The 55,873-nt window shown below is 71.6% G+C and carries 57 protein-coding genes (2 of these 57 running past the window's edge); 21 read left to right on the forward strand and 36 right to left on the reverse strand.

The genetic code is table 11. The annotated features are described in order from the left end of the window. The 12 genes in view from nuoL to ABD350_RS11575 are tightly spaced (at most 15 nt apart) and all read right to left on the reverse strand, a layout consistent with a single transcriptional unit that may run on beyond the window. A protein-coding gene (gene nuoL / locus ABD350_RS11520) for an NADH-quinone oxidoreductase subunit L (protein WP_344347826.1) crosses the window boundary here: on the reverse strand, positions 1–709 show its beginning. 1,256 nt of this gene lie to the left of the window's left edge; 709 of the gene's 1,965 nt are visible here — the first part of the coding sequence; it begins with the start codon at positions 707–709; its stop codon lies off the left edge, out of view. 15 nt (positions 710–724) lie between these two features. Continuing rightward, positions 725–1,024 carry an NADH-quinone oxidoreductase subunit NuoK gene (nuoK, locus tag ABD350_RS11525; protein WP_030778338.1) on the reverse strand — a complete coding sequence of 100 codons (300 nt, stop codon included), beginning with the start codon at positions 1,022–1,024 and terminating at the stop codon, positions 725–727. Next, positions 1,021–1,866, reverse strand: a complete 846-nt coding sequence (locus tag ABD350_RS11530) for an NADH-quinone oxidoreductase subunit J (RefSeq protein WP_344347827.1) — start codon at positions 1,864–1,866, stop codon at positions 1,021–1,023. The genes nuoK and ABD350_RS11530 overlap by 4 nt, the downstream gene beginning before the upstream one ends. After that, the gene (gene nuoI / locus ABD350_RS11535; protein ID WP_344347828.1) at positions 1,863–2,585 is read right to left on the reverse strand and encodes an NADH-quinone oxidoreductase subunit NuoI; all 723 of its coding nucleotides are present in this window, start codon (positions 2,583–2,585) and stop codon (positions 1,863–1,865) included. Before nuoI ends, ABD350_RS11530 begins: the two co-directional genes overlap by 4 nt. After that, entirely contained in the window at positions 2,578–3,942 is a 1,365-nt protein-coding gene (nuoH, locus tag ABD350_RS11540) for an NADH-quinone oxidoreductase subunit NuoH (RefSeq protein ID WP_344347829.1), read from the reverse strand. The genes nuoI and nuoH overlap by 8 nt, the downstream gene beginning before the upstream one ends. Further along, a complete protein-coding gene (locus ABD350_RS11545; protein WP_344347830.1) occupies positions 3,939–6,443 on the reverse strand; it encodes an NADH-quinone oxidoreductase subunit G in 2,505 nt (834 codons plus the stop codon). Before ABD350_RS11545 ends, nuoH begins: the two co-directional genes overlap by 4 nt. Next, on the reverse strand, positions 6,440–7,786 hold the full coding sequence (gene nuoF / locus ABD350_RS11550; protein WP_382466749.1) for an NADH-quinone oxidoreductase subunit NuoF: 1,347 nt from the start codon (positions 7,784–7,786) through the stop codon (positions 6,440–6,442). Before nuoF ends, ABD350_RS11545 begins: the two co-directional genes overlap by 4 nt. Then, complete coding sequence (nuoE, locus tag ABD350_RS11555) at positions 7,786–8,568, reverse strand: NADH-quinone oxidoreductase subunit NuoE (protein WP_344347832.1); 783 nt, start codon at positions 8,566–8,568, stop codon at positions 7,786–7,788. The genes nuoF and nuoE overlap by 1 nt, the downstream gene beginning before the upstream one ends. Continuing rightward, the gene (locus tag ABD350_RS11560; protein WP_344347833.1) at positions 8,565–9,890 is read right to left on the reverse strand and encodes an NADH-quinone oxidoreductase subunit D; all 1,326 of its coding nucleotides are present in this window, start codon (positions 9,888–9,890) and stop codon (positions 8,565–8,567) included. The genes nuoE and ABD350_RS11560 overlap by 4 nt, the downstream gene beginning before the upstream one ends. Continuing rightward, entirely contained in the window at positions 9,887–10,678 is a 792-nt protein-coding gene (locus ABD350_RS11565) for an NADH-quinone oxidoreductase subunit C (protein ID WP_344347834.1), read from the reverse strand. The genes ABD350_RS11560 and ABD350_RS11565 overlap by 4 nt, the downstream gene beginning before the upstream one ends. Then, a complete protein-coding gene (locus ABD350_RS11570; RefSeq protein ID WP_143628055.1) occupies positions 10,675–11,229 on the reverse strand; it encodes a NuoB/complex I 20 kDa subunit family protein in 555 nt (184 codons plus the stop codon). The genes ABD350_RS11565 and ABD350_RS11570 overlap by 4 nt, the downstream gene beginning before the upstream one ends. A gap of 13 nt (positions 11,230–11,242) precedes the next feature. Then, positions 11,243–11,602 carry an NADH-quinone oxidoreductase subunit A gene (locus tag ABD350_RS11575; RefSeq protein ID WP_003992243.1) on the reverse strand — a complete coding sequence of 120 codons (360 nt, stop codon included), beginning with the start codon at positions 11,600–11,602 and terminating at the stop codon, positions 11,243–11,245. A gap of 743 nt (positions 11,603–12,345) precedes the next feature. Between ABD350_RS11575 and ABD350_RS11580 the strand changes: the two genes are divergently transcribed. Both ABD350_RS11580 and def read left to right on the forward strand, forming a co-directional pair. Then, positions 12,346–13,209, forward strand: coding sequence for a C40 family peptidase (locus ABD350_RS11580; protein WP_344347835.1), 864 nt, complete (start codon positions 12,346–12,348; stop codon positions 13,207–13,209). A 128-nt stretch (positions 13,210–13,337) separates the two neighbouring features. After that, positions 13,338–13,961, forward strand: coding sequence for a peptide deformylase (gene def / locus ABD350_RS11585; RefSeq protein WP_344347836.1), 624 nt, complete (start codon positions 13,338–13,340; stop codon positions 13,959–13,961). A 51-nt stretch (positions 13,962–14,012) separates the two neighbouring features. On the opposite strand, the gene ABD350_RS11590 is transcribed toward def, so the two are convergent. Then, on the reverse strand, positions 14,013–15,305 hold the full coding sequence (locus ABD350_RS11590; RefSeq protein ID WP_344347837.1) for a geranylgeranyl reductase family protein: 1,293 nt from the start codon (positions 15,303–15,305) through the stop codon (positions 14,013–14,015). A gap of 230 nt (positions 15,306–15,535) precedes the next feature. Between ABD350_RS11590 and ABD350_RS11595 the strand changes: the two genes are divergently transcribed. Beyond that, entirely contained in the window at positions 15,536–15,853 is a 318-nt protein-coding gene (locus ABD350_RS11595; protein WP_344347838.1) for a PASTA domain-containing protein, read from the forward strand. On the opposite strand, the gene ABD350_RS11600 is transcribed toward ABD350_RS11595, so the two are convergent. From ABD350_RS11600 to ABD350_RS11620, 5 genes are all read right to left on the reverse strand, one after another. Then, positions 15,840–16,553 (reverse strand): demethylmenaquinone methyltransferase, encoded by a 714-nt coding sequence (locus ABD350_RS11600; protein ID WP_344347839.1) that lies wholly within the window; start codon positions 16,551–16,553, stop codon positions 15,840–15,842. The two genes, ABD350_RS11595 and ABD350_RS11600, sit on opposite strands and share 14 nt — an antisense overlap. Before the next feature lie 59 nt (positions 16,554–16,612). Continuing rightward, positions 16,613–17,212 carry an imidazolonepropionase-like domain-containing protein gene (locus ABD350_RS11605; protein WP_344347840.1) on the reverse strand — a complete coding sequence of 200 codons (600 nt, stop codon included), beginning with the start codon at positions 17,210–17,212 and terminating at the stop codon, positions 16,613–16,615. A gap of 37 nt (positions 17,213–17,249) precedes the next feature. Next, positions 17,250–18,449, reverse strand: coding sequence for a cyclic dehypoxanthinyl futalosine synthase (gene mqnC, locus ABD350_RS11610; RefSeq protein ID WP_344347841.1), 1,200 nt, complete (start codon positions 18,447–18,449; stop codon positions 17,250–17,252). Between the two features lie 69 nt (positions 18,450–18,518). Beyond that, positions 18,519–19,268 carry a prepilin peptidase gene (locus ABD350_RS11615; RefSeq protein ID WP_344347842.1) on the reverse strand — a complete coding sequence of 250 codons (750 nt, stop codon included), beginning with the start codon at positions 19,266–19,268 and terminating at the stop codon, positions 18,519–18,521. Positions 19,269–19,303: 35 nt separating this feature from the next. Continuing rightward, positions 19,304–20,152 (reverse strand): menaquinone biosynthetic enzyme MqnA/MqnD family protein, encoded by an 849-nt coding sequence (locus ABD350_RS11620; RefSeq protein ID WP_344347843.1) that lies wholly within the window; start codon positions 20,150–20,152, stop codon positions 19,304–19,306. A gap of 285 nt (positions 20,153–20,437) precedes the next feature. Between ABD350_RS11620 and ABD350_RS11625 the strand changes: the two genes are divergently transcribed. After that, positions 20,438–20,641, forward strand: coding sequence for a cold-shock protein (locus ABD350_RS11625; RefSeq protein WP_016645643.1), 204 nt, complete (start codon positions 20,438–20,440; stop codon positions 20,639–20,641). Between the two features lie 128 nt (positions 20,642–20,769). On the opposite strand, the gene ABD350_RS11630 is transcribed toward ABD350_RS11625, so the two are convergent. Next, positions 20,770–21,336: a helix-turn-helix domain-containing protein gene (locus tag ABD350_RS11630; RefSeq protein WP_344347844.1), complete on the reverse strand. Its 567-nt coding sequence runs from the start codon at positions 21,334–21,336 to the stop codon at positions 20,770–20,772. Between the two features lie 67 nt (positions 21,337–21,403). On the opposite strand from ABD350_RS11630, the gene ABD350_RS11635 reads away from it, so the two are divergent. Together ABD350_RS11635 and ABD350_RS11640 are read left to right on the forward strand one after the other, a co-directional pair. Continuing rightward, positions 21,404–22,120, forward strand: coding sequence for an AzlC family ABC transporter permease (locus ABD350_RS11635; protein WP_344347845.1), 717 nt, complete (start codon positions 21,404–21,406; stop codon positions 22,118–22,120). Next, positions 22,117–22,431, forward strand: coding sequence for an AzlD domain-containing protein (locus ABD350_RS11640; protein WP_344347846.1), 315 nt, complete (start codon positions 22,117–22,119; stop codon positions 22,429–22,431). Before ABD350_RS11635 ends, ABD350_RS11640 begins: the two co-directional genes overlap by 4 nt. Here the strand turns inward: ABD350_RS11640 and ABD350_RS11645 are convergent. Further along, entirely contained in the window at positions 22,428–24,080 is a 1,653-nt protein-coding gene (locus tag ABD350_RS11645) for a serine/threonine-protein kinase (protein ID WP_344347847.1), read from the reverse strand. The genes ABD350_RS11640 and ABD350_RS11645 overlap by 4 nt on opposite strands. Positions 24,081–24,177: 97 nt before the next feature. On the opposite strand from ABD350_RS11645, the gene ABD350_RS11650 reads away from it, so the two are divergent. Next, a complete protein-coding gene (locus ABD350_RS11650; RefSeq protein ID WP_344347849.1) occupies positions 24,178–24,807 on the forward strand; it encodes a class I SAM-dependent DNA methyltransferase in 630 nt (209 codons plus the stop codon). A 64-nt stretch (positions 24,808–24,871) separates the two neighbouring features. On the opposite strand, the gene ABD350_RS11655 is transcribed toward ABD350_RS11650, so the two are convergent. From ABD350_RS11655 to ABD350_RS11670, 4 genes are all read right to left on the reverse strand, one after another. After that, on the reverse strand, positions 24,872–25,753 hold the full coding sequence (locus ABD350_RS11655) for a LysR family transcriptional regulator (RefSeq protein ID WP_344347850.1): 882 nt from the start codon (positions 25,751–25,753) through the stop codon (positions 24,872–24,874). Positions 25,754–25,924: 171 nt separating this feature from the next. Continuing rightward, the gene (locus tag ABD350_RS11660; RefSeq protein ID WP_344347851.1) at positions 25,925–26,269 is read right to left on the reverse strand and encodes a hypothetical protein; all 345 of its coding nucleotides are present in this window, start codon (positions 26,267–26,269) and stop codon (positions 25,925–25,927) included. After that, positions 26,266–26,874, reverse strand: coding sequence for a DUF6232 family protein (locus ABD350_RS11665; protein ID WP_344347852.1), 609 nt, complete (start codon positions 26,872–26,874; stop codon positions 26,266–26,268). The genes ABD350_RS11660 and ABD350_RS11665 overlap by 4 nt, the downstream gene beginning before the upstream one ends. A gap of 38 nt (positions 26,875–26,912) precedes the next feature. Next, positions 26,913–28,859 carry an AMP-dependent synthetase/ligase gene (locus ABD350_RS11670; RefSeq protein ID WP_344347854.1) on the reverse strand — a complete coding sequence of 649 codons (1,947 nt, stop codon included), beginning with the start codon at positions 28,857–28,859 and terminating at the stop codon, positions 26,913–26,915. Between the two features lie 228 nt (positions 28,860–29,087). Here ABD350_RS11670 and ABD350_RS11675 point away from each other — a divergent pair, with 228 nt between their 5' ends. Next, complete coding sequence (locus tag ABD350_RS11675) at positions 29,088–29,942, forward strand: MaoC family dehydratase (RefSeq protein WP_344347855.1); 855 nt, start codon at positions 29,088–29,090, stop codon at positions 29,940–29,942. Between the two features lie 37 nt (positions 29,943–29,979). Here the strand turns inward: ABD350_RS11675 and ABD350_RS11680 are convergent, their stop codons facing one another. Together ABD350_RS11680 and ABD350_RS11685 are read right to left on the reverse strand one after the other, a co-directional pair. Then, a complete protein-coding gene (locus ABD350_RS11680) occupies positions 29,980–30,630 on the reverse strand; it encodes a TetR/AcrR family transcriptional regulator (RefSeq protein WP_344347857.1) in 651 nt (216 codons plus the stop codon). Positions 30,631–30,740: 110 nt separating this feature from the next. Beyond that, on the reverse strand, positions 30,741–31,049 hold the full coding sequence (locus ABD350_RS11685) for a DUF4229 domain-containing protein (RefSeq protein WP_344347858.1): 309 nt from the start codon (positions 31,047–31,049) through the stop codon (positions 30,741–30,743). 134 nt (positions 31,050–31,183) lie between these two features. On the opposite strand from ABD350_RS11685, the gene ABD350_RS11690 reads away from it, so the two are divergent. Continuing rightward, the gene (locus ABD350_RS11690; protein WP_344347859.1) at positions 31,184–31,708 is read left to right on the forward strand and encodes a GNAT family N-acetyltransferase; all 525 of its coding nucleotides are present in this window, start codon (positions 31,184–31,186) and stop codon (positions 31,706–31,708) included. 164 nt (positions 31,709–31,872) lie between these two features. Here the strand turns inward: ABD350_RS11690 and mqnE are convergent, their stop codons facing one another. From mqnE to ABD350_RS11730, 8 genes are all read right to left on the reverse strand, one after another. Continuing rightward, positions 31,873–33,036: an aminofutalosine synthase MqnE gene (gene mqnE, locus ABD350_RS11695; RefSeq protein WP_344347860.1), complete on the reverse strand. Its 1,164-nt coding sequence runs from the start codon at positions 33,034–33,036 to the stop codon at positions 31,873–31,875. A gap of 38 nt (positions 33,037–33,074) precedes the next feature. Further along, positions 33,075–33,530 (reverse strand): Lrp/AsnC family transcriptional regulator, encoded by a 456-nt coding sequence (locus tag ABD350_RS11700; RefSeq protein ID WP_030601569.1) that lies wholly within the window; start codon positions 33,528–33,530, stop codon positions 33,075–33,077. A gap of 52 nt (positions 33,531–33,582) precedes the next feature. After that, positions 33,583–34,248 carry a UbiX family flavin prenyltransferase gene (locus ABD350_RS11705; RefSeq protein WP_344347862.1) on the reverse strand — a complete coding sequence of 222 codons (666 nt, stop codon included), beginning with the start codon at positions 34,246–34,248 and terminating at the stop codon, positions 33,583–33,585. Positions 34,249–34,385: 137 nt separating this feature from the next. After that, on the reverse strand, positions 34,386–35,285 hold the full coding sequence (mqnP, locus tag ABD350_RS11710; protein ID WP_344347863.1) for a menaquinone biosynthesis prenyltransferase MqnP: 900 nt from the start codon (positions 35,283–35,285) through the stop codon (positions 34,386–34,388). Next, on the reverse strand, positions 35,282–36,733 hold the full coding sequence (locus ABD350_RS11715; RefSeq protein WP_344347864.1) for a menaquinone biosynthesis decarboxylase: 1,452 nt from the start codon (positions 36,731–36,733) through the stop codon (positions 35,282–35,284). Before ABD350_RS11715 ends, mqnP begins: the two co-directional genes overlap by 4 nt. Positions 36,734–36,802: 69 nt before the next feature. Then, positions 36,803–37,570 (reverse strand): hypothetical protein, encoded by a 768-nt coding sequence (locus ABD350_RS11720; protein ID WP_344347865.1) that lies wholly within the window; start codon positions 37,568–37,570, stop codon positions 36,803–36,805. Further along, positions 37,557–39,161 (reverse strand): vWA domain-containing protein, encoded by a 1,605-nt coding sequence (locus ABD350_RS11725; RefSeq protein ID WP_344347866.1) that lies wholly within the window; start codon positions 39,159–39,161, stop codon positions 37,557–37,559. Before ABD350_RS11725 ends, ABD350_RS11720 begins: the two co-directional genes overlap by 14 nt. Beyond that, positions 39,158–40,459, reverse strand: coding sequence for a hypothetical protein (locus ABD350_RS11730; RefSeq protein WP_344347867.1), 1,302 nt, complete (start codon positions 40,457–40,459; stop codon positions 39,158–39,160). The genes ABD350_RS11725 and ABD350_RS11730 overlap by 4 nt, the downstream gene beginning before the upstream one ends. Before the next feature lie 169 nt (positions 40,460–40,628). Here ABD350_RS11730 and ABD350_RS11735 point away from each other — a divergent pair, with 169 nt between their 5' ends. Continuing rightward, positions 40,629–43,472, forward strand: coding sequence for an AfsR/SARP family transcriptional regulator (locus ABD350_RS11735; protein ID WP_344347868.1), 2,844 nt, complete (start codon positions 40,629–40,631; stop codon positions 43,470–43,472). Positions 43,473–43,762: 290 nt separating this feature from the next. After that, a complete protein-coding gene (locus tag ABD350_RS11740) occupies positions 43,763–45,169 on the forward strand; it encodes a condensation domain-containing protein (protein ID WP_344347869.1) in 1,407 nt (468 codons plus the stop codon). 113 nt (positions 45,170–45,282) lie between these two features. On the opposite strand, the gene ABD350_RS11745 is transcribed toward ABD350_RS11740, so the two are convergent. Then, entirely contained in the window at positions 45,283–46,545 is a 1,263-nt protein-coding gene (locus ABD350_RS11745) for a glycine cleavage T C-terminal barrel domain-containing protein (protein ID WP_344347870.1), read from the reverse strand. Between the two features lie 598 nt (positions 46,546–47,143). Here ABD350_RS11745 and ABD350_RS11750 point away from each other — a divergent pair. The 9 genes from ABD350_RS11750 (at position 47,144) to ABD350_RS11790 (ending at position 54,703) form a co-directional block, all read left to right on the forward strand. Further along, complete coding sequence (locus tag ABD350_RS11750) at positions 47,144–47,485, forward strand: chorismate mutase (RefSeq protein WP_344347871.1); 342 nt, start codon at positions 47,144–47,146, stop codon at positions 47,483–47,485. A 77-nt stretch (positions 47,486–47,562) separates the two neighbouring features. Further along, positions 47,563–48,420 carry a menaquinone biosynthesis protein gene (locus tag ABD350_RS11755; RefSeq protein ID WP_344347872.1) on the forward strand — a complete coding sequence of 286 codons (858 nt, stop codon included), beginning with the start codon at positions 47,563–47,565 and terminating at the stop codon, positions 48,418–48,420. After that, positions 48,417–48,710: a Dabb family protein gene (locus ABD350_RS11760; RefSeq protein ID WP_344347874.1), complete on the forward strand. Its 294-nt coding sequence runs from the start codon at positions 48,417–48,419 to the stop codon at positions 48,708–48,710. Before ABD350_RS11755 ends, ABD350_RS11760 begins: the two co-directional genes overlap by 4 nt. An 87-nt stretch (positions 48,711–48,797) precedes the next feature. Further along, positions 48,798–49,214: a DUF2000 domain-containing protein gene (locus tag ABD350_RS11765; protein WP_344347875.1), complete on the forward strand. Its 417-nt coding sequence runs from the start codon at positions 48,798–48,800 to the stop codon at positions 49,212–49,214. 200 nt (positions 49,215–49,414) lie between these two features. Next, positions 49,415–50,839 (forward strand): phenylacetate--CoA ligase family protein, encoded by a 1,425-nt coding sequence (locus ABD350_RS11770; RefSeq protein ID WP_344347876.1) that lies wholly within the window; start codon positions 49,415–49,417, stop codon positions 50,837–50,839. Further along, positions 50,836–51,804 carry a branched-chain amino acid transaminase gene (locus ABD350_RS11775; RefSeq protein WP_344347877.1) on the forward strand — a complete coding sequence of 323 codons (969 nt, stop codon included), beginning with the start codon at positions 50,836–50,838 and terminating at the stop codon, positions 51,802–51,804. The genes ABD350_RS11770 and ABD350_RS11775 overlap by 4 nt, the downstream gene beginning before the upstream one ends. 50 nt (positions 51,805–51,854) lie before the next feature. Then, the gene (locus ABD350_RS11780) at positions 51,855–52,451 is read left to right on the forward strand and encodes a prephenate dehydratase domain-containing protein (RefSeq protein WP_344347878.1); all 597 of its coding nucleotides are present in this window, start codon (positions 51,855–51,857) and stop codon (positions 52,449–52,451) included. A 102-nt stretch (positions 52,452–52,553) separates the two neighbouring features. After that, positions 52,554–53,540, forward strand: coding sequence for an ornithine cyclodeaminase family protein (locus ABD350_RS11785; protein ID WP_344347879.1), 987 nt, complete (start codon positions 52,554–52,556; stop codon positions 53,538–53,540). Positions 53,541–53,569: 29 nt separating this feature from the next. Next, positions 53,570–54,703 (forward strand): histidinol-phosphate transaminase, encoded by a 1,134-nt coding sequence (locus ABD350_RS11790; protein ID WP_344347881.1) that lies wholly within the window; start codon positions 53,570–53,572, stop codon positions 54,701–54,703. A gap of 28 nt (positions 54,704–54,731) precedes the next feature. Here the strand turns inward: ABD350_RS11790 and ABD350_RS11795 are convergent, their stop codons facing one another. Continuing rightward, the gene (locus tag ABD350_RS11795) at positions 54,732–55,184 is read right to left on the reverse strand and encodes an Lrp/AsnC family transcriptional regulator (protein WP_344347882.1); all 453 of its coding nucleotides are present in this window, start codon (positions 55,182–55,184) and stop codon (positions 54,732–54,734) included. 140 nt (positions 55,185–55,324) lie between these two features. Between ABD350_RS11795 and ABD350_RS11800 the strand changes: the two genes are divergently transcribed. Further along, on the forward strand, positions 55,325–55,873 hold the 5' portion of the coding sequence (locus ABD350_RS11800) for a DMT family transporter (protein WP_344347883.1). The gene runs 441 nt beyond the window's last position; 549 of the gene's 990 nt are visible here — the first part of the coding sequence; its start codon is at positions 55,325–55,327; its stop codon lies off the right edge, out of view.

Consider the following 55,873-nt stretch of genomic DNA (forward strand, 5'->3'; position numbering starts at 1 on the left):
GGGCGGACTTGCCGCAGGCGGCGAGCAGCAGCATCAGGCCGATCGCGGTGAGCATGCCCTCGGAGGCGCCGCCGACGAGACCCGGCTCCTCGTGCGTGCCGAGGACCGGGCCGAAGGCGAAGCTGCCGAAGGTGGTGAACATCAGCATGATCGCGATCGACAGGCCCATGTCGCCGACCCGGTTGACCAGGAAGGCTTTCTTCGCTGCCGTGGCGGCGCTGGGCTTGTGCTGCCAGAAGCCGATCAGCAGGTACGAGGCGAGGCCGACGCCCTCCCAGCCGACGTACAGCAGCAGGTAGTTGTCGGCGAGGACGAGCAGCAGCATCGCCGCGAGGAACAGGTTCAGATAGCCGAAGAAGCGGCGGCGGCGCTCGTCGTGCGCCATGTACCCGACCGAGTACAGGTGGATCAGCGAGCCGACGCCCGTGATGAGCAGGACGAACGTCATCGACAGCTGGTCCAGGCGGAAGGTGACGTCCGCCTGGAAGCCGGCCACCGGGATCCAGCTGAACAGGTGCTGGGTCAGGGTGCGGTGTCCGGCGCCCTCACCGAGCAGGTCGGCGAAGAGCACGAGCCCGAGGGCGAAGGAGACGAACGACAGCAGGACGCCGATCCAGTGGCCGCCGCGGTCCAGGCGCCGGCCACCGAGCAGGAGGACGGCCGCTCCGAGCAGGGGCGCCGCGACGAGCGGCGCGATCAGGTTCTCCACGATTCTTCCGACCCCTTACAGCTTCATCAGGCTGGCGTCGTCGACCGAGGCCGAGTGGCGGGTACGGAACAGCGACACGATGATCGCGAGGCCCACCACGACCTCCGCGGCGGCGACGACCATCGTGAAGAAGGCGATGATCTGGCCGTCGAGGTTGCCGTGCATCCGGGAGAAGGCGACGAACGCGAGGTTGCAGGCGTTCAGCATCAGCTCGACGCACATGAAGACCACGATGGCGTTGCGCCGGATGAGGACGCCGGTCGCGCCGATCGTGAACAGCAGGGCGGCGAGGTAGAGGTAGTTGACCGGGTTCACTTCGACGCCTCCTCGGGCCGCTTGGACGTCTCCGGCTTGTTCGCCCTGCGCTCCAGGCGTTCCTCCGCGCGCTGTTCCAGCGCCCGCAGGTCGCCCAGCGCCTCGGTGGACACGTCCCGGATCTGGCCGCGGGCGCGCAGCGTCTTGTTGACGGTCAGCTCGGAGGGGGTGCCGTCGGGCAGCAGGCCCGCGATGTCGACCGCGTTGTGCCGGGCGTAGACGCCGGGGGCGGGCAGCGGCGGGATGTGCGTGCCCTCGCGGATCCGCTGTTCGGACAGTTCCCGCTGGGTCTTGGCGCGCTCCGTGCGCTCCCGGTGGGTGAGCACCATGGCACCGACGGCGGCCGTGATGAGCAGCGCGCCGGTGATCTCGAAGGCGAAGACGTACTTGGTGAAGATGAGGAACGCCAGGCCCTCGACGTTGCCGTTGGCGTTGGCCCGGCCGGTGCCGTTGAACTCCTTCAGGGAGGCGTTGCCGATGCCGGCGAACAGCAGGACACCGAAGCCGGTGCCGCACAGCAGGGCCAGCCAGCGCTGGCCCTTGATGGTCTCCTTCAGGGAGTCCGCGGCCGTGACGCCGACCAGCATCACCACGAACAGGAACAGCATCATGATCGCGCCGGTGTAGACGACGATCTGCACGATGCCGAGGAAGTAGGCGCCGTTGGCGAGGTAGAACACCGCCAGGACGATCATCGTGCCGGCCAGGCAGAGCGCGCTGTGCACGGCCCTCTTCATGAAGACGGTGCACAGGGCGCCGATCACCGCGATGGTGCCGAGGACCCAGAACTGGAAGGCCTCACCGGTGGAGGTGGTGTAGGCGGCGAGGTGCTGCGCGCTCATCGGCCGATCACCTCCCCCGCGGCCGGCTCGCCCTCGCCGAAGGTGGCGGCGGCCTCCTGCGGGGCCTCACCCTGGGACTCCCGCGGGGCCTCCCCCTCGGACTCCCGCGGGGCCTCCCCCTCGGACTCCCGCGGGTTCTCCCCCTTGGAGACGGCGGTCTGCCGGACGGTGCCGGGCGCGGCGTGGGTGACCAGGCCGCGGTAGTAGTCCTGTTCGTCGGTGCCCGGGTAGATGGCGTGCGGGGTGTCGACCATGCCCTCTTCGAGGCCGGCGAGCAGCTGCTCCTTGGTGTAGATGAGGTTGGCGCGGCTGGAGTCGGCCAGTTCGAACTCGTTGGTCATCGTCAGCGCGCGCGTGGGGCACGCCTCGATGCACAGGCCGCACAGGATGCAGCGGGCGTAGTTGATCTGGTAGACGCGTCCGTAGCGTTCCCCCGGCGAGTAGCGCTCCTCGTCGGTGTTGTCGGCGCCCTCCACATAGATGGCGTCGGCGGGGCAGGCCCAGGCGCACAGCTCGCAGCCGACGCACTTCTCCAGGCCGTCCGGATGGCGGTTGAGCTGGTGCCGTCCGTGGAACCGCGGAGCCGTGGTCTTCTTCTGCTCCGGGTACTGCTCGGTCAGCCGCTTCTTGAACATGGCCTTGAAGGTCACGCCGAAGCCGGCCACGGGGTTCTGGAAGCCGGGCTTGATCTGCCCGGACTCCTGAGGCTCCTCAGCCATCGGACGCCTCCTTTCCATCCGAAGTTCCGTCACTGACAGTGTCCGCCCCGCCACTGACAATCAGCTCCCGCTCCCGGCGCGGGCGGCGCCTGGGAACCGGCGGCAGCTGCTGTCCGGGCAGCGGCGGTACGGGGAATCCGCCCGCCAGCGGATCGAAGACCGGCTCCGGGGCGGCGGGCTGCCCGGCGGTCCTGTTCCTCTCGCGGAACATGTCGGCGACGAAGGAGACCAGCAGCAGGGCGAGGACACCGCCGCCGACGTAGAGGGCGATGTCGGCGAAGTCGTAGTTCTCGTTGCGCAGCGCGCGGACGGTCGCGACGAGCATCAGCCAGGTCACCGAGACCGGGATGAGGACCTTCCAGCCGAGCTTCATCAGCTGGTCGTAGCGCACGCGCGGGAGGGTGCCGCGCAGCCAGATGAAGAAGAACAGCAGCAGCTGGACCTTGACCACGAACCAGAGCAGCGGCCACCAGCCGTGGTTGGCGCCCTCCCAGAAGGTGCTGATCGGCCAGGGGGCGCGCCAGCCGCCGAGGAAGAGGGTTGCGGAGACGGCCGAGACCGTCACCATGTTGACGTACTCGGCGAGCATGAACATCGCGAACTTGATCGACGAGTACTCGGTGTTGAAGCCGCCGACCAGGTCACCCTCGGACTCCGGCATGTCGAAGGGGGCGCGGTTGGTCTCGCCGACCATCGTCACGATGTACAGGATGAAGGAGACCGGCAGCAGCAGGATGTACCAGCGGTCGCCCTGCGCCTCCACGATCCTGGACGTCGACATCGACCCCGAGTAGAGGAACACCGAGGCGAACGCGGCGCCCATGGCGATCTCGTAGGAGATCATCTGCGCGCAGGAGCGCAGGCCGCCCAGCAGCGGATAGGTGGATCCGGAGCTCCAGCCCGCCAGCACGATGCCGTAGATGCCGACGGAGGCGACCGCGAGGATGTAGAGCATCGCGATCGGCAGGTCCGTGAGCTGCATCGTGGTGCGGTGGCCGAAGATCGAGATCTCGTTGCCGGCCGGGCCGAACGGGATCACCGCGATCGCCATGAAGGCGGGGATGGCCGCGACGATCGGCGCGAGGACGTAGACCACCTTGTCCGCGCGTTTGACGACGAGGTCCTCCTTGAGCATCAGCTTGATGCCGTCGGCGAGCGACTGGAGCATGCCCCAGGGGCCGTGCCGGTTCGGGCCGACGCGCAGCTGCATCCAGGCGACGACCTTGCGCTCCCAGACGATGGAGAACAGCACGGTCACCATCAGGAAGGCGAAGCAGAAGACGGCCTTGACGACGACCAGCCACCAGGGGTCGCGGCCGAACATCGAGAGGTCTTCAGCGGCGAGGTACGCGGTCATGCCTCCACCTCCTTGGGGGCCGTCTCGGCGCGGGCCGCCGGGCCGATGCGGACGAGGGAGCCGGGCCGCGCCCCGGTGTCGGAGGCGACGCCGCCACCGGTGGAGTTCAGCGGGAGCCAGACCACCCGGTCGGGCATCTCGGTGATCCGCAGGGGCAGTTCGACCGTGCCGGCGGGCCCGGTGACGGCCAGGATGCCGCCGTCCTCGACGCCCGCCTCGGCGGCCGTGGCCACGGACAGGCGCGCGAGCGCGGCGTGCCGGGTTCCGGCGAGTGCCTCGTCGCCCTCCTGGAGGACGCCCCGGTCGAGCAGGAGCCGGTGCCCGGCCAGTACGGCCTCGCCGGCCGCCGGGCGGGGCAGGGCGCCCGCGGACTCCATCGGCGCCAGGGCGCGGGGGCCGTCCCAGAGGCCGAGCCGGTCGATCTCCGCACGGGTGGTGCGCAGGTCCGGCAGGCCCAGGTGGGTGTCCATGGCGTCGGCGAGCATGTGCAGCACGCGGGTGTCGGCCGGGGCGAGCCGGCGGGTCATCTGGTCGGGTTTGAGCGCGGCCTCGAAGAAGCGCACCCGGCCTTCCCAGTTGAGGAAGGAGCCGGCCTTCTCGGCGACCGCGGCGACCGGCAGGACCACGTCGGCGTGCGCGGTGACCTCGCTGGGCCGCAGCTCCAGCGACACCAGGAAGCCGACGTTCTCCAGTGCCTCACGCGCGCGTGCCGGGTCGGGCAGGTCGGCGACCTCCACCCCGGCGACCAGCAGCGCGGACAGCTCACCGGCCGCTGCGGCCTCGACGATCTGGTGGGTGTCGCGGCCGTAGCGCGCGGGGAGTTCGGCGAGCCCCCAGACGGCGGCGACCTCCTCCCGCGCGCGCGGGTCGGTCGCGGGACGGCCGCCCGGCAGCAGGGAGGGCAGCGCGCCCGCCTCCAGGGCGCCGCGCTCACCGGCCCGGCGGGGGATCCACACCAGCTCGGCGCCGGTCGCGGTGGCGGCCCGCAGGGCGGCGGTGAGGCCGCCCGCGACCGCGGCCAGCCGCTCCCCTACGACGATGACGGCGCCGTCGGCGCGCAGGGCCTCGGCGGCGCGCGTGCCGGGCTCCTCCAGGCCGACGCCGCTCGCGAGGGCGTCCAGCCACTCGGTCTCGGTGCCGGGGGCGGCCGGCAGCAGTGTGCCGCCGGCCTTCTCCAGGCCCCGGGTGGCGTGCGTGGCCAGCGCGAACACCTGCTGCCTGTGCTTGCGCCAGGCCTTGCGCAGCCGCAGGAAGACGCCGGGGGCCTCCTCCTCCGACTCGAAGCCGACCAGCAGCACGGCGGGCGCCTTCTCCAGGGAGGCGTACGTGACGCCCGTACCGTCCAGGTCACGGCCGTGGCCGGCGACCCGGGCGGCGAGGAAGTCGGCCTCCTCGCCGCTGTGCACGCGGGCGCGGAAGTCGATGTCGTTGGTGTCGAGCGCCACGCGGGCGAACTTGCTGTAGGCGTAGGCGTCCTCGACGGTCAGCCGGCCGCCGACGAGGACACCGGCCCGGGAGCGCGCGGCGGACAGGCCCTCGGCCGCCGCCTGGAGCGCCTCGGGCCAGGAGGCGGGCTCCAGCACGCCGTCGGCGCCGCGGACCAGCGGGGTGTCGAGGCGGTCGCGCTGCTGCGCGTAGCGGAACGCGAAGCGTCCCTTGTCGCAGATCCACTCCTCGTTGACCTCGGGGTCGTTGGCGGCGAGCCGCCGCATGACCTTGCCGCGCCGGTGGTCGGTGCGGGTGGCGCAGCCCCCGGAGCAGTGCTCGCACACCGACGGCGAGGAGACGAGGTCGAAGGGGCGGGAGCGGAAGCGGTAGGCGGCCGAGGTGAGCGCGCCGACCGGGCAGATCTGGATGGTGTTGCCGGAGAAGTACGACTCGAAGGGGTCGCCCTCGCCGGTGCCGACCTGCTGGAGCGCGCCCCGCTCGATCAGCTCGATCATGGGGTCGCCCGCGATCTGGTTCGAGAAGCGGGTGCAGCGGGCGCACAGCACGCACCGCTCGCGGTCGAGCAGTACCTGTGTGGAGATCGCCACGGGCTTCTCGTAGGTCCGCTTGCGGCCCTCGAAGCGGGACTCGGCGTTGCCGTGCGAGACCGCCTGGTTCTGCAGCGGGCACTCGCCGCCCTTGTCGCAGACCGGGCAGTCCAGCGGGTGGTTGATGAGCAGCAGCTCCATCACACCGTGCTGGGCCTTCTCGGCGACCGGGGAGGTGAGGTGGGTCTTGACGACCATGCCGTCCGTGCAGGTGATCGTGCAGGAGGCCATCGGCTTGCGCTGGCCCTCGACCTCGACGATGCACTGGCGGCAGGCGCCGGCCGGGTCCAGGAGGGGGTGGTCGCAGAACCGGGGGATCTCGATGCCGAGCTGTTCGGCGGCGCGGATGACCAGGGTGCCCTTGGGCACGCTGATCTCGATGCCGTCGATGGTCAGCGTGACGAGGTCTTCCGGCGGGCGGGCCGCCTCGCCCCCGCCGGCGGGGGCGCTCGTGGTCACGGTCATGCGTTCACCTCCGGGCGGTCCGCCCAGGCCGTGGACTTGGCCGGGTCGAAGGGGCAGCCCCGGCCCGTGATGTGCTGTTCGTACTCCTCGCGGAAGTACTTCAGCGAGGAGAAGATCGGGGACGCGGCGCCGTCGCCGAGGGCGCAGAAGGACTTGCCGTTGATGTTGTCGGCGATGTCGGCGAGCTTGTCGAGGTCGGACATGGCGCCCTTGCCGGCCTCGATGTCCCGCAGCAGCTGCACCAGCCAGTACGTTCCTTCCCGGCAGGGGGTGCACTTGCCGCAGGACTCGTGGGCGTAGAACTCGGTCCAGCGGGTGACGGCCCGCACCACGCAGGTCGTCTCGTCGAAGCACTGCAGGGCCTTGGTGCCGAGCATGGAGCCGGCCGCGCCGACGCCCTCGTAGTCGAGGGGGACGTCGAGGTGTTCGTCGGTGAACATCGGCGTGGAGGAGCCGCCCGGCGTCCAGAACTTCAGCCGGTGGCCGGGCCGCATGCCGCCGCTCATGTCGAGGAGCTGGCGCAGGGTGATGCCGAGCGGGGCCTCGTACTGTCCGGGGCTGGCGACATGGCCGCTGAGCGAGTAGAGCGTGAAGCCCGGGGACTTCTCGCTGCCCATCGACCTGAACCATTCCTTGCCGTTTTTCAGGATCGCGGGAACCGACGCGATCGATTCGACGTTGTTCACCACAGTCGGACAGGCGTAGAGGCCTTCCACGGCGGGGAAGGGGGGACGGAGCCGCGGTTGACCACGGCGGCCTTCGAGCGAGTCGAGCAGTGCGGTCTCCTCACCGCAGATGTACGCGCCGGCGCCGGCGTGCACGGTGAGGTTCACGTCGAGCCCGCTGCCCAGGATGTCCTCGCCGAGGTAGCCGGCCGCGTAGGCCTCGCGCACGGCCTCGTGCAACCGCCGCAGTACGGGGACGACCTCCCCCCGCAGATAGATGAAGGCGTGCGACGACCTGATGGCGTAGCACGCGATCACGATGCCCTCGATGAGGCTGTGCGGGTTCGCGAAGAGGAGCGGGATGTCCTTGCACGTCCCGGGCTCCGACTCGTCGGCGTTGACAACCAGATAATGCGGTTTTCCATCACCCTGGGGAATGAACTGCCACTTCATCCCGGTCGGGAAGCCCGCGCCTCCGCGGCCGCGCAGCCCGGACTCCTTGACGTACGCGATCAGGTCGTCCGGCGACATGGCGAGGGCCTTGCGGAGCCCCTCGTACCCTTCGTGCCTCCGGTAGACGTCCAGAGTCCAGGACCGGTCCTCGTCCCAGAAGGCCGACAGCACGGGTGCGAGCAGCTTCTCGGGGCTCGGGTCCTTGACCTCGGATACCACGGTCATCACTCCCCCTCCTCTTCGGCCAGGCCCGCCGACGGGGCGTCCGGGGACTGCTGGACCCGCGGATGGACCACGCGCGCGGGCGCGGCCTCCCCCTTGGCCAGGCGGAGACCCACCAGCGAGGCGGGTCCCCCGCTGCCGCCCTCCTCGACGGCCCCGGGCCGCTCGTCGGGGAAGCCGGCCAGGATCCGCGCGGTCTCCTTGAACGTGCACAGGCGCGCCCCGCGCGTGGGCTGTACGGGGCGCCCGGCGCGCAGGTCGTCGACCAGGCGCTTGGCGCTCGCCGGGGTCTGGTTGTCGAAGAACTCCCAGTTGACCATCACGACCGGCGCGTAGTCGCAGGCCGCGTTGCACTCGATGTGCTCCAGGGTGACCTTGCCGTCGCCGGTGGTCTCGCCGTTGCCGACGCCCAGGTGCTCCTGCAGCTCTTCGAAGATGGCGTCGCCGCCCATCACCGCGCACAGGGTGTTGGTGCAGACGCCGACCTGGTAGTCACCGCTCGGCTTGCGCCGGTACATGGTGTAGAAGGTGGCGACCGCGGTGACCTCGGCCGTGGTCAGGCCGAGCATGTCCGCGCAGAACCGCATCCCGGTGCGGGTGACGTGGCCCTCCTCGGACTGCACGAGGTGGAGCAGCGGCAGCAGGGCGGACCGGGAGTCGGGGTAGCGCGCGATCACTTCGCGGGCGTCCGCCTCCAGCCGGGCCCGGACGTCGTCCGGGTAGGCCGGTGCGGGCAGTTCGGGCATGCCCAGGCTGATGCCCCGCTCCGAAGAAGAGGTGGTCACCGGTCGACGCCTCCCATCACGGGGTCGATGGAGGCCACGGCGACGATGACGTCGGCCACCTGGCCGCCCTCGCACATCGCCGCCATGGCCTGAAGGTTGGTGAAGGACGGGTCGCGGAAGTGGACCCGGTAGGGGCGGGTGCCGCCGTCGGAGACGGCGTGCACCCCGAGCTCGCCCTTGGGCGACTCGACGGCCGCGTACGCCTGTCCCGGCGGAACCCGGAAGCCCTCGGTGACCAGCTTGAAGTGGTGGATCAGGGCCTCCATGGAGGTGCCCATGATCTTCTTGATGTGGTCGAGGGAGTTGCCGAGTCCGTCCGGGCCGAGGGCGAGCTGGGCGGGCCAGGCGATCTTCTTGTCCGCGACCATGACCGGGCCGGGCTGGAGCCGGTCCAGGCACTGCTCGACGATCCTCAGCGACTGGCGCATCTCCTCCAGGCGGATGAGGAAGCGGCCGTAGGCGTCGCAGGAGTCGGCGGTCGGCACGTCGAAGTCGTAGTTCTCGTAGCCGCAGTACGGCTGGGTCTTGCGCAGGTCGTGCGGGAGGCCGGTGGAGCGCAGGATCGGGCCGGTGGCGCCGAGGGCCATGCAGCCGGCCAGGTCGAGATAGCCGATGTCCTGCATGCGGGCCTTGAAGATGGGGTTCCCGGTGGCGAGCTTGTCGTACTCCGGGAGGTTCTTCTTCATCTTCTTCACGAACTCGCGGATCTGGTCCACCGCGCCGGGCGGCAGGTCCTGGGCGAGTCCGCCGGGCCGGATGTACGCGTGGTTCATGCGCAGGCCCGTGATGAGCTCGTAGAGGTCGAGAATCATTTCACGATCACGGAATCCGTAGATCATGATCGTGGTGGCGCCCAGCTCCATGCCGCCGGTGGCGATGCACACCAGGTGGGAGGACATCCGGTTCAGCTCCATCAGGAGCACCCGGATGATCTTGGCGCGCTCGGTGATCTGGTCCTCGATGCCGAGGAGTTTCTCGACGGCGAGGCAGTAGGCGGTCTCGTTGAAGAAGGACGTCAGGTAGTCCATGCGCGTGACGAAGGTGGTGCCCTGCGTCCAGGTGCGGTATTCGAGGTTCTTCTCGATGCCGGTGTGGAGGTAGCCGATGCCGCAGCGGGCCTCGGTGACCGTCTCGCCCTCGATCTCCAGGATGAGGCGGAGCACTCCGTGGGTGGACGGGTGCTGGGGACCCATGTTGACGACGATGCGTTCGTCGTCGGCGCGGGCCGCGGTCTGGACGACCTCGTCCCAGTCGCCACCGGTGACCGTGTAGACGGTGCCCTCGGTGGTTTCCCGGGCGGCTGCTGACTGGGTGCTGCTCACGAGTACGACCTCCGCTGGTCCGGAGCCGGGATCTGGGCGCCCTTGTACTCGACGGGGATGCCGCCGAGGGGGTAGTCCTTGCGCTGCGGGTGGCCCTGCCAGTCGTCCGGCATCATGATCCGCGTCAGGGCCGGGTGGCCGTCGAAGACGATCCCGAAGAAGTCGTAGGTCTCGCGCTCGTGCCAGTCGTTGGTCGGGTAGACGGAGACCAGGGACGGGATGCGCGGGTCGCCGTCGGGGGCGCTGACTTCCAGGCGGATCAGCCGGTTGTGGGTGATCGAGCGCAGGTGGTAGACGGCGTGCAGCTCGCGGCCCTTGTCGTTCGGGTAGTGGACGCCGCTGACGCCGGTGCACAGCTCGAAGCGCAGGGCCGGGTCGTCGCGCAGCACGCGGGCGACGCGGACCAGGTGCTCGCGTTCGATGTGGAAGGTCAGCTCGTCGCGGTCGACGACCGTCTTCTCGATGGCGTTGCCGGGCAGCAGTCCCTGTTCCTCCAGGGCGCCTTCGAGTTCGTCGGCGACCTCGTCGAACCAGCCGCCGTAGGGGCGGGTCGCCGGTCCCGGGAGCCGGACCGAGCGGACGAGGCCGCCGTAGCCGGAGGTGTCGCCGCCGTTGTTGGCGCCGAACATGCCGCGCTGGACGCGGATCTCCTCGCCGCCCTGGCCGCGCATCCCGGGGAGGTTGGCCGCGGCGAGGTCCTTCTCGGGGTTCACCCCGTCCGAGGAACCGTTCGCGGCACCGTTCGCCGGCCCGTTGGCGCCGTGGGTGCCGTTCTTCGCGTCGCTCACCGCAGCAGCCCCTTCATCTCGATCGTGGGCAGGGCCTTCAGCGCCGCTTCCTCCGCCTCCCGGGCCGCTTCCTCGGCGTTCACGCCGAGCTTGGCGGACTGGATCTTCTGGTGGAGCTTGAGGATCGCGTCCATGAGCATCTCGGGCCGGGGCGGACAGCCGGGGAGATAGATGTCGACCGGGACGATGTGGTCGACGCCCTGCACGATCGCGTAGTTGTTGAACATGCCGCCCGAGGAGGCGCAGACCCCCATGGAGATCACCCACTTGGGGTTGGGCATCTGGTCGTAGACCTGCCGCAGGACGGGCGCCATCTTCTGGCTGACCCGGCCGGCGACGATCATCAGGTCCGCCTGGCGCGGCGAGCCGCGGAAGACCTCCATGCCGAAGCGGGCGAGGTCGTAACGGCCGGCGCCGGTGGTCATCATCTCGATGGCACAGCAGGCCAGGCCGAAGGTGGCCGGGAAGACGGATGCCTTGCGCACCCAGCCCGCGGCCTGCTCGACGGTGGTGAGCAGGAAGCCGCTCGGCAGCTTTTCTTCGAGTCCCATGTCTAAAGGCCCCTCAGTCCCATTCCAGGCCGCCGCGCCGCCATACGTACGCGTACGCGACGAAGACGGTGAGCACGAAGAGCAGCATCTCCACGAGCCCGAAAATCCCCAGGGCGTCGAAGGTGACGGCCCAGGGGTAGAGGAAGACGATCTCGATGTCGAAGACGATGAAGAGCATCGCCGTCAGGTAGTACTTGATGGGGAAGCGCCCGCCGCCGGCCGGCGTGGGGGTCGGCTCGATGCCGCACTCGTAGGCTTCGAGCTTGGCGCGGTTGTACCGCTTCGGACCGATCAGCGTGGCCATGACCACGGAGAAGATCGCAAAGCCTGCCCCGAGGGCTCCCAGTACGAGGATGGGCGCATACGCGTTCACCGCTCCTCGCTCCTCTCAGTCGGCACTGACTGCTGGCGGATCACTGGGCTCACATCCGCCTCACCGGTCCCACGAACCCCGCTCGTCCCGGGCGAAGATCGAGAACATGTGAAGCAGGTCACAAGCCCGACTGCCTCGCATCTTATGCCTGTCACTCTGTGATCTGCGACACGGGGTATTCCACAAGCTCTGTGATCTCCACCACCTGACGAAGGATCATGAAGTCGGATGATGGGTGATCTTCACACCGGAAGCGTTCAGTTGATCACCAGAAGTGACATTCCTACTTGTCGGCGCAGGCCGGAGGGGGCGTCTCAATATCAAGAAGGTTCGCCTGCATGCAAATTGGTGCTACCGGCACGCATCTGATAGTGGAGCGCGTTCACACCCCGAGGGGGGTGCGCGGACGGATGTGAACGCGGATCCCGGCGCGTGCGCGCGTTCACGAAGTCCGCACGCCCCGGACGCCGGAGTTCCGGCTACCGTTCCGTGACCTCCGTCACGTCCATGAGAGCGCGGTGAGAACCGGGCTTGGCCAACGACCCCAACCAGTGGTAGGCGCGGGGCAATTCGGACGTAATGATCAAAGACCGTGATCAAGGGCTTGATCACGACGGTCCGCAATGTCCGTTACGGCGTCAATAAAGGGCGACACGCCCGGGTTTCCAGGTCTCGATTGAGCAACTGTGGCGCACGACACGTTTCTTGAAGATATGAAGGAGCCCCTGGTACCGGTTGTTCCCATGTCCCACACCGCTCACATACGCAGCCACCGGAAGCCCCGCCGCAGCGCGTCGACCCTCGCCGTGCGGGCCGGAGTTGCCGGTGGCGTCCTCAGCACCCTGGCAGTCGCCGGGGCGTCCGGGTCGGCGAACGCGGCCGAGCCGGTGACGCAGACCCTCGAACTGCCCACCCTGACGGCCGACCTGGCCGCGCAGGCGGCCCAGACCGCGGACGCGACCGAGCAGGCTGCCGCGAACTACCAGCTGCAGGCGGAGCGTGACGCGGCCGCCGCCAAGGCCGCGAAGAAGGCCGAGGCGGACCTCGCCGAGGCCAAGAAGAAGGCGGCCGAGGCCAAGAAGAAGGCCGAGGAGGACGCCCGCAGGGAGGCCGCCGCCCGCGCGTCGCGCACCGCGGAGCGGACCACGCTCACCGCCTCGGCGGGCACCGGCACCACCACCCTCGGCGACAGCGGCACCGGCACCGGGACGGGTGCCGGCACCAGCACCGACACCGGCACGTCCACGGCCACCGGTTCGGCCGCCACGATCGTCAGCTTCGTCAGGTCCCAGGTCGGCAAGGCGTACGTCCCCGGCGCCACCGGCCCGTCCGCCTACGACTGCTCCGGGCTGGTGCAGACGGCCTTCCGGCAGATCAACGTCAGCCTGCCGCGCGTGTCGCAGGACCAGTCGACCGCCGGCACGCAGGTCTCGCTGAGCAACCTCCAGCCGGGCGACATCCTGTACTGGGGCAGCGCGGGCAGCGCGTACCACGTGGCGGTGTACGTCGGTAACGGCATGTTCGTGGGGGCGCAGAACTCCTCCACCGGTGTCGTGGAGCGCCCGCTGTCCTACGACCCGCCCACCGGCGCCGTGCGGGTGCTCTGAGCGCACCCCGCACCCCTCGCACGCTCACAGGGCCGCTGCCACCCGGGCAGCGCCCCTCGCGCGCTCCCTGACATGCTCTGCTCGGGCCGCCGTCCGGTGGTCCGGATCCGAGTGAAGGAGTTCGCGCGATGCCACGCGTGTTCGTACAGGGAAGTCCCGCCGCCTCCTACCCGCGTTACGCACCCGAGGCCGGGCGTGGCGCGGTGCGGCGCATCACCGAGGTCGGCGAGGAGGTGCTGCACAAGCGGTGCCGGGACGTCACGGAGTTCGGGCCCGACCTCGCCGCGCTCATCGACGACATGTTCCGCACGATGTACGTCGCCGAGGGTGCCGGGCTGGCGGCGAATCAGGTCGGCGTCGACTTGCGGCTGTTCGTGTACGACTGCCCCGACGACGACGGAGTCCGGCATGTCGGACACATCGTCAACCCGGTGCTCGAAACGCCCACGGGTGAGCGACGGCTGCTGGACGAGGGCGAGGGCTGCCTGTCGGTACCCGGCGCCGTGATGCCCGTGCCGCGGCCGGACCGGGCCGTCGTGCGCGGGCAGGACCGGGACGGCCGGCCGGTCGTCATCGAGGGCACCGGGTACTTCGCCCGCTGCCTCGCCCACGAGACCGACCACACCGACGGCCGGATCTACCTGGACCGGCTGTCCAAGCGGGACCGGAAGGACGCGCTGCGGCAGATGACGGACCGCCGGGACGAGGTGTACGCCCGCCGGGCCGCCAAGGAGACCGCGTTCGACGCGTGACCGGTGCCGCGTACGGGCCGCCGGGGGTTCCCCAGGGGCCCCGGCGAGCCGTCAGGCCTTCGGGGTCACCCTGGTCAGGCCGTTGATGATGCGGTCCATCGCGTCGCCGCCCGTGGGGTCGGTGAGGTTGGCGAGGAGCTTGAGGGTGAACTTCATCAGCATCGGGTGGGTCAGCCCGCGCTGCGCGGCGATCTGCATGACCTTCGGGTTGCCGATGAGCTTCACGAAGGCGCGGCCGAGGGTGTAGTAGCCGCCGTAGGTGTCCTTGAGGACGCGCGGGTAGCGCTGCAGGGCGGTCTCGCGCTGGGCGGGCGTGGCGCGCGCGTGGGCCTGCACGATGACGTCGGCGGCGATCTGGCCGGATTCCATGGCGTAGGCGATGCCCTCGCCGTTGAAGGGGTTCACCAGGCCGCCGGCGTCGCCGACGAGCAGCAGGCCGCGCGTGTAGTGCGGCTGGCGGTTGAAGGCCATGGGGAGGGCGGCGCCGCGGATCGGGCCGGTCATGTTCTCCGGGGTGTAGCCCCAGTCCTCCGGCATGGAGGCGCACCACGCCTTGAGGATCTCCCGCCAGTCCAGCTCCTTGAAGGAGGCGGAGGTGTTCAGCACGCCGAGGCCCACGTTCGAGGTGCCGTCGCCCATGCCGAAGATCCAGCCGTAGCCGGGCAGCAGCCGGTCCTGGGGGCCTCGGCGGTCCCACAGTTCCAGCCAGGATTCCAGGTAGTCGTCCTCGTGGCGGGGGCTCTCGAAGTACGTCCGGACGGCGACGCCCATCGGGCGGTCCTCGCGGCGGTGCAGGCCCATGGCGAGGGACAGCCGGGTGGAGTTGCCGTCGGCGGCGACGACGAGCGGCGCGCGGAAGGAGACCTCGCGCTTGTCCTCGCCGAGCTTGGCGGTGACGCCGGTGATACGGCCGGTGCGGTCGTCCACGATCGGGCCGCTCACGTTGCAGCGTTCGTACAGCCGCGCCCCCGCCTTCTGGGCGTTGCGGGCGAGCTGCTCGTCGAAGTCGTCGCGCTTGCGGACCAGGCCGTAGTCCGGGAAGGAGGCGAGGTCGGGCCAGTCGAGCTGGAGGCGGACGCCGCCGCCGATGATGCGCAGCCCCTTGTTGCGCAGCCAGCCGGCCTCCTCGGAGACGTCGATCCCCATGGTGACGAGCTGCTTGACCGCGCGCGGGGTGAGTCCGTCGCCGCACACCTTCTCGCGCGGGAACTCGGTCTTCTCCAGGAGCAGGACGTCGAGTCCGGCCTTGGCGAGGTGGTACGCGGTCGTGGAGCCGGCCGGCCCCGCGCCCACGACGATCACGTCGGCGGTGTTCTCGGAGAGCGGCTCGGTCACGACGGTCACGGCGGGATCTCCCCAAGGTCGAAAGGTGTGTGCCGGCCGGCACGGGACACGGGCAGTCTATTCAGCGCGGTCGGCCGGCCGGCCGAAGGGCCGCCCCACGAGCGGCAGTCACTGTGCGCACACGTCTGTTACGGAAAGACACCGACGCCTTCCGGGCAGGACGGGCCGGGGTTACCCTGCCAGTACCGCTGGGGGTGACATCTGTGTACATAACACCCAAGACACCCGAAGTGCGCGTTCCGCGTCTGGTCGGGCTGATGGCCGTCGACGCGCGCGAGACGGCACGGACGCGGGGCCTGTCCCTGACCGCGCCGGACCGCCCGGACTTCCACCTCGCCGTCGTGGACTACGTCGTACGCCAGCATCCGCGGCCCGGGACCGAGGTGCCGCGGGACTCGACGGTGTACGTGTGGTTCGACTTCGCGGAGGGCGAGGGCGGCGGGGGCGTGCGGGAGCCGCGCGTACCGGGGCCGCCGCGCGGGGGGCTGCGGCGGGAACTGGACGCGCCGCACGACCCGTACGAGGTGGCCGGGATCAGCCCGCCGTGAGGCCCGGGTCCTCCTTGAAGCCCCGGTGCAGCGCCACCACACCGCCGGTGAGGTTGCGCCAGGCGACCTTCGACCAGCCCGCCTTGCGCAGCCGTTCGGCGAGGCCGGGCTGGTCGGGCCAGGCCCGGATGGACTCGGCGAGGTAGACGTACGCGTCCGGGTTCGAGGAGACCGCGCGGGCGACCGGGGGCAGCGCGCGCATCAGGTACTCGGTGTAGACGGTGCGGAACGGCGCCCAGGTCGGGTGGGAGAACTCGCAGATCACCACGCGTCCGCCGGGGCGGGTGACGCGGTACATCTCGCGCAGGGCCGCGTCCGTGTCCTGGACGTTGCGCAGGCCGAAGGAGATCGTCACCGCGTCGAAGGTGTCGTCCTTGAAGGGCAGCCGCGTCGCGTCGCCCGCGGTGAACGGCAGCCAGGTGTGCTTCTTCTTGCCGACCTGGAGCATGCCGAGGGAGAAGTCGCAGGGGACGACGTAGGCGCCCGTCCGGGTGAAGGGGAGGGAGGAGGTGGCCGTACCGGCGGCGAGGTCCAGGACCTTCTGCGCGGGGCGGGCGTCGACGGCCTTCGCCACCTCCTTGCGCCAGCGGCGGTCCTGCCCGAGTGACAGCACGTCGTTCGTCAGGTCGTACCGTTCCGCCACGTCGTCGAACATCGTGGCGACTTCGTGCGGCTGCTTGTTCAGGGAAGCGCGGGTCACCCGCCCATTGTTGCAGCCGGGCCGCACGGCCGGGGCGGCGGCTTGCCGCGTGTGGGTGGCTAGCGGCGGCGGAAGACCAGGCGGCCGGAGAGCACCGTCGCCACGCATGCCGTGGCTCCCCGCTCGGCCAGTTCCGTCTCGTCCTCGACGTCGAAGACGGCGAAGTGGGCGGCGGAACCCGGCCGGCGGGGCGGGGCCGCCTCGGGCCGGCGGGCGAAGGGGTTCAGGGACGGGGGGCCGGCGGCGGGGGCCGGGCGGGGGACGACGGCGATGCCGGTGCGGCGTACGGCGTCCTGGACCGCGCGGACGCGCAGCGGCTCGCACGCCACGGCGACCGTGCCGTACGCCAGCATGCGCTGGACCCCGCGCCGGGCGCTCGCGCCCCAGCGGGCGTCGTCCATGGCGAGCGCGGCGAGCGCGGCCCCGGTCAGCGGCTCGGTGCCGAGGGCGTCGGCCTCCCGCGGGTCCGGGTGGTACGTCCGCTCCAGCAGTTCGTTGCCGTAGGGGTTGACGTACCCGGGCGTGAGGATGCCCGGCCAGGCGCGCACACGCGCGTGGCCGTGCGCGGCGGCGAGGTCCTCCAGCGGCCCCACGGCCTCGATCCGTTCACCCCGGACGAGGTAGGCGTGGCCCCTGGAGTCCGCGTGGAGCGTCAGCACGGCGACCCTGGTCCCTGGTCCGACTCCCTGGTTCGGCCTAGTTCGACGCGAGCAGCTTCAGCTCGGGGTGGGCGGTGCCGCCCTCGATGGCCGTGGAGGAGATGTGGGAGACCACCCGGTCGTCCACGGGGTCGTTCGCCGGGTCGTCGTGCACGACGAGGTGCTCGTACGTCGTCGAACGCTGCGCCGGGACGCGGTCCGCCTTGCGGATCAGGTCGATGATCTCCAGCCGGTTGGAGCGGTGCCTGGCACCGGCCGAGGAGACGACGTTCTCCTCCAGCATGATCGAGCCGAGGTCGTCCGCGCCGTAGTGCAGGGACAGCTGGCCGACCTCCTTGCCCGTGGTGAGCCAGGAGCCCTGGATGTGCCGGACGTTGTCCAGGAAGAGGCGGGCGATCGCGATCATCCGCAGGTACTCGAACAGGGTCGCCTGGGTGCGGCCCTTCAGGTGGTTGTTCTCGGGCTGGTAGGTGTACGGGATGAAGGCGCGGAAGCCGCCCGTGCGGTCCTGTACGTCCCGGATCATCCGCAGGTGCTCGATACGCTCGGCGTTGGTCTCGCCGGTGCCCATGAGCATGGTGGAGGTGGACTCCACGCCCAGCCGGTGCGCGGTCTCCATGATCTCCAGCCAGCGCTCGCCGCTCTCCTTCAGCGGGGCGATGGCCTTGCGCGGGCGCTCCGGCAGCAGCTCGGCGCCGGCCCCGGCGAAGGAGTCCAGGCCCGCCTCGTGGATCCGGGTGATGGCCTCCTCGACCGACACGCCGCTGATCCGGGCCATGTGCTCGACCTCGGACGCGCCGAGGGAGTGGATCACCAGCTGCGGGAAGGCCTCCTTGATGGCCCGGAAGTGCTTCTCGTAGTACTCGACGCCGTAGTCCGGGTGGTGGCCGCCCTGGAACATGATCTGGGTGCCGCCGAGTTCGACGGTCTCCGCGCAGCGGCGCAGGATGTCGTCGAGGTCGCGGGTCCAGCCCTTCGCGGTGTCCTTGGGAGCCGCGTAGAAAGCGCAGAACTTGCACGCCGTGACACACACGTTCGTGTAGTTGATGTTCCGCTCGATGATGTACGTGGCGATGTGCTCGGTGCCCGCGTACGTGCGGCGGCGCACGGCGTCGGCGGCGGAGCCGAGGGCGTGCAGGGGGGCGTCACGGTAGAGGGCGAGCGCTTCCTCGGGGGTGATGCGTCCGCCCGCCGCGGCGCGGTCGAGGACGGACTGGAGGTCGGCCTTCTCGGTCACCGGCGTCCCTTTCGCAAGGTTCGTGAACGGACCACGTCAGCCTACGCCAGGCTGTTCCGGCCACCGACGTCAGGCCGCGAAGGCCCCGGTCAGCAGCCCGGCGAGGGTGCCGGCGAGCAGGAAGGGGCCGAACGGCACGCCCGTCTTGCGGTCCGCGCGCCGGGCGAGGACGAGGGCGCCGCCGTAGAGGGCGCCGAGCAGGAACGCGGCGAAGGTGCCGAGCAGCACGGTGGGCCAGCCGTACCAGCCGAGTACGGCGCCCGACCCGGCGGCCAGTTTCACGTCGCCGAAGCCCATGCCGTCCGGGTTGACGAGGTGCAGCACGAAGTAGCCGGCGGCGAGGGCGGGGGCGGCGCAGAGGGCGGTGGGCCAGTGGCCGGTGTGCTCGGGGAGCAGGGCGGCGAGGCCGAGCAGGGCGAGGGCGGCGGCGGCGAACGGGAGGGTCAGCGGGTCGGGCAGCCGGCGCACCCGCGCGTCGACGGTGGCGAGCAGCACGCCGACGGGCGCGAGCAGCAGCCAGGCCCCCAGCTCGGGCCGGGAGCCGGTGGCGGCGGCGAGGGCGGCGCAGACGAGTGCGGTGGCGGTGGCGAGGACGGCGGTCTCCCCGCGGGTGCCCCCATCGGACCGCCCGCGGCACTCCCCGCAGCCCGCTGTGCCCAGCCAGCCCCGGACCGGATGGACACCGGCCGGGCACCGGTCGCGCCAGGGTTCGCCGTAGGGCACGCAGAAGCGGTACGCGGCCCGGGGCAGCAGCAGCCCCGTCAGCGCGCCCCACGCCCCGGCCGCGAGCACCGGCAACCCCGTGGCCGTCCCGTCCACAGACCCTCCCCCTTCGTCTCGTACGCGGCGGGCGGTTACCGCCGGAGCAGTTCCACCCGCACGTCGGCCGGGAAGCCGGTCGTCGGCCCCACCCGGCGGGCGAACTCGGCGACCGCCTCCAGCTGAGGGGCGCCGAAGCCGAAGTCGAGCGTGGTGAAGTAGCGCTCCAGGGTGGCCTCGTCGAACGCCTCCCAGCGGGCGGCCTGTTCGGCGACCTTGGCGACCTCCTGCAGGGAGAGGTCGCGGGAGGCGAGGAAGGCCTCGTGGACCTCGCGGGTGATGTCCGGCTCGCGCTCGGCGTAGTCCCGGCGGGCCGCCCAGACCGCGAAGACGAACGGCAGCCCGGTCCACTCCTTCCACAGCGCGCCGAGGTCGTGCACCTGGAGGCCGTAGCGGGGCCCGTCGACCAGGTTGGCGCGCAGGGCCGCGTCGCCGATGAGGACGGCGGCCTCGGCCTCCCGCATCATCAGGCCGAGGTCGGGCGGGCAGGTGTGGTAGTCGGGCCGGACGCCGTACCGCTCGGCGAGCAGGAGCCGGGCGAGCCGGACCGAGGTGCGGGAGGTCGAGCCGAGGGCGACCCGGGCGCCGTCCAGCCGGTCCAGCGGCACCTGGGAGACGATCACGCAGGACATCACCGGCCCGTCGCAGCCGACGGCGATGTCCGGGAAGGCGACCAGGTCGCCGGCGTTGCGGAGGAACTCGACGAGGGTGACGGGGCCGATGTCCAGCTCTCCGCTCACCAGCCGCTCGCTGAGCTTCTCCGGGGTGTCCTTGGTCAGCTCGAAGTCGAGCAGCGTGCCGGTTCTCGCGAGCCCCCAGTACAGGGGCAGGCAGTTCAGGAACTGGATGTGGCCGACACGCGGCCGGGTGCGAGCAGTGTCCACATCGCGAGGCTAGCTCGGGTCCCGTACGTCACCTGGACCACCCCGACCCCGAACGGCCCAGCGGACGTTCAAACATTCGGGTGAAGTGATCTTGACCTCTATTGCTTTCCGGCGCCCCCGTGCTAGGCTCGCCGCAAGTTGCAGTTTGGTTTCCCTTGCAGTACAGAGCCTGCGGAGCATGTGACCGCGGGCTCTCGTCGTTTTCAGAAGTATGCAGTGGTGCGGCACCGTTTCACACTTGCAGGTTCTGGAGCAGGGCAACCCTTTTGAGCCCAAGGAGGGCTTATGGCTACCGGAACCGTTAAGTGGTTCAACGCCGAAAAGGGCTTTGGCTTCATCGCCCAGGAGGGCGGCGGCCCCGACGTCTTCGTTCACTACTCCGCGATCAACGCCAGCGGCTTCCGCTCCCTTGAGGAGAACCAGGCGGTGACCTTCGACGTCACGCAGGGCCCGAAGGGCCCGCAGGCGGAGAACGTCACCCCCGCCTGATTCCCTGCCTGATCGCAGAACCTGAGAGCAGTACCCAAGGAGCCCCACGCCATCCGGCGACGGGGCTCCTGCCTTTTTCCGTTCATTTCCCGTTCACGGGCCCCACCGGTCCCACGGGTCCCGGACTCTCACATGTGCTGCATGACGAGCACGAGCCTCGCCCCGGCCGCGAGCGCCTCGTACGAGTGAGGCACATCCGCCCGGTATGACATGTAGTCCCCCGGCCCCAGTTCCACGACCTCCCCGCGCGGCCCCGCTTTCACCGCGCCCTCGCTCACCACCAGGTGTTCCACGGTCCCCGGAATATGCGGTTCCGATTCCCGTACCGCCCCCGGCTCCAGCCGGACGGAATACAGGTCCCGGCGGGCCCCCGGCGGGCAGGAGGAGAGCAGGGAGGCCAGATAGCCGGACTGCTCGGAGCGGACCGCGGGGCCCTGCCCGGCCCGGATCACCCGCACCGGCAGCACGGGCGGCTCGACCAGCGCGCCGAAGGGCACACCGAGCGCCACCGCGAGCGCCCAGACGGTCTCCAGACTCGGGTTCCCGCTCCCCGCCTCCAGCTGGGACAGCGTGGACTTGGCCACGCCGGCCCGCCTGGCCAGCTCGGACAGGGACAGCCCGGCCCGGCCGCGCTCCCGCTTCAGGGCGGCGGCGATCCATTCCAGGGGGAGTCGGGCGGGGGTTGCCTCGGCCATGTCGTTCGCTCCATCACACGATCGTGTGTCTTGACGGACAATGTGCTCAGCGTTCATCGTAGAAAACATGCGTTCGGCACAGCGAACGGGACCCGCCGGGCCCCCCGACAGCGACGACGACCGCGCCCTCCTGCGGGACAGCGCGCTCGTGGGGCTGGCCGACGGCATCCTGGGCGTGTCCTTCGGCGCCGTGGCCGTCGGGAGCGGGCTGCCGCTGTGGGTGCCGGTGCTGATGTCCGTGGTGGTGTACGCGGGGGCGGCCCAGTTCACCGCCGTGAGCGTGCTGTCTGCCGGGGGCGGCCCGGCCGCCGCCGTGGCCGCCGGCCTGATGCTCAACACCCGCAACGCCGCCTTCAGCCTGGCCGTGGCCGACATCCTCGGCACCGGCCGGGTGAGCCGGTTCCTCGGCGCCCACCTGGTCACGGACGAGTCGGTCGCCTTCGCCCTCGCCGAGCCGGACCCGGCCCGGCGGCGCCGGGCGTTCTGGACGGTCGGAATCGGCGTGTTCGCGGTCTGGAACCTCGGCGTCCTGGCCGGCGCGCTCGCGGGCAGCGCCCTCGGCGACACCGGCCGCTACGGCCTGGACGCCGCCTTCCCCGCCGTCCTGGCCGCCCTGGTGCTGCCCACCGTGCGCACGGACGCGACGGTACGGCGGTGCGCCCTGCTCGGCGCCACGCTCGCCCTCGCGGTCACGCCCGCCGTCCCGGTCGGGGTCCCGGTGCTGCTCGCGCTGGCCGGACTGCTGGCGCACAGACGCCCCGCGGTCTCCGGAGCCGCCGTATGAACGCGGTCATCACCGTGACCCTCGCCCTGGCCGTCGGCACGTACGCCTTCCGGCTGGTCGGCCCGGTCCTGCACGGCCGGGTCACCGTGCCGCCGCGGGTGCAGGAGCTGGCGTCGGCGAGCGCGGTGGTGCTGCTGGTCGCCCTGCTGGCCACGGGCACGCTGACCGAGTCCGGCCGCTTCGCGGGCTGGGCCCGCCCGGCCGGGGTCCTGGTCGGCGCCGCGCTGGCCTGGCGCCGGGCCCCGTTCGTCGCGGTGGTGCTGGCCGCCGCGGTGACGACGGCGCTGCTGCGGCTGGCGGGGACGGATTAGGCCGCGTCCCGCCAGACGGTCAGATCGCCCTCCAGAAAGGCGGCCTCCGGCAGCGCGGTCGACTTGACCTGGACGACGAACAACGCGATGTCCCCCGACGGGTGCCGGAGGCAGAACTCACTGCCGGCCGCCGCTCCGGCCAGCGTCCAGCTGTGCTTCGTGGCGTCCTTGAGGATCAGCCGGCACTCGTCGAGGGTGGTGCCGTGGGCGCCGTACATCTGGATGATGACGCTGTCCCCGCTGTCCAGTTCGCACCCGATCGTCCGGCAGCCGAGGCGGAGGGCGCCCCTGTCGTCCTTCCCCTTGCCGTCCGGGTGCTCGATGCTCAGCGGGGTCGTCGCGTCCAGGTACGCCCGGGCGTGGTCCTCGGCGCGCGGCCGCGCCGGCGAGGGGGAGCGCGCCGCCGCCCCGGGCACGGCTGCTCCCCCGCCCGGGGAGTCCGCCGAGCCGGAGCCGGAGCCGGACGCGGACGCCGACGACCGCGCGCCACCGGAGCCGGGCGAGCCGGACGCCGTGGCCCCGGACGCGGTGGCCCCGGCTGCCGCCTTCCGCGCACCCCACCGGCCCTCCGTGACCACGCCCGACCAGGCCAGGACGGCCACCAGCAGCGCGCCGACCGCCACGGCGGTCACCGAGATCAGCGCGGTGCGCCGCCTGCGGGTCTCGCGTTCCCGAGCCGTCGGCCGCGGCCACCCGGGCGGCGGGTAACCGACCAGCGGCCGCGGGGCGATGGCGGTGGGCTCGGGCACCGGCGCCGGGACCGTGACCTCCGGCCCGGTGATCTCCCGCCACACGGCCGGTCCGCCGCCCGCGTCGGCCTGCGCGCCCAGCCGCCGCCGGCACCACCGCACGATCTCCGCCGGGGTGGCCCGCTCCGCCGGGTCGGCGGCCAGACACCGCGCGAACAGCGGGCGCAGCGGCTCGGGCAGCAGGGACAGGTCGGGTTCGGAGTGCACGATCCGGTACAGCACGTTCACGCCCGGCCCCTCGCCGTACAGCGGGCGGCCCAGCGCCGCGAACGCGGCCGTCTGCCCGAGCGCGAACACGTCCGTCGCCGCCGTCACCTCACCGCCGGTCGCCTGCTCGGGCGCCATGAACGCGGGTGTGCCGATGATGCTTCCCGTCGCCGTGTACGAGGTCCCGTCCGCCGCCACCGCGATACCGAAGTCGATCACCCGGGGCCCGTCGGCGGCCAGCAGTACGTTCGACGGCTTCAGGTCCCGGTGCACGACCCCCTCGGCGTGGATCGCCCGCAGCGCCTCCGCGACCCCCGCCATCAGCCACAGCACCGCCGCCACCGGCAGCGGACCGCGCCGGGCCACCGCGTCGGCCAGCGACGGCCCCGGCACGTACACGGTGGCCAGCCACGGCGGGGTGCCGTCCGGGTCCGCGTCGATCAGCTCGGCGGTGTACGCGCCGCGCACCCGCCGGGCCGCCGTCACCTCCCGCCGGAACCGCCGCCGGAAGTCCGGGTCGTCCGCCAGTTCGGGCCGTACGACCTTCAGCGCGACGGGACGTCCGCCCTGGGTGTGGGACAGGTACACCCGGCCCATACCGCCCGCACCGAGCCGGGCCGCCGGCCGGTAACCGGCCACCGCCACCGGGTCGTCGGCCTGGAGCGGCCGGAAGACCTCCGTCATCGGGTCCATCGGCCCGTCCCCCCCACGTCATGTTCCGGCGTCATGTTCCGGCCAACGGCGATCAGAGTACGGGGGGCCCGGGTGCGGCCCGCTAGGGTCCCTCCCCATGACCGACACCCGCGCCTTCTACGACACCATCGCCGAGGACTACGCCGTCCACTTCCGCGACCAGCTCGCGCACCGGCCCCTGGAGCGGGCCCTCCTCGCCGCGTACGCCGAACAGGTCGGACCCGCGGGACTGGTCGCCGACCTCGGGTGCGGCCCCGGCGAGATCACCGCCCACCTCGACGGGCTCGGTCTGTCCGTGTTCGGCCTCGATCTGTCCGAGGCGATGATCGCCCTCGCCCGCCGCCGCCATCCCACGCTGCGGTTCGAGCAGGGCTCGATGCGGGAGCTGCCCCTGGCCGACGGTTCGCTGGCCGGGGTGGTCTCCTGGTACTCCAGCATCCACACACCCCTGGACGAACTCCCCGGCCTGTTCGCCGAGTTCCACCGGGTCCTGTCCCCCGGCGGCCGGCTCCTGCTCGCCTTCCAGACCGGTGACGAACCACTCCACCTCGACCAGCCGTGGGGCCACCCCGTCTCCCTGGACTTCCACCGGCGCCGCCCCGAGCAGATGGCCGGGCTGCTGAGCGACGCCGGTTTCGCCCCGCACTCCAGCACGGTGCGCGAGCGGGTGGAGGAGCACGGGGAGTCGGCCCCGCAGGCGTTCCTCCTCGCCCGGAAGAAAGGCTGACGAGGTCTGAGGGTGCCGCGCCCGGCCCGGCCCCGCACCGGCTCAGGGAGCGCGAGTGGCTCGCTCAGCGCACGGAGGCGACCGTGTCGGCGAAGGCGCGGGCCGGTGGGCTGAGCGCGTCCCAGCGGCGTACGGCCCAGCCGACGGGGAGGGGGCGCAGGCCGGGCAGCGGGATCAGCCGGAGGGGGCCGTCGCCGGGGACGGGCAGGCCGGGGACGGCGGGGACGACCGCCTTGCCGACGCCGAGTTCGGCGAGGAGCAGGGCGGTGTCCCAGTCGGCGACGCTCGGTTCGTAGGCGAACCGGACCCCTCGTTCCGCGCAGGCCGCTTCGAGGTGGGCGGCGGACGTGGAGTTGGGCGGGAGCCGGATGAGCCGGGTGCCGGCCAGGTCGGCGGGGTCGAGGTGGGCGCGGTCCGCCAAGGGGTCGTCGGCCGGTACGGCGAGGAGCCAGGGCAGTTCCACGACCGTCCGCTGTTCGATGCCGCGGACCGGGGGGCCGATGGTGATCCAGGCGAGGTCGAGGGTGCCGTCGGCGAGGGCGTCGAAGCTGCCCCGGCCCGAACTGACCGTCTGGAACTCCAGGTTGACCTTGGGATGGCTGCGGCGGAAGGTCACGACCGCCTCGGACATGAAGTGCCGTACCGTCGTCGCGCCGGTGGCGACGCGGACGTGGCCGCTGTGGCCGTCGAGGAGGTCGCGGAGCTGTCGCACGGCCAGGTCCAGGCCGTTGATGCCCTCGGCCGCCGCCGTCTCCAGGATCCGGCCGGCCTGGGTCGGCACGACCCCGCGCGGGCGGCGTTCCAGCAGGGCGACGCCGGTCTCCCGCTCCAGCCGCTTCACATGCTGGCTGACGGCGGACTGGGTGCGGCCGAGGTCGCGGGCGACCGAACTCAGGCTGCCCGCGCGGCACACGGCCACGAACACACGGAGGTCGTCCAGAGTCATGAGACCCAAGTTAATGCTTGGATCCGGGAAGAAAACCCCAGGATTGACTGGGTGTTCGCCTCGTACGAGGATCGTGGGCGGGCCGCGACCGACCCAGGCGGCAACCCTGCTCCCCGCCCCGCCGAGTCCGGACGACGCGGGAGACGCGGGGAGCGGGTGCCGACCGTGCGGTCAGCCCTGGCCCAGCAGCGCGATCAGGCGCCCCACCGCGGTCACGACGGGCTCGCCGACCGTGCCGACGGCGGCGGCGATCTGGGCGATGGAGGCGAGGAGCAGTCCGCGCTCGCGCAGGGCGGCCCGGTCGGGGGTCAGCGCGGGCAGGGCCTCCTCCACGGTCCGGTCCTGCTCCGGGGTGAGGTGCCGGCGCAGCTCCGCGAGGCCGCGGGTCAGTTCCGCGACGGCGGCGCGGAGTTCGGGATCGGCGGCGGCGCCGACCGTGCCGTAGTTGAAGCCGACGTTGCCCTGGCCGCCGTTGACGTTGGCGACCGGCCCGTAGTAGTTCGTCGTGTCGCTCACAGCTTGAACCCCGTGTTCCCCTGGCCGCCGTTGAGGTTGGCGACCGGCCCGTAGTTGTTGGTGTGGTACTGGTGCACGACCGCGGTGAACTCGGCCTCCGGGTTGTCGATCGCGTACGCGATCCGGCCGGCGATCTGCCGCAGTTCCTCCATGCTCGGCAGGGTCACCACCACCGACGAGCCGCTGGCGACCTGGACGGCCAGCACCGGCTTGTCCGCTTCGAACAGGCCCTTGAAGGTGATGAACAGCACCGCGACGAGCAGGACGATGAGGAGCGCGGGATTGCCGTTCTCCCCGATGCGCGCGTCACCTCCGCTCATCAGGTTGAACACGACGTAGATCACGACGGCGGCGAGCAGCCCTTTCAGGGCGCGGCCGAGGGCGGAGCCCCGGTCGGGCTTCAGCATGAAGGCGTCGACCATGGTGATGTTGTGCAGCGGGAAGGCCGCCGAGCCCACCCACAGCATGCGGCGGCTCACCCGGAGGACGAGTGCGCCGCCCGTCCGCCCCGTGGGCGGCGCGGAGGGCGGGGGTGGTGGGGCGGCCGGTGGCCCGGGCGGGCGCCCGGGCGGTGGTGGGGCGCCGGTGCCGTTCGTGTCGTCCATGTGCTCCCCCGTGATGTCGACTTTCCGCAGAGTACGGCCTACGCGCGGCGCTCGTACAGGCCTTCCACCTGCGCCGCGAAGTCCTTCAGGATCCGGTCCCGGCGGAGTTTCATCGACGGGGTCAGCTGGCCGGCCGCCTCCGTGAAGTCCGTCGGCAGGACGGCGAAGCGGCGGATGGACTCGGGGCGGGAGACCAGCTTGTTCGCCTCGTCCACCGCCCGCTGCAGAACGGCCGTCAACTCCTCGTCGCCCACCAGGAGTTCCGGCGGCACCGGGTGCTTGCCGAGCATCTGGCGCCAGTGGGTGATGCCGTCGGGGTCGAGGGTGATGAGCGCGGAGACGTAGGGGCGGCCGTCACCCACCAGCATCACCTGGGAGATCAGCGGGTGCTGGCGCAGCCAGTTCTCCAGCGGGGCCGGTGCCACCGACTTTCCGCCCGCCGTGATCAGCAGCTCCTTCTTGCGGCCGGTGATGGTCAGATACCCCTCGTCGTCCAGTGCGCCGAGGTCGCCGGTCGGCAGCCAGCCCTCGCGGGTCGCGGGGACCACCCCGCCCGCCTGGGCGTCCCAGTAGCCGCGCAGCACATGGCCGCCGGCGACGAGGATCTCGCCGTCCGCCGCGATCCGCACCCGGGTGCCGGGCAGCGGCCAGCCGACCGTGCCCAGCCGGGGCTTGAGCGGCGGGGTGACCGTGGAGGCGCCGGTGGTCTCCGTCAGGCCGTAGCCCTCGAAGATCTCGATGCCCGCGCCCGCGTAGAACGCGGCGAGGCGCCGGCCGAGCGGGGAGCCGCCGCAGATCGCGTACCGGACGCGGCCTCCCAAGGCGGTGCGGATACGGCGGTAGACCAGGGGGTCGTAGAAGGCGCGCTGGGTCTTCAGGGCGCGGCTCGGGCCGGGGCCGGTGCCGGTCTGGCCGGCCTCCAGCGCCTCGCCGTAGCGCCGGGCCACGGCCGCCGCCCGGTCGAACACCGCCGTCCGGCCGCCCGCCTCCGCACCGGCCCGCGCCGAGTTGTACACCTTCTCCAGCATGTAGGGGATGGTCAGCAGCGCGGTGGGCCGGAAGGCGGCCAGGTCCGGCAGCAGATCGTCCGGGGCCAGGCTGGGCGCGTGGCCGAGGCGGACCCGGGCGCGGACGCAGGCGATGGCCACCATCCGGCCGAAGACATGGGACATGGGCAGGAAGAGCAGCACCGACGGATCGTGGTCGCGCGCCTTGAACACCGGGTGGAGGAGTTCGATGGCGTTGTCCACCTCGGCGAAGAAGTTGCCGTGCGACAGGGCGCAGCCCTTGGGGCGGCCGGTGGTCCCGGAGGTGTAGATCAGCGTGGCGAGCGTGTCGGGGCCGAGCATGCCCCGGCGGACGCCCACCTCCGCGTCCGGCACCGCCGCGCCCGCGTCGGCGAGCCGGGCCACATGCTCCTTCTCCATCACCCACACATGGCGTACGTCGGGCAGGTGCGGGAGTTCGGGACCGATCGCGGCGGCCTGGGCGGCGGTCTCCGTGATCAGGGCGACCGCGCCGGAGTCGTGCAGGATCCAGCGGGTCTGGAAGACGGAGGAGGTCGGGTACACCGGCACGGTGACCAGCCCGGCCGCCCACGCGGCGAAGTCCAGCAGGGTCCACTCGTAGGTCGTACGGGCCATGATCGCGATCCGGTCGCCGGGCATCAGGCCCTCGGCGATCAGCCCCTTCGCCACCGCCCGCACCTCGGCGGCGAACCGTGCGGCCGTCACGTCCGTCCAGCGACCGCCGGGCAGCCTGCGGCCGAGCACGACCGCGCCGGGGGCCGCCTCCGCGTTCTCGAACGGCAGGTCGGCGAGGGAGCCGTGGGTGACGGGGGGCGCGAACGGCGGCACCGACACCTCCCGTACCGCGCCGTCCAGCCGCCGTATGTCGGGCTGGACGAGGACCGGCCGGCCGTCGTAGTCGGTGGCGGAGACGGGGGCGCCGGAGGAGGCGGGGGCGTTCGGGTACGACGTGGACACGGGCGGCTCCTCTGGCGTGCGTGCACCGGCGGCGGACCCCTGTGCGGGCGGGGTTACCGCTGGTCAGGCCTGGTGATCGTACGGCTCCACTGTGAGAGGGTTGTGCGGGTTCCGGGCGGGTCCGGGGCCGGGGATGTGCAGCCTCGGGGGGTGACCCCCGCCCCGGCTTACCTCCGGTAACGTTACTTCGGAGTAGGCCATCCGGAGACACCGCTGGGGCGTGACCCGATGCACACCGTGACCCTCGCCGCGCCGCCCGCGCTCGGCCCCCTGCTGGCCCGGGGCGCCCTGCGCTCCCCCTTCAAACGCCCGGCCCCCGACGCCGCCGTCCCCCGCACCCGGCTGGTCCTGCCCGGCGTCCGCGTCGATCTCGCGCACCTGGCCGCGTACGAGCGGGTCTGCGGCTTCCCCACCGGCGAGTCCGCCCTGCCCCTCACCTACCCGCACGTCCTCGGCTTCCCGCTGGCCATGCGGCTGATGAGCGGCCGGGACTTCCCGCTGCCGCTGCTGGGGCTGGTCCACACCTTCGTCGAGATCGAGCGGCGCACCGCGCTGCCGGCCGACGAGAGCTACGAGATCTCGGTGTGGGTGGCGGAGTTGACGGCGCGCAGAAGCGGGACCGAGGCGGTGGTGGTGACGGCCGTACGGTCGGAGGGCGAGGTGGTGTGGTCGTCCCGCAGCGGGTACCTGGCCCGGACCGAGGGGCCGGCACCCCGCGATACGGCGGGTGTCCGGGAGCGGCTGCCCACCGTCGCCGAGTGGCGGCTCGGCGGTGATGTGGGGCGGCGGTACGGGGCCGTCTCCGGCGACCGCAACCCCATCCACCTGCACCCGTGCACCGCCCGGCTCTTCGGCTTCCCCCGGGCCGTCGCCCACGGCATGTGGACCCTCGCCCGCTGCCTCGCCGCCCACGGCACCCCGGCCACGACCGTCGTACGGGCCCGCTTCCGGGCACCGGTGCTGCTGCCGGGCACCGTGGCGTACGGGGCGGACGGCCGGGGGCGGTTCGAACTGCGGGGCGAGGGCGGGCGGTTGTGCGTGGCGGGGTCGGTCCGGGGCGGCGGGTCGGTCCGGGGCGGCTGAGGGACGCGGGAAGCCGCGTGGGCGGTTCCCGGTGGCGCTAATCCCGCTCCGGCGGCGGGGTCCAGGTCCTGCCCCGCATCAGGTTGCCCAGGCCCGACCAGGCGAAGTTCATCAGGGTGGACGCGGCCTGGTGGGCCGTCACCTCCGGTGTGCTGTTGGCCCACGCGGCGAGCGACTCCGCCGCGCCGACCAGCGCCTCGGCGAGCCCGGCCACCTCGCGCTCCGGCAGGTCGGGGTCCCGGTGCGCCTCCCGCGCCGCCACCGCCACCAGCCGGGTCACGAACGCGACGATCTCCGCGCGCATCGCCGCCGCCTCGGACACGAACGGCTCACCGTGCCTGCGCGCCTGGAGATACAGCACCGACCAGCCGTCCGGATGCTCGGCGGTGTGCGCGAAGAACGCCCGCAGACCGTCCCACAGCTGCTGCTCGACGGGCAGGTCCTGCCGGACCCCCGCGCGGACGGCCGCCGTGAGCGCGGCGGCCTCCCGGCGGATGCAGGCGGTGAAGAGGTCTTCCTTGGAGTTCAGGTACAGGTAGACCAACGGCTTGGACACGCCCGCGACTTCGGCGATCTCGTCCATCGACGCGGCCGTGTACCCGCGCTGCCCGAAGATCCGCACGGCGGCGTCGAGCATCTGCCGCTCGCGCACCGCCCTCGGCATCCGCTTGGTCTTCACGGCACCCATGGGGCAAGACTAGTTCGGCCGGGTGCCGTACCCGGCCGGGCACGATTCGACGGAGCACGTACCGGCCGAGCGCGTACCGGCCGGCGGCGGGCCGCCGCCCCGGGCACGCGCTAGCTGGAGGCGGTGGCCCCGCCCTGCGCCCGCGCGACGTCGTCGGCGAGGTCTTCCTGGGTGCGGTTGGCCTCCAGGTTGGCCTTCATCCGGTCGACCTTCTGCACGATCCGCACCGAGGCCCGGTCCCGCTCCTTGCGCAGCACCACCCAGCTGATCGGCGCCGACAGGACCAGGGAGAGCAGCAGCACCCACAGGAGGTTGGAGTCACCGAAGCCGCGCGGGAAGATGCCCGAGTAGACGGCTCCCCAGACGATCACGAGGCAGCCCGCGAAGATACCGAGGCGCATCAGCGTGTAGCGGAGCATCTCAATCCACTCGTCCGATTCCAAATAGGGTCATCGTCCAGTGAAGCACGAGCCGGTGGCGATCATGCAAGGGGGTCGAGCAAGGGGGTGGCAGGGGCGCCGGGCGCCGGGCGGGTAATAGATACACTCCGCTGGTGCCTCTTACCTTCACCTTGGATCCAGCGATCACCCCCGCCCTCCGCGACGGCATCCTCGATCTGTGGGCGGACGTCTCGAACGCTGGCGGCTCCGTCGGCTTCGTCCCCCCGGTGACCCGTGACGAGATACGGCCCGAGCTGGTGCGCCACTTCACGCAGCTGGTCGAGGGCCGCACCCGGCTGCTCGTCGGCCACGACGAGGCCGGCCGGGTGGCCGCGACCGCCTTCCTCACCCGCAACACCCACCGGCTGATGACCCACTGGCTGTGGCTGTACACGGTGATGGTCCACCCCCGCCACCAGGGCCGGGGCTACGGCCGCGACCTGCTGGCCGCCGCCGAGGAGGCGGCCCGCGGGCTCGACGGCATCGAGGCGATCCGGCTGACCTGCCGGGGCGGGCACGGCCTGGAGCGGTTCTACGCCTCCTGCGGCTACAAGGAGGTCGGCCGGGTCCCGGACGCCATCCGGGTCGCGCCCGGCGACGACCGCGACGAGATCGTCATGCTGCTGCCGCTGCGCTGACCCGGCTTGCGGCGCCCTCGGGGACGAAGGGTGCGGCGTCGTACCGGTCCTCGGGGGCCTTCGCTGCCGGCATGCCGGGCGAGTACCCCTCGTTTCCGGCGGAGAAGCGAGGGGGTCGTTCCTGCCGTCGCCCGGCTGCGGCTGGTTCGGAAGTGACCGAGTGGTCAGACCCGCATCGGCTGGGGCTCGTCGCGGCGGGACGGGTCCGGGCCCTCGTACTCCCGGATGATCTCGTAGCGGGTGTTGCGTTCCACGGGGCGGAAGCCGGCGTCGCGGATCAGCTCCAGGAGGTCTTCCCGGGTCAGCTTGTTCGGCGTGCCGTAGTTGTCCGCGTCATGAGTGATCTTGTACTCGACGACCGAGCCGTCCATGTCGTCCGCGCCGTGCTGAAGGGCCAGCTGGGCGGTCTGCACGCCGTGCATCACCCAGAAGACCTTCACGTGCGGCACGTTGTCGAAGAGCAGCCGGGAGACCGCGAAGGTCTTCAGCGCCTCCGCGCCGGTCGCCATCCTGGTGCGCGCCTGGAGCGTGTTGCGCACCTTGCCGTCCTTCATGTCCACGAAGTCGTGCTGGTAGCGCAGCGGGATGAAGACCTGGAAGCCGTTCGTCTCGTCCTGGAGCTCACGCAGCCGCAGTACGTGGTCGACGCGGTGCCTCGGCTCCTCGATGTGGCCGTACAGCATGGTGCACGGGGTCTTCAGACCCTTCTCGTGCGCCAGCCGGTGGATGCGGGACCAGTCCTCCCAGTGGGTGCGGTGGTCCACGATGTGCTGCCGGACCTCCCAGTCGAAGATCTCCGCGCCGCCACCGGTCAGCGACTCCAGGCCCGCGTCGATCAGCTCGTCCAGGATCTCCGAGGCGGACAGCCCGCTGATCGTCTCGAAGTGGTGGATCTCGGTCGCCGTGAACGCCTTCAGCGAGACGTTCGGCAGCGCCTTCTTCAGCTCCCGCAGCGAGCGCGGGTAGTACCGCCACGGCAGGTTGGGGTGCAGACCGTTGACGATGTGCAGCTCGGTGAGGTTCTCCGACTCCATCGCCTTGGCGAGCTTGACGGCCTCCTCGATGCGCATCGTGTACGCGTCCTTCTCGCCCGGCTTGCGCTGGAACGAGCAGTAGGCGCACGACGCGGTGCACACGTTGGTCATGTTGAGGTGACGGTTGACGTTGAAGTGGACCACGTCACCGTTCTTGCGGGTGCGCACCTCGTGGGCGAGACCGCCGAGCCAGGCCAGGTCGTCCGACTCGTACAGCGCGATGCCGTCCTCGCGGGTCAGCCGCTCCCCGGAGCGGACCTTCTCCTCCAGCTCGCGCTTGAGCCCGACGTCCATGGCAACACCTTTCTACGACAGCCCGACCAACGGTATCCCTAGACCTCTTCGGGCAGCTCCCCGACCCGGTTCTCCCACTTCGTGGACAGCACGATCGTGGTCCGGGTCCGCGAGACGCCCTTGGTGCCGCTGAGCCGGCGGATGGTCCGCTCCAGGCCGTCCACGTCCGACGCCCGGACCTTGAGCATGTACGAGTCGTCGCCCGCGATGAACCAGCAGTCCTCGATCTCCGGCAGGTCGCGCAGCCGCTGGGCGACATCCTCGTGGTCGGCCGCGTCGGAGAGGGAGATACCGATCAGTGCGGTGACGCCGAGGCCCAGCGAGGCCGCGTTCACCGTGGCGCGGTAGCCGGTGATGACACCGGCCGCCTCCAGCCGGTTGATGCGGTCGGTGACGCTGGGGCCCGACAGGCCCACCAGGCGCCCCAGCTCCGCGTACGAGGCCCGGCCGTTCTCCCTCAGGGCCTGGATGAGCTGCCTGTCCACCGCGTCCATGCGATCGAAGCCTTCCGGTGAAAGTTCCTGGAGTGATGAGAGGTACGTACTGCTAATCGCCCCGCGGGCCGTCCGCCGGACCGCCGCCGCCCAGGTCTCCCCGCCAGCGCCGGTACAGACCGTGGCCGACGCCCGCCGCGTCCAGCACCCGGCCGGCCACGAAGTCCACCAGGTCCTGGATGTGGGTGGCGCCCGCGTAGAAGGCGGGCGAGGCCGGGACGACCGAGGCGCCGGCGTCGTCCAGGGTGACGAGGTGGCGCAGCGTCTGGCCGTTCAGCGGGGCTTCCCGTACGGCCACGACCAGCGGGCGGCGCTCCTTCAGCGTGACGCTCGCCGCACGCTGGAGGAGGTCCTTGGACAGGCCGAGCGCCACACCGGCCACGCAGGCGGTGGAGGCGGGCACGATGAGCATGCCGCGGGCCGGGTAAGAGCCGGAGGACGGGCCGGCCGCGAAGTCGCCCGCGCTCCAGTAGCGGACGCCGCTGACGTCCACGTCGAAGGTGCCGGGCTTGCCGTCGGCGCCGCGGGCCAGCCATTCCCCGAGGTCGTCCTGCCAGTGGGCGTCCCGGAAGGGCAGGCCCGTCTCGTCCAGCAGCGTCAGCCGCGAGGCCCGGCTGACCACCAGGTCCACCGCTTCCCCGGCCGCCAGCAACGCCCGCAGCACGGCCGCCGCGTACGGCGTCCCGGAAGCTCCGGACACCCCCACGATCCAAGGCACGCGCTGCGTTTCTCCTGCGTTCACACCTTGAGCGTACCGGCGGACACCAAGGGGCTCAGGACCGGTTGGGGTTCGGGGCGGCCGGGAGGGCGGGGTCCGGCCACCCGGCCGGGGACCCCGCGAACGGCGGAAACGGGCTAGACGGTGAGCCCTCGCACCAGGAGGTCGAGCAGCGCGCACACGAACAAGGCGATACCGATGAACCCGTTGACGCTGAAGAACGCCCTGTTCAGCCGGGACAGGTCGTGTGGGCGGACGATCCGGTGCTCGTAGCCGAAGGCCGCCGCGACGATCACCAGGCCCAGCCAGAAGAACGCGCCCGCGTCGGTGGCGAGGGCGTACCAGACGAACAGGGCCGTGGTGACCGTGTGGCACGCGCGGGCGCCCCAGATCGCGGCCGGGATGCCGAAGCGCGCCGGGACCGATTTCACGCCGATCTCGCGGTCCGTCTCCACGTCCTGGCAGGCGTAGATCAGGTCGAATCCGCCGATCCAGATGCCGACGGCCAGGCCGAGGATCACGGCCGTCCAGGACCACTCCCCGCTGATCGCCAGCCAGCCGCCGATCGGGCCCATGGCCTGGGCGAGGCCCAGGATGGCCTGCGGGAAGTTGGTGAACCGTTTGCCGTAGGGGTAGACCACCATCGGCACCACCGCCACCGGTGCCAGGGCCAGGCACAGCGGGTTGAGCAGGGCCGCCGCGCCCAGGAAGACCACGACGGCGATCAGCGCGCCGGTCCAGGCGTGCCGGACCGACATCGCGCCCGTCACCAGTTCCCGGTGCGCGGTGCGCGGGTTACGGGCGTCGATCTCGCGGTCGATGATCCGGTTGACCGCCATCGCGAACGTGCGCAGGCCCACCATGCAGACGGTGACCAGGAGCAGCCGGCCCCAGTGGATGTTCTCGTCCCGCTCGTACATCGCCGTCAGGGCGGCGATGTAGGCGAAGGGGAGCGCGAAGACCGAGTGCTCGATCATCACCAGGCGGAGGAACGCCCTGGTCCGGCCCGGCTGGGCGATTGCGGCAGCGCTGCTCACAGCCCGTACTCCTTCCAGCGGCGGTCCACCAAGGCCGCCGTGTCCGGGTCCGACAGGACCATCTCCGGCCACCCGCCGTCGCGGGTGTAGCCCTCCTCCGGCCACTTCCGCGTGGCGTCGATGCCCGCCTTGCCGCCCCAGAACTGCTGGTAGGAGGCGTGGTCGAGGTGGTCGACGGGGCCTTCGACGACCGTGAGGTCACGGGCGTAGTCGGTGTTGCCGAGGGCCCGCCAGGCGACCTCGTGCAGGTCGTGGACGTCACAGTCGGCGTCCACGACCACGATCAGCTTGGTGAGGGACATCATGTGCGCCCCCCAGATGGCGTGCATCACCTTCTGAGCGTGCTTGGGGTACTTCTTGTCGATCGAGACGATCGCGCAGTTGTGGAAGCCGCCGGCCTCGGGCAGGTGGTAGTCCACGATGTCCGGGACGATGATCTTGAGCAGGGGCAGGAAGAAGCGTTCCGTGGCCCGGCCGAGGGGGCCGTCCTCCGTCGGGGGCCGGCCGACGACGATCGACTGGAGCAGCGGGCGCCTGCGCATCGTCACGCAGTCGATCCGCAGGGCCGGGAACGGCTCCTGCGGGGTGTAGAAGCCGGTGTGGTCGCCGAAGGGACCCTCGGGCAGCATCTCGCCGGGCTCCAGCCAGCCCTCCAGGACCACCTCGGCGTTCGCGGGCACCTGCAGCGGGACCGTCTTGCAGTCGGTCATCTCGATCCGCTTGCCCGCGAGGAAGCCGGCGAACAGGTACTCGTCGATGTCGCCGGGCAGGGGGGCGGTGGAGGCGTACGTCACGGCCGGCGGGCAGCCGAAGGCGATCGCCACCGGGAGGCGTTCACCCCGGCGGGCGGCCACCTGGTAGTGGTTGCGGCTGTCCTTGTGGATCTGCCAGTGCATGCCGATCGTGCGCTTGTCGTGGCGCTGGAGGCGGTACAGGCCCAGGTTGCGGACGCCGGTCTCGGGGTCCTTGGTGTGGGTCAGGCCGAGGTTGAAGAAGGAACCGCCGTCCTGGGGCCAGGTGAACAGCGCCGGGAGCCGGTCCAGGTCGACGTCGTCACCGTGCAGGACGACCTCCTGCACCGGCGCCTCCTTGACCTTGCGCGGCGGGACGTGGGCCATCGCGCCCAGCTTCCCGAAGGCCTCGCGCACACCGACGAAGCCGTGCGGCAGCTCGGGCCGCAGCAGACCGCCGATCTTGTCGGAGATCTCGTCGTACGACTTCAGGCCCAGCGCCTTCAGCAGGCGGCGGTCGGTGCCGTACACGTTCATGGCGAGGGGCAGGTCCGAGCCGCGCACGTTCTCGAAGAGCAGCGCCGGGCCGCCGGACTTCTGCACCCGGTCGACGATCTCCCCGACCTCCAGGTACGGGTCGACCTCGGCCTTGATGCGCTTGAGGTCGCCCTCGCGCTCCAGCGCCCGGAGCAGGGAGCGAAGATCGTCGTAAGCCATGTGCCCCAGTATCGCCGACGTGCCGCTTTGTCCCGGTGGCCACCCCCCCGGTTCCGGCGCGGGGCCGGGTCAGCGGAAGACGGCGACCGGGTACTGCAGGACGACCTCCCGGGCCTCGGGGTCCCAGCTGGTCACCTTGCCCAGGCAGTGCGCCTGGAACTGGCCCTCGGGCAGTTCCCGGTCCGGGGTGAGCAGTCCGTCGCCGCGCAGGACGACCCTGAGGTGCGCGGTGGGTCCGCCGTCGGCGTAGGGGGCCCGCATCAGCAGGGTGTCGCCGCGGCTGCCGCCCGCCTCGAAGCGGCCGGTGACCATGACGAACTCCCCTATCTCGCTGAGCGGCACCGCGGTGGCCGGCCCGGTGCGGGCCAGCTCGCCGAGGAGGGCGCGGTTGGGGATGACGGTCCCGGAGTCGGGGCGCAGCCGGACCTCCACCAGGGCGTCGCCCCGGCGCAGCACGGACAGCAGCAGGCCGATCACCGAGATGGGCTCGCTCTTCTCCACGTACTTGGCGACCACCTCGGTGGTGCTGCCGCCGGTCACCTTCAGCAGCAGGGAGACCAGCGGGATCACGGCGAGGCAGCCGGCGTTGCGGATGCGCCGCTCCTCGACCTCCTTGCGCAGGGCCGCCTTGTAGTTGCCCATCTTGAACAGGCCCATGACGGCGTCGTTGTCGAGGTACAGGGGCAGGTAGGCGGGGTCGGCGGCGGTCTTGCCGAGGCGGGCCAGCCCGCGCCGCAGCGCCCGGCCGGCCAGCACGAGCAGGCCGGCGAGGGCCGCCAGCCACCAGGCCATCGGGCCCCACCAGGCGCTCCACCAGGTGCCGTCAAGAACAGCCACGGATCTCCTTGAACGCGGTGGACAGGGAAGTGGCGCGGGCGTCGACCAGGCGTCCGCCGGTCAGCTCGGCGGCCTGGCGCAGCCCGTCCGCGCCGGCGTCGCCGAAGCGGACGGCGTAGGTGTGGACGGCGCGGACGTCGGCGGGGCGGGCGCGGTAGCGGCGGGCGAAGGCGGCCCGGTCGAGGCCGGCGTTGTTCTCGCCGTCCGTCATCAGCACGATGGACACCAGCCGGCCGGGGTCCGCGCGCAGGGCCCGTTCGGCGGTGCGGTAGCCGTGGTCCAGGGCGGACCAGACGGCGGTGGAGCCGTCGTAGCCGCCGTCGGCGACGAAGCCCGCCAGCGTCTTCAGGTCGGCGGGGCCGCGCACGGTGACCGTGCGCTCGGCCAGCGGGCGCCCGCCGAAGCGTACGACGGTGAGCCGTTCCCCTTGATGGAAGCGGACGAACTTGGCACGGGCGGAGCCGTCGGCGCCGCTGAGTCCGGCGAACGCGGCGCGCAGGGCGCGGGTGCGGGCGCCGCGCATGGAGGTGGAGAAGTCCAGCAGGAAGATCACCTGGTCGGCGCCCCGGCGGGCCGGGTCGCCGTAGTCGGCGAGGAGGCGGTCCAGGACGGCCGGGTCGTCCGGGTAGTACAGGGCGTTGTCCAGGGGGGCGGTCAGGCGGGTGTCGCGGGGTACCTCGGTGCTGACCGGGCGGCGCAGGGTGCGGCGCATGATGTCGCGCTGGTGGCCGGGGGCGGTGAGCCAGTCCACGACCCGGTCGTAGGCGGCGCGGCGGCCGGGGTCGAGCAGGAGCAGCGGGTAGTCGGCCAGGACCATGCCGTCGGCGGGGTGGACGATCTCCAGGGGTGCGCGGAGCCGGCCGGAGGCGTTCAGGGCGAGCAGTTCGGACTCGTAGGTGATCAGGGCGTTGGTGCGGCCGGGGCGGGCGGCGAAGGCGTCCAGCAGGGCGCGGGAGCCGGCGGCGGTGAGGCTCTGGCCGGAGCGGAAGCCGCGCAGCCGGTCGCAGCTGACGTCGGCGGGGCGCAGGGCGCGGCCGGTGCCGGCGGCGGCGGTGGCGACGCCGACCAGGGCGGCGAGGCCGCTGTTGCTGCGCCGGGGGTCGGCCATGCCGAACCGTACGGTCCCGGTGGCGGCGGCGTCGGCGAGGTCGGCCCAGGACAGGCGTCCGCCGGGGGCCTGGGCGCGCAGGGTGCGTGCCGCGTCGGGGGTGAGGCCGACGACGACCGGGGAGCGCATGATCGAGGCGCTCTGCATCCCGGTGGCGGGGGTGGCCCCGGCGGGGGCGTGCTTGGCTCTCAGGCGCAGATAGCGGTCGGAGGAGAGCCAGGCCAGGTCGTAGGAGTGGCGGCCGGTGAGCAGGGTGTCGGAGGCGTCGTTGGTGGCCCGGTAGTGCATGTCCAGGCGGACGCCGGTGTCCTTTTGGAGGCGGTCGAGCAGCGGCTTCATGTCGGTGAGTTCGTCGCTGGCCAGGACGCGCAGGGTGGTCTTGGAGCCGTCGCCGGAGCAGGAGGCGAGCCCGCCGAGCACCACGGCCAGCACCAGGCACAGGCACAGCGGTCCGAGCGGCAGGGTGCGGGGGGCGGGCGTCATGGGGTCTCCCCGGGGGGCTGGGCGGGGGCGGCCGGGGGGCAGTCGCCGACGGTTTCGATCATGCGTTCCAGCAGGTCGAGGCGGGGCAGTACGGCCTTGGTGTCGTCGTCGGAGAGCACCGGGGCCTGGATGCCGCGCTCGCCCAGGAAGCGGGTCAGGGCGTCGCTGGTGGCCGAGCCGCCCTGGGCGTCGCGGACCCGGAAGCCCAGTTCCATCGCGCGCCGTTGCAGCGCCGGATCCCTGGTGATCAGCTCGCCGAACGCGTCACCGTGCGGGGTGAGCGCGATGAGCTGGGGTTCGGTGACGAAACGGGCCGAGGGGTAGAGCAGGACCCGTCCGGTGTCGACGTGTCCGGTGGCGGACCGGGCGGCGATCTGGTGGGCCAGGAACTGGTGCTCGTAGATCACGGCGATCGGGGAGATGCTCTTGCCCTCGGCGGAGACGTAGGTCTCGTTCTTCTCGGAGGACGGCATGCCCTGGTCGTTGAGGAGGAGCCGGACGCGCTGGGCGAACCGGGTGGCCTCGGCGGGGGTCTGCGGGATGTCCTCGTGGTTCCGGACGTAGGAGACCAGGCCGAGATAGGTGCCGGCGGAGTTGGCCTGGCAGATGTCGGAGGTCTGGGCGAGGACCTTGTTGCCGTTGTGGATGCCGTGCCGGCCGATGCCGATGCGGCGGCCCCCCGGGGCGGTGCCGAGGTCGTCCCAGCGGCGTCCGGCGGCGGACGCGCCGAGGAACTTCCGCATGTCCAGCGAGTAGTACATCGGCTCGGCCCCGGCCGGCACGCCCGGCAGCGGGGTGGCGATCCCGGCCTCCCGGAGCGTCTCGGCGTACTCGCGGTAGGTGCCGAGCACGATCGGGCTGACGAAGGGGCGGTACGTCGTCGCCGGGTGGCCCTCGGCCGCGCGCCGGGAGGTGATCAGGTCGGCGGCGGGCTGTCCCGACGGGAAGACGATGTCATAGCCGTCGTAGCGCTGGGTGGCGATGCCCCGGGAGCCCATGCGGGTGAGGTGCACTCGGTAGCCGTGCCGCACGAGCAGCCTCCGGACCTCGGGGTCCTCGAAGAAGTCGGCCTTGGAGGCCATCTTGGCCTGGATGGTGACGATCCGTTCGAAGGGCAGCGCCGCGTGCCCCTGGGCGAGGACGACGATCGCGCACAGCGCGGTGGCGGCGGCGACGGCGCGCGGGAGGAGCCTGCGCACCAGTGAGCGGCGCGCGGGCGTGACCGCCGGGGCGCCGACCCTCAGGCGGGGCTCGCGGCTCGGCCGGGGTCTGTCGCTGTCGGCTGTGTGAGTGGCCACCCGGTTCTCCTGCGTCGGCGGGGGCAGGATCGTGCACGGACGGGACGACGGCGGACGGAACGCCGAACCAACTACGGCGATAAGGCAAGTGAATGCCCGTCAGACGGTTGCGGAAGCCCGGGTTCACGGACGGAACCGCCGTCGGACGGATGGCGGGCGCGGGGGCCGTGTGCCTACCGTGGAGGAGGGGGAGGACGCGATGGCGGTGGAGTTCGGCCTGCTGGGCGTGATCGAGGCACGGCTGGGGGGCCGCGCGGTGGACGTGGGGCACATGCGGCAGCGCTGTGTGCTGGCCGCGCTGCTCGTGGACGTGGGCCGGGCGGTCTCGGTGGACACGCTCGTCGACCGGGTGTGGGGCGACCGGCCGCCGCAGCGCACCAAGGAGACGCTGTACGGCTATCTGTCCCGATTACGCCAGGCCCTGCGCCCGGCCGCGGAGGTGACCGTCGCCCGGCGCCCCGGCGGATACGTCCTGGAAGCCGACCCGCTCTCGGTGGACCTGCACCTCTTCCGCGACCTGGTCGCGCGGGCCCGCACGGCCGACGGCACCGAGGCGGTGGCGCTGATGCGGCGGGCGCTCGGACTGTGGCGCGGGGAGCCGTTCGCCACCGTGGACGTCCCGTGGTTCGACGACCAGCGCCAGGCCCTGCTGGGCGAGCGGCTCGCGGCCGAGCTGGACCACATCGACCTCCGGCTGCGCGCCGGGCACCACGGCGACCTGCTGTCCGAGCTGGCCGTGAAGGCCCGCGAACACCCGCTGGACGAACGGCTGGCCGGTCAGCTGATGCTCGCCCTGTACCGGGCCGGCCGCCCCTTCGAGGCCCTCGCCCACTACCAGGACCTGCGGCACCGGCTGGCCGAGGAGCTGGGCGCCGACCCGGGCCCGCGGCTGCTCACCCTGCACCAGCGCATCCTCGCCAACGATCCCGGGCTGTCCCTGCCCGAGCCGTCCCCGCCCGAATCGGCCCTGCCCGAGGCGGCCCCGTCCGCCGGGGCCCGCTCCACCACGCCCCGGCAACTGCTCGCCCCGCCCGCGCACTTCGTGGGCCGGGACGCCGAACTCGCCGTCCTGGACAAGACCCTGGCCGCCCAGACCGGGCCGCGCGCCACCCTGCCGGTGATGGTGATCTGCGGTATCGGCGGGGTCGGCAAGACCTCCCTGGCGCTGCACTGGGCACACCGCCGGCAGCACCACTTCCCCGACGGGCAGCTCTTCGTCGACCTGCACGGCTTCACCCCGTCGGGGGAACCCGCCGACCCCCGGGTGGTGATCCGCGGCTTCCTCGACGCGCTCGGTGTCGACCCCGGGCGGGCCCCGGTGGCCTTCGACGCCCAGACCGCGCTGTACCGCAGTCTGCTGGCCGGCCGGCGGATGCTCGTCGTCCTGGACAACGCCCGGGACTCCGCGCAGGTCCTGCCGCTGCTGCCGGGCACCCCCGGCTGCGCGGTGCTGATCACCAGCCGGGACCAGCTCACCGGGCTGACCGCCGCGCACCAGGTCACCCATCTGACCGTCGACGCCTTCGACCCCGCCACGGCACACGAGCTGCTGGCCGGCCGGCTGGGTGCCGAACGCGTCGCCGCGGAACCCGAGGCCGCCGCCGAACTGGTCGGCCAGTGCGCCGGGCTGCCGCTGGCCCTGAGCGTGCTGGCCGGACGCGTCACCACCAACCCGGTCGCCACCCTGACCGCCCTGACCGAGGAGGTGCGCGAGAGCAGCCGCCTGGACGCGCTGAGCACGGGAGAGGACGCCACCGACGTACGGGCCGTGCTCGCCGCCTCCTACCGGGCCCTGGACGCCGACACCGCCCGGGTCTTCCGGCAGCTCGTGCAGGCGCCCGGCCCCGACATCGGCGTGGCCGCGGCCGGCAGCCTCACCGGGCTCGGGCCGGCGCGGGTCCACCGGGCGCTGCACCGGCTGCGCACCCGCCACCTCCTCCAGGAGCACGCCCCCGGCCGGTTCGCCGGCCACGACCTGCTGCGCGCCTACGCCCTGGAGGTCGCCGCCGGGGACGACGCGGAGGCGCGGGCGGCCCGGGTCCGGGTGCTGGACCACTATCTGCGCACCGCCTGGTCGGCGGACCGGCTGCTGCTTCCGCACCGGGACCCCGTCCGGCTGCCGCCGGCGGCCCACGGGGTGCGGCCCGAGGAGATCACCACCCACGACCGGGCCATGGCGTGGTTCGGCCGGGAGCAGCCGGCGCTGATCGCCGCCGTGCACCAGGCCGCGCGGCACGGCCACGACATCCACGCCTGGCAGCTGGCCTGGGCCCTGACCACCTTCCTGACCCGGCGCGGACGGTGGAGTGACGTGGCCGCCGTGCACGACACGGCGCTGCGGGCCGCGACCCGGCTCGGTGACGCGGTCGCGCGGAACGAGTCGTACCAGGTGCTGGCCATGGAACGCATCGAGGCGGGCGACCACGCCACGGCGCGGCACCGGCTGGACCAGGCGCTGTCGCTGGCCCGAAGCGGCGGCCACACCCTGTCCGAGGCCTACACCCATCTGGCCCTGGGCTGGCTGTACGAGCACACGGGCGACCGTCCGGCGGCGCTGCGCCACGACGAGCTGGCCGTCGGCCTCTTCTCCCGGCTCGGCCACCGGGCCGGGCTGTCCCGCGCCCTGAACGCGGTGGCGTGGGACCTCGTGCAGTCCGGCGACCACCGAGGGGCCGTGACCCGCTGCGAGCAGGCGCTGGCCCTCCAGGACGAACTCGGCGACCTGCGCGGCCAGTCCGACACCCTGGACACCCTCGGCTACGCCTACCAGCAGCTCGGCGAGTACACCCAGGCCCTCCTCTGCCACGAGCGCTGCCTGGAACTGCACCGCGCCCTGGGCCACCGCTTCAACGAGGCGGAGGCCCTGGTCCACCTGGGCGAGGCCCACCAGGCCCTGGGCGACCGGGGGGCCGCCCGCCGCTGCTACGAACAGGCCCTCGACGTCTTCCGGGACATGGAGGTCAACCCCGCCCGCGTGGCCCAGACCCGCGCCCTGCTCGCCGCCCTCGGCTGAGGCCCCGGTACGGGGAGGCGTTCCTCCCCGTACCGTCCCCCGTGGACCACGACACCCACTCTGGCCGGCCGTCCTGGGAGGAACCTTGCGAGAAACCTTGAACGGGCAGGTGACGGGGGCGGAAGCGGCCCCCGGCCGGGGCCAGGCGGTCACCGACCGTTAATCACTTCCGCGTTCGGCCCGCCACCCGTTCCGTTGAAATGGACCAAACGGGCATGTCCGGCCGCGTTCCACGGCATTGCCTTGGAAGGGGGCCCGCATCCAGGGGCCCCTTCTTCGATGGGAGACGCGTGCGAATCACTGACATCCAGCGCTGCGAGGTACGGCCGGGACGGCTCGTGGAGTGGACGCTGAGCCCGGCCACCGTCGCGGCGGCGACGGCACTCCCCGAGGACTCCCGGCCGCCCGCCTACATCCAGGAGTCGCACATCAGGACGGCCCGGTCGCTGAGGGAGGACGGGTTGTTCGTGCCGACCTGGGTCGGCACCGCCTTCGACCTGCCCGGCCCGGTCGACCTGGACGCGCTGGAGCGGGCCCTGCACACCTGGACCGTGCGGCACGAGACGCTGCGCAGCGGCTTCCGCTGGGCCGGTGACGAGCTGCGCCGCTTCACCCTGGATCCGGCCGATGTGTCCCTGCACCGCGAGGAGGCGGGCCACTTCCCCGACGCCGACGCACTCGTCCGGCACCTCCAGGACCGCTTCGACACGGTCGCGGACGCGCTGCGCTGGCCGAATCTCCTCTACACGGCGGTCGTCCGGGACGACGGCGCGAGCGTGTACCTGGCCTTCGACCACAGCAACGTCGACGCCTACTCGGTGCAGCGGATGCCCGCCGAGATCCACGAGCTGTACGCGGCGGCCACGGGCGCGGCCGGAGCCGACGCCGGTCCTACGGCCGCCAGTTACGTCGACTTCTGCGAGATCGAGCGGTCGCACGCCGACGGCGTCGACGGCCGGCACGCGATCGTGGAGCGCTGGCGGGAGTTCATCCGCCGCTGCGACGGCACCCTGCCGGGCTTCCCGGTCGACCTGGGCCTGGCGCCGGGTGATCCGCTGCCCCGGCAGCGGATGCTGGCCGAGCCGCTGGCCGACGCGGACACGGCCGCCGCGTTCGAGGAGTACTGCCGGCCCTACGGCGGCAGCATGACCGGGGTGCTGGCCGCGACCGGGCTGATCGTGCACGAACTCGGCGGGCAGCCGGTGTACCGCACCGTGGTGCCCTTCCACACCCGGGCCACGTCCCGCTGGAGCGAGTCGGTGGGCTGGTACGTGGGCGCCGCGCCCATCGAGGTGCCCGTCGGCGGCACCCGCGGTTTCCCGGAGGCCCTGCGGGCGGTACGGGCGGAGCTGCGGGCCAACCGGGCGCTGGCCCGGATGCCGCTGGCCCGGGTGCTGCGCCTGCTCGGCGCCGACTTCCGGCCGGTCTCCCCCGACCTGTACTCGATCGTCTCCTACGTCGACACCCGCGGCCTGCCGGGCGCGCCGCGGTGGGCCGAGCTGAAGGCGTACGGGCTGCTGCGGGTGTCGTACGGCGACCAGGTGTGCGTGTGGGTCAACCGGCTGCCCGAGGGGCTGTGGCTGGCGAGCCGGTACCCGGACACGGACATCGCGGCGAAGAACATGCGGCTGTACGCGGAACGGCTGCGGGACCGGATCGCCTCGGTCGCCGACGGCAGCCTGTCCGCGGTGTCCTAGGTCATCACGGAACCGGATCCGGCTGGATCGCGTGGACCGCCGTGGGAGCGGACGACCGTGACGGCCCGCCGGAGAAGCCGGCGGACCGTCACGAGAGGTCGAGCCGGGACGGTCTACTCGATCGGGAAGGCCGAGACCACCGCCGGGACGCTCTTGGTCGTCGAGTCACCGGTCGGCTGGGACACGTACACCCGTGTTCCCGGCTCCGCGAGTTCGATCGGCAGGCGGGCCAAGGCGACGTTCGCCTGGAGTTTCGGGGCGAATGAGGCCGACGTCACAAAGCCCACCGGCTCCGAGTCCGGCGACGGCGCGACCAACCAGAAGTCGGACAGGTAGCCCTGGATCGGGTCCCCCTCCATCTTCAAGCCCACCATCGTGAGTTTGTAAGGAGGGTTTCCTGCGGCGATGTCGTCCCGCATCCGTTCGAGGGCTTCCCGGCCGATGTAGTCCGACGCCTTCTTGCGGGGGATGTGGGACGCCAGCCCGACCTGGAACGGGACCATCTCGTTGTCGACGTCCTGGCCCCAGGCGAGAATCCCCGATGTGATCCGGTGGGGCTGGATGGGGCCGGTTACCAGCAGCCCGTACTTCTCGCCTGCCCGGAGGATCGCATCCCACATCCGCTCTGCGTGGATGCTCGAATTCTTCAGGTAGACCTCGTAGCCGGCCTCGCCGGAGAACCCGGTTCGCGAAACGAGCACCGGAAGTCCGTCGATCTCGGTCTCCGCCAGCCCGAACGCGGGCATCTCGGAAGCCACGTCACCGATGAGGTCGGCCATCAGCTCGTTCGCCTTCGCCCCCTGGATCTGGACAGGCGACACGTCGAGCTCCTGGATCCGGACATCGAACCCCTTGCCGACATTCACCCCCTTCAGCCACAGCGACAGATCCGAGTCGGAGATGCTGAACCAGTACTCTTCGGGGGAGATCTTCAGCAGCAGCGGGTCGTTGATCATCCGGCCGTTGGAGTCGCACAGCACGACGTACGCCGCCCGCATGGCCGCCAGTCGCGTGACGTCCCTGGTCACGACGTAGTTGACGAACTCGGTGGCCTCGGGCCCTTGCACGCGGATCTGCCGCGCGGCCGCGATGTCCCAGAGCGTCACCCGCTGCGTCAACGCCTCGTACTCGGCGGCGGACCCGCCGTCCTCCTCAGGGACATAGCCCCTGGGCAGGTACATACGGTTGTACACCTCCGCGCGCCAGCATCCCGCCTCAATCGCCAGATGCCAATACGGCGACTTTCGCGCGCGCGTCGATATCAGAAGCTTGATGTCCGGTCGGCCCGTTTGACGCAGGTTGACAGGGACCGTTCGATCCGACTGATCGACCGATGGGAAGTTCGGATCCGCCCCTTTTGCAGATACGTTCGTCACGCTATCTCCTCCCGCGGCTACCTGACTCGGTGCCGGGTTTTTTTATCAGCGACAATGAGAGATTGTCCAGGCCCTTGATGCTTTCCAGACGAAGAAGCACACCGGCTCCCGGCCATATCGGGAACCCTCGCCTCATGGCGGAAACACCGGGCCGTCCGTGATTCCGGCAAAACACTCGTGGGTCTCGCGCCGGCGGTGGCGCCCGGCGGGGATCGCCTCGCCGGCATCGCCGTGCCGCGGTTCGCGCCTGCGGGTGAGAGCCGGTCGCCCCCATCCCGTGATCTCCCGCCCTGATCTACCCCTTGGCGCACTCTGTCAAGCAGCACGCGCCCCAGAAGTCACCACGGGCACCAGGCAGCGAACCACCGACTCTGTCAACAACCCGTAAGGAAAGATCAAGGTTAATCCCCCGTCAACGGCCGGATGTGAGCCAACCCTGGCCGAATTGACTCGGTTTGACGCCTTCTCATCCCAGGATTCGAGACAGCCCTCGGGGAGTCTTGTGTAAGCGACTCCGGATGTGAATAAGATTTGTCTGTCTGACGATCTTGACTGTCCGTCGTTGCCACACCCCTGGCGATTGAAGGAGTCTCTTGACGTGACACAGCAAGGCATGAAGGACTTGACGGCTACCGCCGCGGAAATAGACGCACAAGCCGCCATCGAAATCGACCGACAAGAGATCGATTTACTCGACTCCAAGATTATCGAGCTGATTCAGAACCGCCACCGGGTCTCCTTCCGGATCCAGCAGCGCCGGCTGGGCGACGGCGGCCCCCGTACCGTGCTGGCACGCGAGATGGTCGTCATCGACCGCTACCGTCAAGCGCTCGGCCCCGAGGGCACCTCGCTGGTGACGGACATCCTGCGACTGTGCCGGGGCCCGGCGCCCGAAGCCGCCGTATCGACCACGGCCGAGCGCAGCGAGCCGACTGCGTGACCACGGCCCACGCCCTCTCACAACCGCCCTCCACTTCCCGTCGATCCACGTCCTCCACGTCGTCCGCCCTACTGAGGGTGGGGGACATCTCCTTCCTCAACTGCGCCCCGCTGCGCTGGGGGTTGGCACACAGTGGTGCCCGCGAACAGTTCGACATGGTGTCCGGACCGCCGGAGTGGCTGGCCGGGGAACTGCTGGCGGGACGACTGGACGCCGGCCCGGTCAGTCTCGCCCGCTATCTACGGCACACCGACGCATGGGAGTTGCTGCCCGACGGTGTCGCCATCGGCAGCGACGGCCCGGTGCACTCCTGCCACATCGTCTCCCGCGCCCCTCTCGACAACCTCGACGGGGCCGTGGTCGCCCTGTCGGAGGCCAGCCGCAGTACGACTCTGCTGGCCCGGATCCTGCTTGAGGACGCCGTAGGCGTACGTCCGGTGTACCGCTCGGTTCCACAGAACCTGGACGACATGCTGGACATCGCGGACGCCGCCGTCCTGATCGGGGACGAAGCGCTGCGGCTGCACGCCCGGCCCCCGGCCGGCCTGCGGATCCAGGACACCGGCGCGCTCTGGCGCGGCTGGACCGGCCTGCCCATGGTCTTCGCCGTCTGGGTGGTGCGGCGCGAGGTCGCGCGTGAACACCCTCTGGCGGTACGGGCCTTGGCCGCGTCGCTCACCGACGCGGCCGAGAGGGCCGGTGCGCACCCGGAGGCGGTGGCCCGCGCGGCAGCCGCCGAGTCGGCCCGCAGCCCGGGCGGACGCCTGTCCGAGCAGGTGCTTGTCGACTACTACCGCGTACTCGACTACTCCCTCGGTGACCGCCAGCTCGCCGCCATGAGCGAGTTCCGGCGGCGCGCCGCCGCCCGCGGCGAACTCACCGAGGAGCGATCCCTTCACCCCGCAACTCCGCCCGTACCAGGAGGACGCTCGTGATCCGTCACTACGTGCTGTTCAAGTTGAAGCCCGGCGTCTCGTGGGACGACCCCAAGGTCCAGCAGGCCGAGCAGATGGCGGCCAAGGTCGGCGCCGAAGTGCCGGAACTCCGCGAATGGACCGTCGGCCGTAACATATCCACCCGGCCGGTCGCGTACGACTTCGTCGCCGTCGGCCTGCTGGACGACATGGAAGCCGTCGAGCGCTATATGACGAACACCTTCCATCAGGAAGCCATCAGCGCCTGGCGGGAAATCAGCGACTGGGTCATCGCGGACGTCGAGGAATGAACTGCGGGTGACCCTTCGAGGGACTGTGCGGACCGTTCCGTGAACGGTGTATGAATTCCGCACAAGGATAGGAAACGAGGAAGAGTCGTGGGGCATCAGTTCGAGAAGTGTGCCATCGTCGTCGACAAGGAGCTTCCCGCGGGGCTGGCGATGAACACGGTCGCCGCGCTCGCCCTGTCGGTCGGGAAGTTCGTCGACGGCATCGTCGGTGACGACGTGAAGGACGCCGACGGCCGGCTGCACACGGGTATCACCTCGATCCCGCTGCCCGTCCTGAAGGCCGACGCCGGGGAACTGCGCGACGTCGCCCTGCGGGCGGCGGGCGCGAGCGACGTCTTCGTCGTCGACTTCACCTCGGTGGCCCAGTCCTCGCGCTCGTACGACGAGTACACGCGCCGCACTGCCGAGATCCCCACCGGCGAACTCCCCTACATCGGCCTGGCCGTGTGCGGCGGCAAGAAGGCGGTGGACAAGATCACCGGAAGCCTGCCGCTGTACCGCTGACCCGGGCCGGGCCATCCACCGGCCCGGCTTCCCATCCTCCTGACCCTTCGATCCGCCCGGCCGGGGCCGGTTCGCCCCCGGCCGACCGGTCGCGCTGCCCGGATTCCGGCGACGGACCGGGCCCGACACCTCACACGACCAGCACGGCCATCCCGAGCAAGAACACCGTCACGGCACGCGAACGAGCAGCAGAGGAAGGCATGTTTACCGTTTTCGACGAGGAACTCGCCCGTACCGCCGGCGAGATACGCGACCGGCACCGCGACTACGCGGCCGGCCGATGGTCCGACGAGCAGCTGGCGGCCCACCAGCTCGACGCCTTCCGCACCACCGTGGAGTACGTCAAGAAGCATTCCCCCTTCTACGGCCGCCACCTGGCGGACGTGGATCCGCGGTCGATCACCTCGCTCGCGCCCGAGCAACTGGCCTCCGTGCCGTTCACCACCAAGGACCACCTGCGGCAGGAGTTCGCCGACGTCCTGTCGCTGCCGATGCACAAGGCGTGGATCTTCTACGAGACCACCGGTACCACCGGTCGTAGTACCCCGTGTCCGCGGGACAACACCGACTCGCTGCACAACAACACCGCGCTGACCGTGTACTACGACACGATCTTCCGGCAGTACGGCGACGAGCAGATCATCGGCGTCTCCGGCCCCACCGAGCTGCACGCCTTCGGCGACACCTTCGGCGAGGTGTGCCGCAACCTCGGCCACGCCGTGGCCAAGATGTGGCCGCACTCCCCGATGGTCGGTTTCGACCGCGCTCTGGAGACCCTGCGGGTGCTGCCCGCCACCGGCCTGTTCAGCACGCCCGGCATGGCCCTCACCCTCGCCAAGAAGGCCCACGACGCCGGCCTCGACCCGAGGCGCGACTTCCGCCTCGACGTCATCATGTGCACCGGCGAACTCGCCTCGCCCAGCCTGCTGGAGAACATCGGCGAGGTCTGGGGCGCCCGCGTCTACAACGCGCTGTACGCCTCCCAGGAAGCCTCCGTCATGGGCGCGTCCGGCGCCGACGGCGGCCTGTACACGGCCCCGCTGCTGAACCTGTACGAGGTCATCGACCCGGACACCGGGCAGGCCGTCGCCCCCGGAGCCGACGGCGTGCGCAGCGGTGAGCTGGTCGTCACCTCCCTCTACCAGGGCAGCAAGCCCCTCGTCCGCTACCGCACCGGCGACCTCGTCCGGCTCAGCCCGCCCGCCGCCGGCCGTTCGCTGCCCGCTCCCACCCTCGAAGTCCTCGGCCGCACCCGCGACACCCTGCGCATCGGCGGCCGCGAGATCAGCGGCTACGACCTCGAAGAGCTGCTGCTCACCCACCCGCGCGGCTACCTGGACTACCAGATCGTCATCGACGCCGTGGACGGCCGGGACGAGCTGACGCTGCGCATGCAGCTCCCGGAGGACCGGACCGGCCTGCGTCTGGACGAGGGCGAGATCACCCGCGCCGTCGAGAACCGGCTCGGGGTGCCCCTCCGCTTCGAGTACGGCCCGCTCGGCAGCGTCACCACCACCGGTGCCATGGTCAGCTGGAAGGCCGCCCGCGTGGAGGACCGCCGGCAGACCGTCCCCGACGCGGAGCGGGCCGCCGCGCTCGCCGTGGCGAGCGGGAGGGCCCAGTGACCGTCACCCACAACGGCGGCCCGGCGCCGGCCTCCCCGGCCATCGCACAGGTCGCCTACCACGACGGCGAGTTCGTGCCGCTGGAGCGCGCCCTGCTGCCCGTCACCACGCAGGCCCTGCAGTACGGCACCGGAGTCTTCGAGGGCATCCGGGCCTATGCCCAGGACGGCGGCGGCCTCGCCGTCTTCCGTCCTCACGCCCACTACCGCCGTCTGCTCCGCAGTTCCCGCCTGCTGCGTATCGAGGTCGGCCGTTCGGTCGAGGAGCTGTGCGACCTCACCGCCGAACTGCTGCGGCGGATCGGCACGACCGAGGACTCCTACATCCGGCCGCTGGCCTACAAGCGGGCCCTGCTGCCCGGCCAGAAACCGGGTGTCAGCCTCTCGGGCGTCTCCGACGCGCTGTCCGTCAACGCCTTCCGCATGGGCTCCTACACCGACCCGGCCGGCATCCGCTGCGCCATCAGCTCCTGGCGCAGGCCCGCTTCCGACGCGCTGCCGGTGCGCGCCAAGGTCACCGGCGGGTACGTCAACAACGCGCTCGCCGCGGACGAGGCCCGCGCGGCCGGGTACGACGACGCGATCCTGCTCAACAGCCGGGGGCAGGTCGCCGAGGCCAGCACCTCCAACGTGTTCGCCGTCATCGGCGGACGGCTGGTGACCCCGCCGGTCACCGCCGACCTGCTGGAGGGCATCACCCGCGACACCGTGGTGACGCTCGCGGCGGACCTGCTGCAGACCCCGACCGACTTCCGCGACCTGGGCCGTGACGAACTCGCGGCCGCGGACGAGGTGTTCCTCACCGGCACCGGAACCGAGATCGTCCCCGTCACCGAGCTGGCCGGCCGCCCCGTCGCCGAGGGCACCCCCGGCCCGCTCACCACCGCCCTGATGGGCGCCTACCAAGACGTGGTCCGCGGCAGGACACCGCGGTACGACGACTGGCTCCACCCGGTCCACGTGTGATCCGAAAGACAGGCTCTGGCACAGCGGTACAGCTCCCAAGGGGGGACTGCATGACTACTGAGGCACCTGGCTGGATAGACACCTCGCTCACCGACGGCCCGCCCGTCGACGCCATCGGCACGCTCGGCCCCGCCGGCACCAGCAGTGAGCAGGCCGCTTTGTATCTGTGGGCCGCCCGGGGCCAGGACGCGGCGCCGGCCATCCGGCTGTACGACACCTACGAGCTGGCCGGGGAGGCGCTGCGCGAACGCGTCGTGAGCCATGTGGTGATCGCCAACGCGTACGCGGGCGTGCACAGCTTCTACATGGACCCCAAGCTCCGCTTCGCCGGCGCCTTCCTCTTCGACACCCCGCACTACGGCATCGCCGTCGCCCCCGGGCACCGCATCCCGAAGCGGGCCCGTATCGCCACCCATCCCGCGCCGGTGGCCCTGGTCGGGGAACTGCTGCCCGAGGAGTACGCGGTGGAGGAGATCCTCTACGCCACCTCCACCAGTGCCGCCGCCGGCAAGGCCCGCCGGCGCGAGACGGACCTGGCCCTGACGACCCAGCCTGCCGCCAAGGCCAACGAACTGGAATTCATCTCCCGCACCCGCCCGATCCGCATGCTCTGGTCGGTGTTCACGCTGGTCGACCCGCCGGCCTGATCCGTCCGGGGCGGGGTCCGGGGGCGGTACACAGGCCGGTCCCCCGGTACCCGCCCCGGCTCCGGCCTCCCATGCACGCCGAGGAAGGAAAACAGCCCACCCATGCTCTTGATCGACCGTGCCACGGTGCGCCGGGTCTACCCCATGGAGCGCGCCGTGGAGGTCATGGCCGAGGCCATGCGCCGCTACAGCGCCGGTCTCGTCGACCAGCCGCTGCGCACCATCCTGCGCCCGGAACGCGACACCGGGCTCCTCGGCACCATGCCGGGCTTCGTGGCCGGGGAGGAACTGGCCGGATACGGACTGAAGGCCATGGTGCTCAAGCCGGAGAACCCGGCGCGAGGCCTGGACCTGCACGTCGGGATCGTCATGGTCTTCGACCCGGAGACCGGAGCCCCGCTCGCCATGATGGACGCGGGCGCGGTGACGGCCCTGCGGACAGCCGCGGTGTCGGCGGTGGCGACCGACGCGCTGGCCCGGCCCGGCACCGGCGACCTGGCGATCCTCGGCTCCGGAACGCAGGCCCGCAGCCATCTGGAGGCCATGGCCGTGGTCCGCGAGCTCCGCCGGGTACGCGTGTGGAGTCGTACCCCGGCCAACGCCGAGGCCTACCGCCACTGGGCCGCGAAGGAACTCGGCATCGAGGTCGAGGTCGTGGACCGCCCCGCCGCGGCGCTGGTCGGCGCCGATCTCGTGTGCACCACGACCGCCACCAAAGAGCCCCTCGTGACGGCCGACGACCTCGCCGAGGGCGCCCACGTCAACGCTGTCGGCGCCTCTTTCGCCGACCATCGCGAGCTGTCCGCGGAGGCGGTGGCGCGGTCGGCCTTCTTCGTGGACAGCCGTCAGTCCGCGCTCGCCGAGTCCGGTGACCTGAAGGCACCGCTGGACGCCGGGCTGGTCGGACCCGACCACATCCGCGCCGAGCTGGGCGAGGTGCTGCTCGGCCGCCATCCGGGCCGCCGCGACGAGCGGGAGATCACCGTCTACAAGTCGCTCGGGCTCGGGGTGCAGGACATCATGTCCGGCTTCGCGATCGCCGAGGCGGCTGCCGCCCAGGGGCTCGGCCACACCTGGGACCAGGCCTGACGAGACCCGAGAGGAAGGCGAAACCCGCCATGAGTACAACGAGCACGACGAGTTCGACGAGTACGGCGAGCACGGCAAGCGCCCCGAGTGCGGCCGCCCCGGTGCCCCGCGCGGTGCTCGCCGGCATCCCGGCCTATGTGCCCAAGCCCCCGTCCCCGCCCGCCCAGGGCCCGTCCCACCGGCTGTTCCTCAACGAGAACCCGTACCCGCCGCTGCCCTCCGTCCGGGAGGCCATCGCCGAGGCGTCGGCGCGGACCAACTACTACCCGACCATTCACCCCGAGCGGCTGCTGGACGCCCTCGCCCGGCGGCTGGACGTCCCGTCCGCGCATCTCGTCACCGGCCCCGGATCGGTCGGCATCTACCAGCAGATCGGCCAGGCCATGCTGGAGCCGGGCGACGAAGTCGTCTACGCCTGGCCGTCGTTCGAGGCGTATCCAATCGTGGCGCGGATGGCGGGGGCCGTCCCCGTGGAGGTGCCGCTCGCCGACGGCGTTCACGACCTGGACGCCATGGCCGACGCCATCACCGCCAGGACCAAGGCCGTCTTCCTGTGCGAGCCCAACAACCCCACCGGCACGGCCGTCGGCGCCGCCGAGCTCACGCGGTTCCTGGACCGGGTGCCCGGCGATGTCCTGGTGGTCCTGGACGAGGCGTACTTCGAGTTCTACCGCTCGCCGAACGCCCCCGACGGCGTCGAGTTGCACCGCGACCGGCCCAACCTGCTGACGCTGCGCACGTTCTCGAAGGCGTACGGGCTGGCCGGGTTGCGCGTCGGCTACGGCGTCGCCCAGCCCGCGATCGCCGAGGCCCTGCGCAAGTGCTCCGTGCCGTGCGGGGTGGGCCGCATCGCCGAGGAGGCCGCGCTTGCCTCGCTGCGCGTGGAGGCGGAACTCTTCGAGCGGGTCGAGCGGATCGTCGCGGAGCGGGAGCGGACCCGCGAGGCACTCCTGGGGCTCGGCTGGGAGGTGCTGCCCAGCGAGACCAACTTCCTGTGGCTGCCGGCGGGCGAGGCCGCCGAGCCGGTGGCCCGGGAGTGGGAAAGCAGCGGTCTGCTGGTCCGGGCCTTCCCGCACAGCGGCATGCGGGTGACCATCGGAAGCCCGGAGGCGAACGACCTGCTGATCGCGGCGGCGAAGGAGACCGCGCCACCGGCTCGGTGACCGGCGCGCGAGGGTTACCGCGCCGGCGTCACAACGGCTCGATGACCTTCTTGCGCATGTGCCCGTAGATCACCGATGTCCGTACGTCGGCGAGTTCCGGGCGCTTCGTCAGCTTGTCCAGGACCACCGCGTGCAGGTGGTCGGTGTCGCGGACGGCGACGTGCACCAGGAAGTCGTCGTTTCCGGTGAGGACGAAGAGCGAGATCACCTCGGGCATCTTCTCCAGGAACGCCTGGAAGGCCTCGATCGCCGTACGGGTCGGCGGACGGATCCGTACGGCGATCACCGCTTGCAGCCCGCGGCCGAGCGCCGCGAGGTCGGCCTCGGCGTGAAAGCCCGTGAGGATGCCGCGCTCGCGCAGGGCCCGCATGCGCTCCAGACAAGTGGACGGAGCGATACCGAGTGCCTGGGCCATGTCCCGATTGGTGCGCCGACCATCCTCCTGGAGCATCCGCATCAACGCCGAATCTAGTTCGTCCACGCTCGCCTCGCTCTGCCGGATTCCGAAGGTAATTCGGATTCTATATGGCACTGTCGATGATCTTGCTACTCTCGGCCCATGTTGGCCGACGTTCATTCGGTCAGGAGTGCAGTCGGCGGTAGCGGAGAGGGACGACTCAGATGCGTGAACGCGGACCCAGTGTCTGGGCGGTGTGTGCGGTGGTGGCGGCCGCGCTGTTCTGGAGCAGCTCGTACGCGGTGACCAAACAGGTGCTGGCGGACGTCGGCCCGCTCAGTATCGGCGCCATCAGGTTCACCCTGGCGGCCCTGCTCCTGGGCGTGATGATCCGGCTGAGCCGGAACCGCCCGGCCAGGCCGGACGCCCGGCAGCGGCGGCAGCTCTACCTGAGCGGGTTCCTCGGGATCACCGTCTACTTCGTTCTGGAGAACGTCGGCGTCGACCTCTCCACGGCGTCCGACGCGTCCCTGATCGTCGCCACGTACCCGCTGATGACCATGCTGATGGAACTGGTCGTCTTCCGTACCCGCATGCCCCTGCTGCGGGTGACGGGCGTCCTGCTGGCCACCGTCGGCGCTTTCCTCGTGGTGCGCAACGGAGCCCAGGTCGGCGGCAACGCACGGTGGGCGGGAGACATCCTGCTGCTGCTCGGCGGGGTGGCCTGGGCCGGGTACAACGTACTCGGCAAGCGCGCGAGCGCCGGCCAGAAC

Source organism: Streptomyces nogalater, from assembly GCF_039532885.1.
Taxonomy (GTDB): Bacteria; Actinomycetota; Actinomycetes; order Streptomycetales; family Streptomycetaceae; genus Streptomyces; species Streptomyces nogalater.

Excerpts from the sequence above, each read along its gene's own strand:
- ABD350_RS11530 (WP_344347827.1), bottom strand. The coding sequence starts at position 1,866 with ATGAGCGCGCAGCACCTCGCCGCCTACACCACCTCCACCGGTGAGGCC.
- nuoI (WP_344347828.1), bottom strand. The coding sequence starts at position 2,585 with ATGGCTGAGGAGCCTCAGGAGTCCGGGCAGATCAAGCCCGGCTTCCAG.
- nuoH (WP_344347829.1), bottom strand. The coding sequence starts at position 3,942 with ATGACCGCGTACCTCGCCGCTGAAGACCTCTCGATGTTCGGCCGCGAC.
- ABD350_RS11545 (WP_344347830.1), bottom strand. The coding sequence starts at position 6,443 with ATGACCGTGACCACGAGCGCCCCCGCCGGCGGGGGCGAGGCGGCCCGC.
- nuoF (WP_382466749.1), bottom strand. The coding sequence starts at position 7,786 with ATGACCGTGGTATCCGAGGTCAAGGACCCGAGCCCCGAGAAGCTGCTC.
- ABD350_RS11570 (WP_143628055.1), bottom strand. The coding sequence starts at position 11,229 with ATGGGACTCGAAGAAAAGCTGCCGAGCGGCTTCCTGCTCACCACCGTC.
- ABD350_RS11580 (WP_344347835.1), top strand. The coding sequence starts at position 12,346 with ATGTCCCACACCGCTCACATACGCAGCCACCGGAAGCCCCGCCGCAGC.
- def (WP_344347836.1), top strand. The coding sequence starts at position 13,338 with ATGCCACGCGTGTTCGTACAGGGAAGTCCCGCCGCCTCCTACCCGCGT.
- ABD350_RS11625 (WP_016645643.1), top strand. The coding sequence starts at position 20,438 with ATGGCTACCGGAACCGTTAAGTGGTTCAACGCCGAAAAGGGCTTTGGC.
- ABD350_RS11630 (WP_344347844.1), bottom strand. The coding sequence starts at position 21,336 with ATGGCCGAGGCAACCCCCGCCCGACTCCCCCTGGAATGGATCGCCGCC.
- ABD350_RS11635 (WP_344347845.1), top strand. The coding sequence starts at position 21,404 with ATGCGTTCGGCACAGCGAACGGGACCCGCCGGGCCCCCCGACAGCGAC.
- ABD350_RS11640 (WP_344347846.1), top strand. The coding sequence starts at position 22,117 with ATGAACGCGGTCATCACCGTGACCCTCGCCCTGGCCGTCGGCACGTAC.
- ABD350_RS11645 (WP_344347847.1), bottom strand. The coding sequence starts at position 24,080 with ATGGACCCGATGACGGAGGTCTTCCGGCCGCTCCAGGCCGACGACCCG.
- ABD350_RS11650 (WP_344347849.1), top strand. The coding sequence starts at position 24,178 with ATGACCGACACCCGCGCCTTCTACGACACCATCGCCGAGGACTACGCC.
- ABD350_RS11655 (WP_344347850.1), bottom strand. The coding sequence starts at position 25,753 with ATGACTCTGGACGACCTCCGTGTGTTCGTGGCCGTGTGCCGCGCGGGC.
- ABD350_RS11665 (WP_344347852.1), bottom strand. The coding sequence starts at position 26,874 with ATGGACGACACGAACGGCACCGGCGCCCCACCACCGCCCGGGCGCCCG.
- ABD350_RS11675 (WP_344347855.1), top strand. The coding sequence starts at position 29,088 with ATGCACACCGTGACCCTCGCCGCGCCGCCCGCGCTCGGCCCCCTGCTG.
- ABD350_RS11680 (WP_344347857.1), bottom strand. The coding sequence starts at position 30,630 with ATGGGTGCCGTGAAGACCAAGCGGATGCCGAGGGCGGTGCGCGAGCGG.
- ABD350_RS11685 (WP_344347858.1), bottom strand. The coding sequence starts at position 31,049 with ATGCTCCGCTACACGCTGATGCGCCTCGGTATCTTCGCGGGCTGCCTC.
- mqnE (WP_344347860.1), bottom strand. The coding sequence starts at position 33,036 with ATGGACGTCGGGCTCAAGCGCGAGCTGGAGGAGAAGGTCCGCTCCGGG.
- ABD350_RS11700 (WP_030601569.1), bottom strand. The coding sequence starts at position 33,530 with ATGGACGCGGTGGACAGGCAGCTCATCCAGGCCCTGAGGGAGAACGGC.
- ABD350_RS11715 (WP_344347864.1), bottom strand. The coding sequence starts at position 36,733 with ATGGCTTACGACGATCTTCGCTCCCTGCTCCGGGCGCTGGAGCGCGAG.
- ABD350_RS11725 (WP_344347866.1), bottom strand. The coding sequence starts at position 39,161 with ATGACGCCCGCCCCCCGCACCCTGCCGCTCGGACCGCTGTGCCTGTGC.
- ABD350_RS11770 (WP_344347876.1), top strand. The coding sequence starts at position 49,415 with ATGTTTACCGTTTTCGACGAGGAACTCGCCCGTACCGCCGGCGAGATA.
- ABD350_RS11780 (WP_344347878.1), top strand. The coding sequence starts at position 51,855 with ATGACTACTGAGGCACCTGGCTGGATAGACACCTCGCTCACCGACGGC.
- ABD350_RS11785 (WP_344347879.1), top strand. The coding sequence starts at position 52,554 with ATGCTCTTGATCGACCGTGCCACGGTGCGCCGGGTCTACCCCATGGAG.
- ABD350_RS11790 (WP_344347881.1), top strand. The coding sequence starts at position 53,570 with ATGAGTACAACGAGCACGACGAGTTCGACGAGTACGGCGAGCACGGCA.